A 47,947-nucleotide genomic window follows, 5' to 3' on the forward strand; every position below is an offset into this window, starting at 1 on the left:
GCCACCTACGCCGTCGCACCCGCCATGCCGCGCACGACGCCCGGCACGTACCGACCGAGCGTGAGGCCGCGCAGCGCCATAAAGAACAGCATCGCGGCCCACAACCCGTGATTGCCGTAGAGCGCCAGCAAGGCCCACGACGCCGCCACGAACAGCGTGAACGACACCACCATCGACCTCATCAGTTCGCGCGTGCGGGTCGCGCCGATGAATACCCCATCGAGCAGAAAGCCCCACACGGAAACCACCGGCGAGAGCGCCGCCCACGGCAGATACATCTCGGCGGTGGCCCGCACCGCGGCCTGATTGGTCAGACGTTCGACGATCCACGAGCCCGCGCCCCAATACACCAGCGAGAACCCCAGTGCGCCGAGGCCCGACCACAGCGCCGTCACCTTGATCGCCTGCGTGAATGCATGGCGGTCGCGCGCGCCGATCGCGGCGCCGACCAGCGCCTCCGCGGCGTGCGCAAAGCCGTCGAGCCCGTAAGCCATGAAGGTCTGAAAATTGAGCAGCAGCGCGTTGGCGGCGAGTGTGGTGTCGCCTTGCCGCGCGCCCAGATGGGCAAACCAGCCGAACGACGAGAGCAGGCACAAGGTGCGCACGAAGATGTCGCGATTGAGCACCACCAGCCGCTTGAGTGCAGCCGCGTCGAACAGGGCGGCGCGGTTCAGCGCGGGCAGGCCGCGCGGCCTGCCGTGCCATAACAGCGCGGCGCCGAGCACGAAGCCGAGTGCGTCGGCAGTGGCCGTGGCCGCGCCGATGCCCGCTACGCCCCAATCGAACACATACACGTACAACAGCACGGCCGCGATGTTCACGCCGTTGATAAACACCTGCGAGAGCAACGCGAGCCGCACCTGCTGCGTGCCGAGCAGCCAGCCGAGCACCACGTAATTGCCCAGCGCGAGCGGGGCGGCCCAGATGCGCGCGTGGCAATAGAGCCGGGCATTGCGTTGTACCGCGTCGCTGCCGCCGATCACCCGCAATGCGTAGTCAATCAGCGGCAATTGCAGCGCCAGCACCGTGGCGCCGATCGCGGCTGCCAGCAACAGCGCGCGCACGACGTTGTTGCGCAGCTCGGCGGAGTCGTTCGCGCCGTGCGATTGCGCGACCAGACCCGTGGTGCCCATGCGCAGGAAGCCGAAGCCCCAGAACACGAAGTTGAAAAAGAGCCCGCCGAGCGCCACGCCGCCGAGATACGACGCGCCGTCAAGATGGCCGGCGACAGCGGTGTCGACCGCACCGAGAATCGGCTGCGTCAGATTCGCAAGGACGATGGGAAACGCCAGCGCCAGCACCCGGCGGTGCCAGTGGATGGGAACGGCGGGCGCTGCTGCCGACGGGTCCGCGCCGCGCGCGGCATTGCTCAATTGCGTTCCTGCACGCACACCCAAGGCGAGACGACCACCGCCCAGAGGTCCGGGTCGCGCGCGGCGAAGTCGGCGGCGGTTTCCGCCTGCACGCGCTCGACGAGGCCCGCGGACAGCCATTGCGTCACCTGCGCGGTGTCGTCGCTGGCGATGGCTTCGGCAACGCTGACCAGGTCGAGGTCGCGCACGACGCGCAGCAGCATGCCGCGCGCAAAAAAGCGTTCGAGTTCGGGCCAGCCGATCTTGGCGGTTTCGGCGAGCAGCTTGGCGTACAGCGGGCTATGGGTGGCGTCGTTGGAAGTCATCGTAAGCGGGATTTGACGGGGTCGTTACTATAAACCATCGGTGCGGGCCGCCAGCGGGCCCCGCGTTCCGGTAGGCTAGCGGTCTTTCGAAATCGATTCTAACCTTCATGTCACTGGATTCAACGGCGCCGGCTGCGGGCGCGCAAGCGCATATCGTGACCGACGCGACGCTCACGCGTGCCGAGGTCGAGCAACTCATCGCGGCGAGCGGCGCCGGCAACAAGACGCCGCTTCATTTCACCGGCTGCGATTTCGAAGGTGTGGATCTGTCACGACTCGACCTGCGCGGCGCCGAGTTTCATCGCTGCACGATCGTCGAAACCTCGTTTTTCGGCGCGACGCTCTCGCATACCCGCTGGGTCCGTTGCCGCGGCCGCGAGGCGGATTTCGCGTCAGCCGATCTGGTCGACGCGCAGTTTCAGTCGAGTGACCTGAACAACACCAGTTGGCGGCGCGCCAAGCTCGCTTCCGCGTCGTTTCACAACTGCAAGCTGACCGGCGCCAATTTTGAAGCGTGCGCGGCGCTCGGCTTGAGCTTCGTCGAAACCCTGCTTGTCGGCGCGCACTTGCGCGGCCTGTCGTTTCGCAAAGCCACCCTGCATCAGCTTGATTTCTCCGACGCCGATCTCGCCGGGGTCGATTTCCGCGAAGCGATTTTCGACGGCGGCAGCCTGAAGGACGCGCATCTGAAGGGCGCGCGCTTCGACGGCGCGGACTTGCGCGAAGCCGACCTGAGCGGCATGCGGCTCGTCGACGCAGCGCTCTTCAAGGGCGCGACGATCTCGCATGCCCAGGCGGCCGTGCTCGTCACCGAACTGGGCTTGCGCGTCATGTAGGCACGGAACTCCAGCCGGCCGATTTTAGCCATTCGGCCAGCTTGAACGATTCGATGCCGCTACTTATGATTTGTTTGATCGACTCATTAATGTGAGTCGATTTTCGGCGCCGCAATTTGTCGGTGGATTAAACGATCTCTATATATTCGCCATTCGCGAATATGTGGTGAACAAATCAGCTGATTTATTGAGGCGCTGAATGTCATCCCGATTTTCATTGATTGTCCGGAAGAGTGCGTTGGCGCACTAAAGCTACGCAAGACGTAAAGCGTCCGAAATATGCTGAATGGCTTAGCCAAAATCCGCCAGTGGCCTTTCTTCAGCCTTTTCGCAGGCCGGTTCAGGCGGATTCCAGCGCCGCGTGGTACGCCGGGCAATCCGAGAGTTTTGCGTGGGCTTTGCGGCATGGCACTGCTGGCGTTTCAGTTGAGACGCCGGGCGTATTAAGCCTGTTTATTTCCGACTTGTTTAGTTCACGTAGCGCGGAATCCGTACGCCGTATCACATTGCATGCGCAATTAATATATTGCGCTTGTAAAAGCGGGTTGTTAGATTTCGTTCTGGCGCATGGTGAACCGGTCCTTTGCCGATATGCGCCGAACCCCCGTTAGCCCGGCCTCGTGCCGGGCTTTTTTTTCGTCGGATTCATGTGCGGGTCACTGCGGATTCATATCAACGGCGGATCATGAAACCTTACTTTTCCTTTCCTGAGTATGACCGCGCTACTCATCTTTCTTGGCATCTGGCCGATCGCGCTCGGCGTGCTGGTCGCCTTCGCCGCGCGCATCGACCCGCGCTCAGGACGCTGGCGCCGCCGCTAATCGCCGCCTCCGCGCGCGTGGCGGCTGGCGCGTTGCCGTGCGTTGTCGTGGGTTGTCGTTATTGCTTGCAGCGAACCACCATCGAGCGATTTTTCACGTTCGCGCCAAAAATACCGCCCACCGTTCCGCCCGAGGTCGCGCCGTTGTCGACATCTTTCGAAACGACGTCGTAGCCGTAGTTGCCGCAGACTTCACCCGCGCGTTTGTAGCACTCGGCCCAGCTCGAGCTTGCGTCGCTGCCGCTGCAGTTGATTGCAAAGCCGGTGTCGCCGCTCGGCAGGTAGGTCATGGTGGTGGTGCTGGAGCAGCCGCCGAGGCCGCCGAGCGTCAGCACGCCGAGACCGATCGCCGCAGCCGTCGCGACGGACGCAAATGCGCTCTTCATAGAGGTTCCTTACAAATGACTGAAAAAGACGTGAAGCGAGGCCACGTCGTGTCCTGTTTGGGCGTTTTATAGCACGCCGGGTTCCCCCGGCCGCATTGCACGGCGCGTGCCAGACGCGGCGTGGTGAGCGCCAGAGGCGCATACATGATCGGCACAGTCCGGATCGGGACTGGCGAAACCGTCCGCCAGCCCGCGCTTGCGTCCGCCCTCTAGCGAGGCGGCAGCGCCCGAGACGGGTCGATCGAGCGGCCCTGATAGCGCAACTCGAAATGCAGCATGACACGGTCGGTATCGGTGTCGCCCATCTCGGCAATTTTCTCGCCGCGCGTGACCGATTGGCCTTCCTTCACCAGCAGCACACGGTTGTGCGCATAGGCGGTCAGATACTCGGCGTTGTGTTTCAGAATCAGCAGATTGCCGTAGCCGCGCAAACCATTGCCTGCGTAGACCACCGTGCCGGGCGCCGCGGCGATCACGGGCGTGCCCGCTGCCGCCGAAATGTCGATGCCCTTCGAATTGCTGCCGTCGAAACGGCGGATGACCGTGCCGTCGGCTGGCCATACCAGCGAGATGGTCGAAGCCGGCGCGGCGGACGGTGTACTGTCCGCGGGCGCTGGGCGCGGAGCCGGCGAAGACGCGCTGCCGCTTCCGCTGCTGCGCACGGCGCCACCGGTCGACGCGGCGCCGCCCGGCGGCGCGACGCGCAGGACCTGTCCGACCTCGATGCTGTCCGGATTGGTCAGATTGTTCCAGCGCACGATGCTTTGCACCGATTGCCGGTTACTGCGCGCGATCTTCGACAGCGTATCGCCCTGTTCCACCCGATAGAAGCCCGGTCCCACCGGCGCCGACCCGCACGCGGCGAGCAAAGCCACCAACGACGCGCCGACGAGCTGCTTCATCATTCTTGTTGTGTTACGCATTGGACCTCGCAAACCGCTGCCGCGCGCCGATCCCGATCACGCGGCAGGTGGATACAAAGCGCTCGATTCTAACGGTTTTGCGCTGCAACACGCGAAAAGCCGCCAACGCGGGAGGCTCGTGCGGGCCAACGTGCGGTGAAATGTAGCGACGGTCGTGGCAAAAGCAGGGCTAAAGCCGGAAGCAAACCCCGCTTCAAATCCGTCCGCGAGCCTGTAAGTGAAATTGCCGCGATCAACCCAGCCTGGTGACGGTGATGCGCAGCGCCGCGACCTCCGTCTGACCCGGTTCGAGCCAGCGCAAGCCCATGCCGTTGTGAATCGCGTCCGGCAGACCGAGCCACGGCTCGACGCAGTAGAAGTCCGACTCCGCGGCTTCGGTCCACGTCGTCACGGCGTACCACGGCACCGAGCCCGGCCGTTGCAGGTCGATCGTGACGAGCCGGTCCAGACCCGGCGCGATGAGCCGCACCGGTTGATCCGGCGTGCCAGTGAGGCAATGGAAGCGGTCGTGAATGCGCGCCTCGTCGAGCGTGTAGCGCGCTTCGCCAGGCTCGGCGGCGCTGATCGACCCGTCGTCCTGCTGATAGCGCCGTTCGGTGCGCGGCAGCTCCAGCGAGGTCTGGGCGCGCTGCGTGTGCGGCAGCGTGAAGTAGAAGTGATGGCCGGCGTAGTAGGGCAGACGCGCGTCGCCGGTATTGGTGGTGGTGAAGGTGACGTCGAGCGTGCGCGCATCCGCGAGGCTGTAGGCGGCCTCGAAGCGGAAGCCGAATGGATAGCCGTGACGGGTTGCCTTGCTATCGGTGAGGATCATGCGCAGTCCCGCGCCATGCACGTCGGCGTGGGCTTCGAATGGGAGGTCGCGGGCAAAGCCGTGCATCGGCAGTTCGCGCACCGTGCCTTTGGCGTCACGCCAGAAACCGATCTTGCCGTCGACCCTGTGCCGACCGAGAAACGGGAACAGCAACGGATTGCCGCCGCGAATCCGCGCGGGCTGGCTCCAGTCGGCGTGCTCCGGCCAATGGATGACTTCTTCGCCGTCGATCGTCCACGACATGAGACGGCCGCCGGCTTGCGGCGCGAAACGCAGCACGGAGTCGTCCTGGTCGATCTCGAGAATGTCCTGTTGCGGGGAGAGGGGCATGGTCGATGGGCTGATGGGTAAGGGTTTGAGGGCGGATAGTGATGAGCCGAAAGCCGCGCAAGCACGGCTTGCGGGCGACGGTGAGTATCGGAAATCGCCGCGCGGCGGCTTGCGAAAGGAATAATTTTGCGCTGCTTTCCGCTACGGGGAAACCCTTCTGGGGAAATTGCGGGTGTCGCCGCAAGGGCATCCTTCTGATAATTCGTCTGACTCCCGGGTAACTTCGACGACCCGGCAAGATCGGCTCAGGAGGCTGTATGGATCTCGCAATGGCAATGGGTGTGGCTTTATTCGGCATGTTCGCGGCAAGCACGGTCTACTTCTTCTACAAACTCGAACGCTGATTCGAGCGCTCCGGATCACCTTCTTGTTTCGCCGTCAAAGCGCGGCTCGTGGATGGTTGGTCCGCCGGCTGTCATGACGTACACGCTAGTCAAATAGGGCAGCCTTCCCACGGTGCCCGTCTTTTTCAGCCCCGTAACAACGGTTTCGAGTTGTGACGCGGCGCACAATATTTCCTCGAATGCGGCTCAAACGCTTGGCGCTGACATTGCAGCCAGGCATAATCGGTGCGCCTTTGACGCGCCCGCAGATCCTTATCCGGCGCGCTAGTCCCCGACATTTTCCTTACAAGGATCCGCCGCGTGAACCTGTCGTTTCTGATCTTCCTGAGCGTGCTGCAAGGCGTCACCGAACTGTTTCCGGTGAGCAGCCTCGGCCATACGCTGCTCGTGCCCGCGCTGTTCGGTATGCATATCGACAAACACGCGCCGCAACTGCTGCCGTTCCTCGTCGCGCTGCATCTCGGCACGGCGTTCGCGCTGCTGTGGTATTTCCGCAAACGCTGGTGTGCGCTGGTGCGCGGTTTCTTTGCGTCGTTCGGTGGCCGCCGTAACGACGACGCGCACATGATGTGGGCGCTCATCATCGGCACGATTCCGGCGGGTCTCGTCGGCCTGCTGCTGGAAAAGCGGCTCGAGCGGATTTTCCACGACTTGCGGATCGTGGCGATTGCGCTGATCGTCAACGGTGTGCTGCTGTGGTTCGGCGACCGCCTGCAGCGTACGCGGACGCATCAGGCACCGGAGAAGCTGAGTTTCGGTCAGGCGTTTTTCGTGGGTCTGGCGCAGATCGGCGCGCTGATTCCAGGTTTCTCGCGCAGCGGCCTGACGATGATCGCCGGTAATGCGGCTGGCCTGACGGCGGAGAAGGCCGCTGAGTTTTCGTTCCTGCTCGGCACGCCGATCATCTTCGCGGCCGGTGTTCTCGAACTGCCGAAGCTGTTCCACGCGCCGGGCCAGCTCGCCGACGCGTTGCTTGGCGGCGTGCTGACGGCGATCGCCGCGTATCTTAGCGTGCGTTTCCTGATGCGCTATTTCGAAGGCCGCGGTCGTCTGGCTTCGTTCGGCGTGTATTGCGTGATTGCCGGTATCGTGTTCCTCGGCTGGTTCCTGCTGAATCCGCAACCGGTCTGATTGTGTTCGCCGTGTCCGTTGCGTGCTGGCGGGCAGGGAGCGATCGGTTATAATCCGGGCCCGGCTCAACCTGCCGGGCCCGTTTGCTTGATGGCTTGTTATGGCTTGCCACGGCGCTCGGGCCGGCTCGCGGAACTCTGTCCCGCGCGCTGTCCCGCGCGAGCTCAGATTTCCCGTCTCGGGCACGGTCAGTTAGAATTTCGGTATTCCACGAACTCTGTGGCTTGTCGGGGCACAGGGTCCAATGCCCGAGAGCGGGTTCTCATTGCGGGCGATGCATGCTGTGCGTAGTTGCATCGCCTCACGTCAATACGGCAGTAGCTCAGCTGGATAGAGCATCGGCCTTCTAAGCCGAGGGTGGGGGGTTCGAGTCCCTCCTGCCGTACTTCTCATGTTTGCGAGTGCTCACGCCGCGCGGCGTGCCGCGGCCCGCGCGGGTGCGCGGCGAGCGTGCGTCGCGTATTTCTGCTGCCTCGCCGCGCCGTTCTCAACCGGCCGCTTTCACATCGATCGAGTCGACGCGGTCTGGATAGAACGCGAGATGCTGCGCGATCTCTTTCACTGCCGCATACGGCGACTCGTAAGTCCACACCGCGTTCACCGTCCGCTCGCCGCCAAGCGGAATGCTGTAGTACGCGCAATCGCCCTTGTACGGGCAGTAGGTCGCGTGGTCGGTGCGCGCGAGCAGCGTCATCTCGACGTCGTTGCGCGGAATGTAATACACCGCCGGATACGACGCTTCACGCAGCACCAGCGCATTGTGCGTATCGGCGATCAGTTTGCCGGCTACGGTCACGACCACGCGCGCCTTCGCCGGTTCGACCGTGATCGGATGATCGGGGCCGGGTACCTTGATGGTTCTTCCAGTCATGCTGTCGAACTCCTGAGTGAGTGGGCAAGCCCGCCATGCATTGCGAAGCATGTCGAGCCGTCATCGGCGAGGCGAAGCGATCGCGTCTTGCGTCGAAGCATACGCCGCTCGTGAAAACGCGTCGCACTCCGTGCGGCAGGCATAAAAAAAAGGGCAGCCGAAGCTGCCCCTCAAAGTCTCACCGTCCGGCGGACTGTTGCTTGATGCTCAACGTCGTCCGCGTGGTATCGGACGCGTCTGGCCGTTCGCTCATGGCCGGATGTTCAGCGCGGCCGTGAGATCGCCCATCGGCTTGCTGCCGTTGCTCACGAGCGCCGCGTCGCGCGCCGCGATGCCCGGCAGCGTCGGCAGCGAGAAGCGGTGCGTGATGAAACGCAGGATCGAGGTGGTGTCGTACTGCGTGTGGTCGACATAACCCTTCTTCGCGTACGGCGAGATGATCAGCGCCGGAATACGCGTGCCCGGACCCCAGCGGTCGGCTTTCGGCGGCGCCACGTGATCCCAGAAGCCGCCGTTTTCGTCGTACGTCACGACGACCACCATGTTGTTCCACTGCGGGCTCTTCTGCAGATGCGAAATCACGTCGGCGATGTGCTGGTCGCCCGACGCCACGTCCGTATAGCCCGGGTGTTCGTTCAAATTGCCCTGCGGCTTGTAGAACGACACTTGCGGAAGCGTGCCGCTGTCGATCGCCTTGATGAACTCCGAACCGGCGAGGCCGCCGTCGAGCAGATGCTGCGCGCGGTTCGCGCTACCCGGCGCGAAGTCGGCGAAATAGTTGAACGGCTGGTGATGCGGCTGGAAGTTCGGCGCCGACAGATTCGCGCCGTAGATCACGTTCGACGTGCCGGTTTGCGCCGCCGACACCGCCGCACCCCACGCGCCGCCGTACCATGCCCACGACACCTTCGCGTTGTTCAGCAGATCGCCGATGTGCTGCTGCGTCTGCGCCGGCAGGGTAGTCGCCGCGGACGGATCGGCGAGATTCTTGTCGCCGCCCGACGCCGCCTTGTTGCCGCTCGGCTGATACGGCGGCTGCATCGTGTTGATCGCGTAGAAGTCAGGCGTGAGGTTGCCTGAATTCACGTATTTGGGCGGGCCGCTCAACGCCGAAGCCGGCGAGTTGGCCGCGACCTTCAGCGTGACGCCGTCGCTTTCCACCGACGAGATCGAGCCGGCCGCCGGGCTCTTGTCCGCGTTCGGATAGGTCGGCGTGCACGCGCACACGAGCCACTGGTGGTTCAGGAACGAGCCGCCGAACGCGCCCATGAAGAAGTTGTCGGCCAGCGTGTACTGTTGCGCGATCTTCCACAGCGGCAGCTTGTCGGCATTGAGCGAGTAGTGGCCCATCACGAGACCGCCCGAATCCGCCCATGCAGCGAACTTGTCGTTCTTGCCGCCGTCGATCTGCATCTGGTTCTCGTAGAAGCGGTGATACAGGTCGCGCGTCGTGGCCGTGATCGGCGTGTTGAAACCGTTCGGATCGTCGATCGCGAACGGACTGTTCGGCAGATTCGCCGTCATGGCTTGAGTAACCACCGGCGTCACGCCGGTTTGCGTGAGGCCGTTCCACACCTGCGGCAGCGTCGCGAGCGTCGTGCCGTTGCGGTCCACCTGCGTGGCGCTGGCGGCGCTCACGTTCTGCAAGCCGTTCGCGCCCGGGAAGTTGCCGTACAGATTGTCGAAGCTGCGGTTTTCCGCGTAAATCACCACGACCGTCTTGATCGAGGTGATGTCCGGTTGCGTGACTTCACTGCCGCCGCATGCATACAGGCTCAACGCTGCTGCGATCGCGATAGGCGTCGCGCAGATCAGTTTCTTGTTCATTTGATGTGGTTTCTCTCTCGCGTTGGGGACGGGCCACATGCACTCCTTACACGGATGGCCGCCGGCGAAAGTTTGGCAAGGCAATTTGACAGAAAGATGTAATTGATTACGAATCTCCTCTGCTTTGGGAAATTCCGTCGGCTACATGTCATTTAATCGACATGCGGATGAAATACGCTCGCGGACTTCACTATCGCGAACTCACATTTTTCATATGCGGCCAGGTCTGTCGGGGATTCGAAAAATAATGGCTGGAGGCGCGGTGCGTCGTACTGCCGGACTCGCGCCGAGGCGCGTGCGGCTCGCCGCGGCGCTCGCGCTGACGGCCATGACCATGACCCTTGCCGCGTGTGACGCGGGTGCGCCGGGGACCGCGGCGATCGCGAGTGAAGCGGCGAGCGCTGCCGCGGGCGCGTCGTCGCATTCGTTGGGGCCGGTCGCGGCGTCGGCTGTGCGGGTCGCCGCTCGTGAGGCGGGCCAGTCGCGCGCGCAGGTCTACGAGTCGGTGCGGCAGATGACAGCCCTCGGCAAGCAGCTGTTTTTCGATGCGTCGCTCTCCGGCTCCGGCAAGCTCGCTTGCGCGTCGTGCCACAGTCCGGACCACGGGTTCTCGCCGGCCAATGCGTTGTCGGTGCAACTGGGCGGCAGCGATATGCACCGCACCGGCATGCGCGCCGCGCCGACGCTGAAGTATCTGCAATCGGTGCCGGCGTTCGCCGAGCACTATCACGAGTCCGACGACGAGGGCGACGAAAGCGTGGACGCGGGGCCGACGGGCGGCCTGACCTGGGATGGCCGCGTGGACCGTGGCGCTGACCAGGCGCGCATTCCGTTGCTGTCGTCGTTCGAAATGGGCAGCACGCCGGCCAGGGTCACAGCGGCGGTCAAGGCCGCGCCGTATGCCGGTGCTTTCCGCGCGGCCTTCGGCGAACACGTTTTCGATAGCGACGACGCCACCTTCAAAGCCGTGCTGCAAGCGCTCGAAACCTTCGAGCAGACGCCCGAAACTTTCTATCCGTACACCAGCAAGTACGACGCATATCTCGCGGGCAAGGCAACGTTGACGCAAGCCGAACTCCGCGGGCTTCAGCTCTTCAACGACGAAAATAAGGGCAATTGTGCGAGCTGCCACATCAGCCAGCGCAGCAAAGACGGCGCGCCACCGCAGTTCAGCGACTTCGGCTTGATCGCGATCGGCGTGCCGCGCAATCGCGCCCTGCCCGTGAATCGCGATCCGCATTTCTACGACCTCGGCGCGTGCGGTCCGGAGCGCACCGATCTGAAGGGCCGCGCCGAATTTTGCGGCATTTTCCGCACACCGACGCTGCGCAATGTGGCGCTGAAGAAGAGCTTCTTCCACAACGGCATTTATCATTCGCTCGATCAGGTGGTGCGCTTCTATGCGCAGCGCGACACGAACCCCGAGAAGTTCTATCCGGTGTCGAAAGGCAAGGTGCAGAAGTTCGACGATCTGCCGCAGCAATACTGGGCCAATCTGAATACCGAGGCGCCGTTCGACCGCAAACCGGGCGACAAGCCGGCGCTCGACGAGGCTGAAATCAAGGACGTGGTCGCGTTTTTGAATACGCTGACGGACGGGTATAGCGCGGGTGGCGGGACGGTCAGTTCAGTGGCCGCGAAGTGAAGCAAGACGTGGATGCAGGTGGTGCAAGGGCTGCGATTGCTCGCGTAGTCAGCCGCTCAGTGCAGTCTCAATCGCCTGCGCTCGCCAGCATGTAATAGCAGCCGACGAGCAGCCAGGCGAACGACATGAGCAGGCAAGCGATGCCCGCGCGCGTCAGCAGATTGGGCCAACGGGCGCGAGGCAGCGCGTCCATCCGCACGATGCGCCGCGCAAGTCCCGGATCGCGGCGAATAGCAACCGGCACGAGCGCGAGGCACAGCAGCGCCAGCGCGGCAGCGAAGATTTCCAGGGTGGACAGGATGTGCATGGCGAGGTGGCCGGAGCGGGTTTTGGATTGCCGCGAAAGCGCGACAAGCCATCTTAAGAATGGGTCGTACTATTCGGAATGGGACGCGTCCTAAAATTGCGTGAGACCCCCGCAGGCGCTAACGCGTGACTCGGGGAGCGGCGCGCGCCGCAGGCTCACGTCTCGGGCGTTTGTGCTGACTCACAGCTCAGCCGTTTCGCACGGTCACTTCAGAGGCGCCATGCTATGCTTTTGAGGTCCAGATCGCGAGACGCCGTGAGCGTGCGCGAGACCGTCCGAACACTTTCGAGGAGAACCCTTCATGTCGATGCGAACCCGTGTGCTGTGTCACCTGACCGCCGCTAGTGTGTTGCTCGGTGGCGCGATCGGCGCGCACGCAGCGAACCTCGGCTTTCTGAACGACACGCCGCTCACCTATATGAAGCAACGCGACATCGACTCGGTCAAAAAGGCGGTCTTCTCCGCCCTCAACGACAAGCAGGACGGCGAAACCACGAACTGGGTCAATGAAGGCACGGGCAACAGCGTAAAGATCGACGCAGCGATAACGGTCGCCAGTACGGCCAAAGACGGCGAACGCACCTGCCGTGATGTCGGCGTCGTCCTCAATGCGAAGGGACAGTCCATGAGCCTGCGCCCGCAGTTCTGCAAGCAGGGCAGCGGCACCTGGCAACTGCAGAAAAAGCATTGAGCATGCAGGCCGTCATGGCGGCGCGTGTCCGCTTGCTGCCGGCGCGGCTGGAAGCCTCGCATGTGCGTGTGCGCTCGTGTGTGTGCTCGCGTGAAGCGGGGGCGCGATGAGCGCGCGGGTGATCTCGTGCGGCATCGTGTTGCTTGATCCGGATGGCCGCGTGCTGCTCGCGCATGCCACCGAGACATCGCACTGGGATATTCCGAAAGGGCACGGCGAAGAAGGCGAGGCGCCGCATGTCACGGCGCTGCGCGAGATGGTCGAGGAGACCGGAATCGCCATCGAGCCCGCGCGTCTGAAAGACCTCGGTCTGTTCGTCTACCGGCGCGACAAGGATCTGCATCTGTTCGGCGCGCGCGCTACCGTCGACGAACTCGATCTGAGCGTATGCACCTGCACGTCGCTTTTTCCGCGCCGCTATGACGGCACGCTGATTCCGGAAATGGATGCCTACCGCTGGACCTCGCCGGACGAGGTCGACAAGTATGCGAGCCGCAGTCTCACGCGGCTCTTTCAGACCACGCTGTCACTCGCGGAATTGCACCGGTCGCTCTAGTGGCGAGGTTGGCGAGGCGGGCGAGTGCGCAGGCCGCCTGACGTTCAGTCGAGCGCGCGGTCGTTGGGATGCGCGAAGAGGGCGCGGTTCTGCTCCGACAGCGGAAAATTCAGATTGATACCGTGCGGCGGAATAGGTTGCGTGAACCACTGCTTGTACAGACGCTCCGCTTCGCCGGAAGTCTGGCCGCGCGCGATCACCCCGTTCACGAGGCTGCGGAACGGTTCATCGCCCTTGCGGAACATGCACGCGTAAACTTCATAGCCAAGCGGCGTGCCGGTCACCACGAAGTCGTCCGGACGCGGGTCGGTCGCTTTGAAACCGTACACGATCGGCTCGTCCATCACGAAGGCCACGGCCCGATCGTCCTTGAGCGCGCCGAACGCCTCGGGATGATCCCGGGCACTGGTGATGCGCATGTTCAGATGCTTGTCGGTATTCAGGCGACGCAGCAGGCGCTCATCCGAGGTGCCCGCGGTCGTTACGACCGCCTTGCCGGCCAGATCCTGAAAATCCGTAATGCCGCTGTTTTTGCGCGCGATCATGCGCACCGCGTACTGGAAGAAACTGTTGGAGAACGCAGCCAGGTTTTCGCGTTCCACCGTGTGCGTGGTCGACCCGCACTCCAGATCGATCTGGTTGTTGAGCAACATCGGCGTACGGTTCGACGAGGTCACGGTGATCTCGCGCACCTTCAGTTGCGGCATGCCGAGCGTTTTCTTGATCTCGTCCACGATCTGCAGCGCGATGGTCTGCGAGTAGCCGACCGTGCCTTTGCCGTCGAAATAGGAAAAGGGGATCGACGCTTCACGCACGCCGAGCACGACCACGCTATCATCGTGAATTTTCTTCAGCGTGCCGGTGAGTTCGTCCGCGTACGCGGAGCAGGTCAGCGACGCCGCGCCGAAGGCGGCCAGTGCCATGAGCGCGCGACGCGCACCACGAACGCAGTCGCGCGTGGCCTGCGCCGCGCCGCGCGTTGCACGCCACGCCGTGTCCTGCATGGGGTGCCGCGCTGTGTCCTTGATACTCGCCCTGTGGCGGGCTGAAACTTTCATCAGACCTCCGGGACTGGCGCTTGCGAACATCGCGTCGTCACTGTCGATGGAATAGGGATGCAACAAAACGGCGTGCATCCTTCTCACGAGACGCACGCCGTATTCAACGTTTACTGCGCAACAAAGCTCACGTTCAGCTTACGCCGGCTTGCCCCAACTATCACGCAGGCTGACGATGCGATTGAATACGGGCTTACCCGGTTGCGAATCGACGCGGTCGGCAACGAAGTAGCCGTGGCGTTCGAACTGATAGCGCTGTTCCGGCAGCGCCTCGCGCGCGCCCGGCTCCAGGTAGGCGTTGACCACGCGCTTCGAATCCGGATTCAGCGCCTCGAGGAAATCGCGGCCGCCGGCGTCCGGTTGCGGCTCCTTGAACAGGCGGTCGTAGATGCGCACTTCGGCCGGGCACGCACCTGCGGCGCTGACCCAGTGGATGTTGCCCTTGACCTTGTAGTTGTTCGCGCCTTCGGTGCCCGATTTGCTGTCCGGGAAGTAGTTGCAGTGGATCGCGACGATGTTGCCGTTTTCGTCCTTGTCCGCACCGATGCATTCGATCACGTAGCCGTAGCGCAGGCGTACCTTGTTACCCGGGAACAGACGGAAGTAGCCCTTGGGCGGCGTTTCGTTGTAGTCGTCGCGCTCGATCCACAACTCGCGTGAAATCGGAAATTCGCGCACGCCCATTTCCGGATGATGCGGGTGGACCGGCGCATTGCACGGTTCGGTCACGCCTTCCGGGAAGTTGTCGATGATCAGCTTGACCGGGTCGAGCACGGCGGCCGTGCGCGGCGCCTTCGCATCGAGATCGTCGCGCAGCGCGCCTTCGAACACGCTCATGTCGATCCACGAATCGACCTTGGTGATGCCGATACGCTCGCAGAACAACTGGATCGCTTCCGGCGTGAAGCCGCGCCGGCGCACGCCGACGATGGTCGGCATACGCGGATCGTCCCAGCCGTCCACGTGACCTTCGGTCACGAGTTGCAGCAGCTTGCGCTTGCTGGTGATCGCGTAGGTCAGGTTCAGGCGCGAAAATTCGATCTGCTGCGGCAGCGGGCGCGTGAAAATGCCGGCTTCGGCAAGCTCGTTCAGAATCCAGTCGTACAGCGGACGGTGGTCTTCGAACTCGAGCGTGCACAGCGAATGCGTGATGTTTTCCAGCGCGTCCGAGATGCAGTGCGTGTAGTCGTACATGGGGTACACGCACCACTTGTCGCCGGTCCGGTAGTGATGTGCGAAACGGATCCGGTAAATGACCGGATCGCGCATGTTGAAGTTGGGCGACGACATGTCGATCTTCGCGCGCAGCACATGCTCGCCTTCCTTGAACTCACCGGCCTTCATGCGGCGGAACAGGTCGAGATTCTCCTGCACCGAACGTTCGCGAAAGCGCGAGGGCGTGCCGACTTCCGTGGCCGAGCCGCGGTTCGCGCGCATTTCTTCGGCCGACTGACTGTCCACATACGCCTTACCGCGTTCGATCAGCAGCTCGGCGAATTCGTACAGCTTGTCGTAGTAATCGCTCGCGTAGTAGAGCTGCTCCTTGCCGTCTTTTTCCCACTCGAAGCCGAGCCAGCGCACGGCGTCGATGATCGAGTCGACGTATTCGACGCTTTCCTTTTCCGGATTCGTGTCGTCGAAGCGCAAATGGCACACGCCGCCGTAGCTGCGCGCCACGCCGAAGTTCAGGCAGATGCTCTTGGCGTGACCGATATGCAGATAGCCGTTCGGCTCGGGCGGAAAGCGCGTTTCGACGCGCTGGCCCCACTTGCCGGTGCGGTTGTCTTCGTCAATGATGTTGCGGATGAAATTGGATGCCGCTGGCGCGTCGTTGCGTTCGGTATTCATGCGAGAAGGTGAAAGTCTGTCGGGGGCGCGCAATGCGTCCTCTTATCCGACAATTCTACCTGACGAGCCCCGTTGCGGCAGGCGAGTGCGGCATGCAGCCAACGTTTGAGCGGTTTTCGAGGCGGATTCGGGGCGCCGCTGGCGCTGTAACAGGAGGTAAATCGGTTTGTTGATGGGTTCGCCGCCGACTTAGGATGCGAGCCGCGCGGCCTCGTCCGCTCGCGTGCGGCATGCCTGCATTGGGCTTTCTGGCGCCGCACCCGGTCGCGAGCCTTCCATGCTCGGGCCGCACAGTCCCTTGTCGCCTTGCACGAAATCCTGCCGTTCGTGCACCATGGCGCCCTCAGTTGCCGGAGTTTCTCGGATGTCTGTCCCCACGCACGGCGCGCCTCGCGCGCCTTTCACCGCTCTTAATTTCGCCCGGCTCGTGACGGTGTCGGCCATGCTCGCCGCGTTTGCGGGCAGCGCGCTCGCGCCCGTGCCCGCTTTGGCGAAAACGCCGCCGCCCAAAGCCGTATTCGACGCGTCGGCCGTGGCCGTGCCGGACCGTTACAGCGCGGACACGGCGCAGCAGATTTTCGCCGCAGGCGGCAACGCGGTGGATGCCGCTGTCGCGATCGCGTTCACGCTGGCCGTGACCTGTCCGGACGCGGGCAATCTGGGCGGCGGCGGATTCATGACCGTGTTCATGGACGGCAAGCCGTACTTCCTCGACTACCGCGAGCGCGCGCCGCAACAGGCGACCCGCGACATGTACCTCGACGACAAGGGCAACCTGTTGCCGGGCATGAGCACTGTCGGCCATCGCGCGGTGGCCGTGCCGGGGACGGTCGAGGGCATGTGGGAGGCGCAGCAGCGTTTCGGCAAGCTGAAGTGGAAGCAGGTGCTGGCGCCGGCGATCCGCTATGCCACCGACGGTTTTCAGGTCGAGCCATGGTTGCAGCAGCGCCGCGACGCCGCGGCGAAGAACTTCGCCGGCAAGACCAATTTCGACGCGTACTTTTCCAGTCTCAAGGCAGGCGTGACGTACCGCCAGCCTGAACTCGCGCAGACGCTGTCGCGCATTGCGAGCGACGGCGGGCGCGAATTCTACGAAGGCCGCACCGCGGATCTGATTGCCCAGCAGATGTACGGCCACGGTCTCGTCACGAAGCAGGACCTGATTCAATACAAAGCCGTTTGGCGCCAGCCGCTCACCGCCGACTGGAACGGCTACCAGGTCGTTACCGCGCCGCCGCCGAGTTCGGGCGGCGTCGGGCTGATCCAGATGCTGAAGATGAAAGCCGATCTGAAGCAGGCGTTCGACGGCCTCGAACTCAATTCCGTGCCGTATATCCATCTGATCGCGCAGATCGAAGACCGCGTGTTCGCTGGTCGCCAGCAATACCTGGGCGGTCCGGATGCGTACAAGGTGCCGGTCGGCAAACTGATCGACGACGCCTACCTTGCGCAGCGCGCGGACGAAGTCAAACCCGACGAAGTGCCGGGCGCGGCGCCGGTCAAGCCGGGCCTCGGCGACGCGGCGCCGGAGAAGGCGCAGACCACGCATTTCTCGGTGGTCGACAAGTGGGGCAATGCCGTGTCGAACACGTACACGTTGAACGGTGACTTCGGTTCGGGCGTGGTGGTGGACGGCGGCGGCTTTCTGCTGAACGACGCCATGGATGACTTCGTCACCAGGCCGGCGAGCGCGAGCAGCGCGGAGGTCAATACGGTGGCGCCCGGACGCCGCCCGCTGTCGTCGATGACGCCGACCATTCTGCTGAAGGACAACAAGGTGTCGCTCGTGATCGGCACGCCAGGCGGCTCGCGCATCCTGACCTCGATATTCCAGGTAATGACCGACCTGTACGATTTCAATATGCCGCCCGCCGACGCGCTCGCCGCGATGCGTTTCCACCACCAGTTGCTGCCGCAAAAGACGATCTATTTCGAGCCGTATCATCCGGTCACGGGTGAACTGGCGGAGCAGTTGCAAGGCATGGGCTACACGCTCGAGGGGCAGTCGTTCAATGGCGACGTGCAGATGATTCGTATCGACGGCACCGCGCCTGAGCCGGCAGCGGACCCGCGCGGCGTGGGTGTGGCGCGCGTGATGCGTTGAAAAGGTGGCCGTGCCTACGACAATAAATTGCAAGTCACGACTAACTGCAGGTAACGACCAACGGGGAACGCGATGAGCGGACAAAAACAACTGAGCACACTCGTGCTGCCCGGCTACCAAGGCTCCGGCGCCGGCCACTGGCAGACGCGTTGGGAAGCGCTGAATCCGTCATTCGTACGGGTGCGAATGACGGACTGGGACCACCCGGAACGCGACGCTTGGTGCCGCACGCTCGATGCCGCCGTAGCCACCGCTGACGCGCCGGTGGTGTTCGCCGCGCATAGCCTCGGTTGCCTGACGGTCGCCTTTTGGGCCTCGCGGTACGCGGGCGCCGCGCAGCTTGCGAAGGTGGCGGGCGCATTGCTGGTCGCTCCGCCCGATCCCGCCGAAGCGCATTTCCCGCAGGACGCGAGCGGTTTCGCACCCGTGCCGCTCACGCGCCTGCCGTTTCCGTCTATTGTCGTGGCGAGCCGCGACGATCCTTACGGCGGCGTGCCGTTTTCACAGACTTGCGCGAACGCTTGGGGTAGCCGTTGGATCGACATCGGTGCGCGCGGCCATATCAACGCGGACAGCGGCCTTGGTGATTGGGACGAAGGGCGCGAGTGGCTGGAGTCGTTCGGTGCGTCGACCGTCGGTGAGTAACGCCCGCGCTGAACGCGATCGACGTGCCACCGCGATCGACGCCATCAGCGCGATCAACGCGATCAACGCGATCAACGCGATCAACGCGATCAACGCGCGACCACCGCGACCCCGGCGGATTCAAATCACCGACTGCCCCCGCAACGCCGCGATCCTCGCTTCGTCATAGCCGAGCACGTCACGCAAAATGCTCTCCGTGTGTTCCCCGAGCATAGGCGGATGCGCAAGCGCTTCGGGCGGCGTGCCGGTCATATTGATCGGATTGCGCACCAGCTTGACCGTGCCGCCCGACGGATGCGGCAGATCCACCTGCATCCCGCGCGCCACCACCTGTTCGTTCTCGAAGACTTCACCGAGATCGTTGATCGGCCCACACGGCACGCCTGCGGCTTCGAGCGCGCTGATCCATTGCTGCTTGCCCTGGAGCCGGACCATCTCCGCGAGAATCGGCACGAGGATGTCGCGATTGCGCACCCGCGCCGGGTTGGTCGCGAATCGCTCGTCGTCGGCCAGTTCCGGACGGCCGCCCACTTCGACGAATTTGCGGAACTGCCCGTCGTTGCCGACCGCGACGATGATCCAGCTGTCGCTCGTCTGGAACGTCTGGTACGGCACGATGTTGGGATGCGCATTGCCCCAGCGCACCGGCGGCTGGCCGCTTGCCAGGTAGTTCGAATTCATATTGGCGAGCATCGCCACCTGCACGTCGAGCAGCGCCATGTCGATGTACTGGCCTTCGCCCGTCCGGTCGCGGTGGGTGAGGGCGGTGAGCACGGCAATGGTCGAGTACATGCCGGTCATGAGGTCGGCGATCGCGACGCCGGCCTTCTGCGGGCCGCCGCCCGGCTGGCCGTCGCGTTCGCCGGTAATGCTCATGAAGCCGCCAATGCCTTGCACGATAAAGTCGTAGCCGGCGCGCTGCGCATACGGCCCGGTCTGCCCGAAGCCTGTCACCGAGCAATAGATGAGGTCGGGCTTCACTTCCTTGAGCGATGCGTAGTCCAGACCGTATTTCTTCAACTGGCCGACCTTGTAGTTCTCAAGCACCACGTCGCTCTGCGCGGCCAGCTCGCGGATGATCCGCTGGCCTTCGGGCGAAGCGATGTCGACGGTGACCGAGCGCTTGTTGCGGTTCGCCGCGAGGTAATACGCGGCTTCGCGGGTGTCTTCGCCGTCAGGTGTCTTGAGGTACGGCGGCCCCCAATGGCGGGTGTCGTCGCCGACTTCGGGGCGTTCGATCTTGATCACGTCGGCGCCGAAATCGGCAAGAGTCTGCGCGCACCAGGGTCCGGCGAGCACGCGTGTGAGATCCAGCACGCGGATATGACTGAGAGCGCCCATATTCGTAGATGTCTCCTGTGTCGGCCAGCGCGCAGCGCGCCCTGGTTTCATGCACGTAGTTGCGAATCGCGAGGCGGCGCGCAAGGCGCCGCGAATGGAGGCAATCTTAAGCGATTCCGGCACGCGGGCGGAGTCGGCCGAACGTCATAAGACTAACGGCGCGCCCCATAATGTCCCACGCTGCCCGCTCAAACCTGGCCGAACGGCCGACCCTGCAGGGCGCGCTGCCGCGCACGGGCGCCGATCCCGTATAATCAGTCGTTTAAGAAACAAACAGTTGGCGCATCCCACGATGCCGCCGGTAACAGCCAGGGAACTGGCAAACCCGTCCCCCGCACGCTATGAAAGCCGCCGAAATCCGCGAGAAATTCCTCAAGTTCTTCGAATCGAAGGGCCATACGATCGTTCGCTCGTCGAGCCTTGTGCCCGGCAACGATCCGACACTGCTCTTCACCAATTCGGGAATGGTGCAGTTCAAAGATGTGTTCCTCGGCGCGGAGTCGCGTCCATATTCCCGCGCCACGACCGCGCAGCGCAGCGTGCGCGCCGGCGGCAAGCACAACGATCTGGAAAACGTCGGCTACACCGCGCGTCACCACACGTTCTTCGAAATGCTGGGCAACTTCTCGTTCGGCGACTACTTCAAGCGCGACGCGATCCACTACGCGTGGGAGCTGCTGACAGGCGTATACCAGCTGCCGAAAGACAAGCTGTGGGTCACCGTCTATCACGAAGACGACGAAGCGCACGACATCTGGGCGAAAGAAGTGGGCGTGCCGGTCGAGCGCATCATCCGTATCGGCGACAACAAGGGTGCGCGCTACGCGTCGGACAACTTCTGGCAGATGGCCGACACCGGCCCGTGCGGCCCGTGCTCGGAAATTTTCTACGATCACGGCCCGGACGTGTGGGGCGGCCCCCCGGGGTCTCCTGAAGAAGACGGCGACCGCTACATCGAGATCTGGAATCTCGTGTTCATGCAGTTCAATCGCGACGCGCAAGGCAACATGACCCCGCTGCCCAAGCAGTGCGTCGACACCGGCATGGGCCTGGAGCGTATCGCCGCCGTTCTGCAGCACGTGCACAGCAACTATGAGATCGACCTGTTCCAGGCGCTCATCAAGGCTGCGGGCCGCGAAACCGGCGTGAGCGACCTGACCAACAACTCGCTGAAGGTGATTGCCGATCACATTCGCGCGTGCTCGTTCCTGATCGTCGACGGCGTGATTCCGGGCAACGAAGGCCGCGGCTACGTGCTGCGCCGGATCGTGCGCCGCGCGATCCGTCACGGCTACAAGCTGGGCAAGAAGGGCTCGTTCTTCCACCGCATGGTGGCGGACCTCGTCGCGCAAATGGGCAGTGCGTATCCGGAACTGAAGGAAGCCGAGCAACGCGTGACCGACGTGCTGCGTCAGGAAGAAGAGCGCTTCTTTGAAACCATCGAACACGGCATGTCGATTCTCGAGAGCGCGTTGGCCGACCTCGAAGCCAAGGGCGGCAAGACGCTCGACGGCGAACTCGCATTCAAGCTGCACGACACCTATGGCTTCCCGCTGGATCTGACGGCAGACGTGTGCCGCGAGCGCGAAGTCACGGTCGACGAAGCCGCGTTCGACGAAGCCATGGCGCGTCAGCGCGAACAGGCTCGCGCGGCCGGCAAGTTCAAGATGGCGCAAGGCCTCGAATACTCGGGCGCGAAGACCACGTTCCACGGCTACGAAGAAATCGTCTTCGACGACGCGAAGGTAATCGCGTTGTATGTGGATGGCGCATCCGTGCAGGAAGTGAGCCACGGCCAGCAGGCGGTGGTCGTGCTGGATCACACGCCGTTCTACGCGGAATCGGGCGGCCAGGTCGGCGACCAGGGCGTGCTGGCCAACGCGAGCGTGCGCTTCGCGGTGAGCGATACGCTGAAGGTGCAAGCCGACGTGGTCGGTCATCACGGCACGCTGGAGCAGGGCACGCTGAAGGTGGGCGACGTCGTCAAGGCGGAAATCGACGCGGTGCGCCGCGCCCGCACGGCCCGCAACCACTCGGCCACGCACTTGATGCACAAGGCGTTGCGCGAAGTGCTCGGTTCGCACGTGCAGCAGAAGGGATCACTCGTCGACGCGGACAAGACCCGTTTCGACTTCGCGCACAACGCGCCGATGACAGACGAGCAGATCCGCCGCGTCGAGGAAATCGTCAATGCCGAAGTGCTGGCGAACGCGCCGGGCATCGTGCAGGTCATGCCGTTTGACGAAGCCGTGAAGGGCGGTGCGATGGCGCTGTTCGGCGAAAAGTACGGCGACGAAGTGCGTGTGCTCGACCTGGGTTTTTCGCGTGAATTGTGCGGCGGTACGCACGTGCATCGCACCGGCGACATCGGCCTCTTCAAGATCGTGATGGAAGGCGGCGTGGCGGCGGGCATCCGTCGCGTGGAAGCGATTACGGGCGACAACGCCGTGCGCTTCGTGCAGGATCTCGACGCGCGCATCAATGCGGCCGCTGCCGTGCTGAAGGCGCAACCGTCGGAATTGACGCAACGTATCGTCCAGGTGCAGGACCAGGTGAAGTCGCTGGAAAAGGAACTGAGCGCGCTGAAGTCGAAAATGGCGTCGAGCCAGGGCGACGAACTGGCCGGTCAGGCGATCGAAGTCGGCGGCGTGCACGTGCTGGCGGCTACGCTCGAAGGCGCGGACGTGAAGACGCTGCGCGAAACCGTCGACAAGCTGAAGGACAAGCTGAAGAGCGCGGCGATCGTGCTGGCATCGGTCGAAGGCGGCAAGGTGAGCCTGATCGCCGGTGTCACGGCGGACGCCAGCAAGAAGGTCAAGGCAGGCGAACTGGTGAACTTCGTCGCGCAGCAAGTCGGCGGCAAGGGTGGTGGCCGTCCGGACATGGCCCAGGCGGGCGGCACCGAGCCGGCGAATCTGCCGGCGGCACTGGCCGGCGTCAAGGGCTGGGTCGAAGGCCAGCTCTGATTCGAGCATGATTGGGCCACACCGCGCGCCGCAGTTCGGGCGTGCCGTGTGGCCTGAGTTTTTTAGGTCTGTCACGCCAGTTTGTTCATTGGCGTGGCGCCCCGCCTCGCGAGGATTCCCTCGTAGTTCACCTTCGCACAATTGATCTCATGCCGCGCCGCGCAGGCATAATCGCAACCGCAACCGCAACCGCAACCTCAGCCACAGCCACAGCCACAGCCACAGCGGCAAGATCAGGAAGCACCTTCCGCCGCAGTTGCTGGCTCAGGCAAATTCGCAGCACTTTCCCGAGTCACCATTGCCTGCTTGAGCGCGTTCAGTGCGGACGAAAAATGCCCGCGCCGCCACACGAGCAATGTCTCGATCTCGCCGATATCCGGTAGCTCATGCACCGCGATATTGCTGGCGTCAGCCTGCAAATCCAGCACCGATCGTGGCGCGACCGCCACTCCCGCGCCGGCGGCCACGCAAGCCACGATCGCGTGGTAGGAGCCCAACTCCAGCACGCGCGCGGGCCTCACGCCGTGTTCCAGATACCACTTCTCGATATAGGCCCGGTAAGCGCAACCGCGCTCGAACGCGATCAGCGTTGACAGCGCAATGTCCCGTACGTCGTGGATCGGCCGATGCCCGCGGGGCGTCAGCATCACCAGCTCCTCCCTGAACACAGGCACCGACTCGAATAATTCGCCGAGCGCGGCGGGGTCCAACGGCGTTGCCACCAACGCCGCATCCACTTCGAATTCGCGCACCCGCTCGATCAGCTTGCCGGTCGTGCCGGTTTCCAGTTCCAGTGCAACTGCGGGCCACCGCTGGTGGTAATGCGCGAGCAACGCGGGAAGACGCGTTGCCGCGACGCTTTCCATCGTGCCCAAACGCAGGCGCCCGCTCGGACGATCCTCGCGCACCGCGTGACGCGCCTCGTCGGCGAGCGCGAGCAGCCGTTCAGCATATGGCAGCAGCGTCTCGCCGGCCGGCGTCAGCACGAGACGGCGGCCGTCGCGGATGAACAGGTCGGTGCCCAGTTGCTCTTCAAGCTGCTTGATGCGCGTGGTGACGTTCGATTGCACGCGGTTGAGCTTGGCAGCGGCGCGCGTCACGCCGTTTTCCCGCACGACGGCGCGAAAAATGGTCAGGGCGGCCAGATCCATGATTCTCTCCTGGCGATTGGTGATATCCGAATTATTCATTTTTCGTGATCGAAAGGTCAAGCTATCATGAATTCAACCATTCCGATCCTGCTAACGGCATCTATCACCGCCCGCTCATGAACGAATTCGCCTCCATTGCGCGCGGCAGCCTAGCCGGGCAACACGCCGCCCGCCGCACCGCGCTTGCCTGCATGGTCACACTGGCCGTTGCGCTCGGCATCGGCCGATTTGCGTTCACGCCGCTCCTGCCGCTGATGCTGCACGGCGGCGCATTTGGCCAGCCGCAGATCGACATTCAGCATGGTGGGTGGCTTGCGTCGTTCAATTACGCGGGTTATTTCGTCGGCGCGGTCAGTTGCGCCGCGCTGCGGATCGAGCCGGCGCGCATGGTGCGCGCGGGGCTTGCGGCGACGGTGCTGCTGACGCTGGCGATGGGCGTGACGAGCCAGTTCTGGGTATGGGCGGCGGTACGCTTCCTCGCCGGCGCGGTCAGTGCGATGACGTTCGTTTTCGCATCGCAGTGGGGCTTGCGGCGGCTCGCCGAACTCGGTGCGCCGGAGTGGGGCGGTGTGATCTATACGGGGCCGGGTGTGGGTATCGTCGGAACGGGTCTGCTGGTCACGGTGGCGGATGGGTACGGGCCCTCGACGGGGTGGCTCGGTTTTGGGCTTGTCGCCGCAGTTCTGGCGATTGTGGTTTGGCCGGTTTTCACCGGTCGCGGGAATGAGCGGGGTGCTCGCCAGGTGGACAGCGATGCCGCGCCCGCCGAGACTCCCGCCACTCCGGCCCCCGCCCCAAGAAGCCACGCCCTCCCCACCACCACCCGTCCCGCCGACGCCCTCTGGCTCATCCTCCTCTACGGCATCCCCGGCTTCGGCTACATCATCACCGCGACTTTCCTGCCGGTGATCGCGCGTCACGCGTTGCCCGGCTCGTCCTGGCCGGACCTGTTCTGGCCGATGTTCGGCGCGGCGCTAATCGTCGGCGCACTGCTGGCCGCGCGTTTGCCGGTGCATTGGGACAATCGCAAGCTGCTGGCCGGCTGTTACGTGCTGCAGGCGTGCGGCATTGCGCTCGGTATCGTCTGGCCGACAGCAGGCGGCTTCTCATTCGGCAGCATCCTGATCGGCTTGCCGTTTACCGCGATCACCCTGTTCGCGATGCGCGAGGCGAGGCGTCTGCGTGGCGACGACGCTGCCGCGCTGATGGGTTATGCGACGGCGGCCTATGGTGTCGGTCAGATCGTCGGCCCGCTGGTCGCGGCGCCGATTGCCGCACAGAGCGGGTCGTTTTCGCCGGCGCTGTGGCTGGCGGCGACCGCGTTGCTGGTGGGCGCGGCCGGGCTGATCGTCGTCGCGCGCATGACTCGTGGCCGTGGCCGCATGCCCGATTGCGGCTGCAACTGAGCGCGTATCGACGCGACCGCCCCCGCCGGCCCGCAACCGGAAAACAAATAACCGAAGGGCGCACTAAAATGACCGCTTTCCCGTCATCTCAGCGCGCCTGTCGCCGGGCGCGCCGCCAGCCATGCAACATTTCGCGTCCGACAACTATGCCGGCATCTGCCCCGAAGCGCTCGAAGCGCTGATCGCCGCCAACAACAGCGGCCACGAGCCGGCCTACGGCGACGACTCCTGGACCAACCAGGTATGCGACCGTCTGCGTGAGCTGTTCCAGACCGACTGCGAAGTGTTCTTCGTATTCAACGGCACGGCCGCCAATTCGCTGGCGCTCGCGTCGCTATGCCAGTCGTACCATTCGGTGATCTGCCACGAACTCGCGCATATCGAAACCGACGAATGCGGCGGACCGGAGTTCTTCTCGGGCGGCTCGAAACTGCTGACGGCGCCGGGCGTCGGCGGCAAACTCACGCCGGACGCGATCGAAGCGGTGGTCACACGCCGTGCCGACATCCACTACCCGAAACCGAAAGTCGTTACGCTGACTCAATCGACGGAAGTCGGCACGGTCTACAGCGTCGAGGAAGTGCGGGCGATCGCGGCGATCGCCAAGCGGCGTCATCTGAAAGTGCATATGGACGGCGCGCGTTTCGCCAACGCGGTCGCCGCGCTGGACGTGCATCCGTCGGAGATCACGTGGCGCGCGGGCGTGGACGTGCTGTGTTTCGGCGGCACCAAGAACGGCTTGCCGGTCGGTGAAGCGGTGGTGTTCTTCGATCGCGCGCTCGCCGACGATTTCGCCTACCGCCTGAAACAGGCGGGCCAACTGGCTTCTAAGATGCGCTTTATTTCCGCGCCGTGGCTGGGTCTGCTCGATAACGACGTCTGGTTGCGCAACGCGCGTCACGCGAATGCGATGGCGCAACTGCTGCAAACGCGGTTGCAGGAAATTCCGGGCGTGAGCATCATGTTCCCCAGAGAATCGAACGCGGTCTTTGCGCAGTTGCCCACGCAAGCCGCCAAGGCCATGCGCGCGCGCGGCTGGAAGTTCTACGAATTCATCGGTGCGGGCGGTTGCCGGCTGATGTGCGCGTGGGATACGCAGCCGGAAACGGTCGAACGGTTCGCCGCCGAGGTGCGGGAGTTGTGCGCGGCGTGACCCGAACGCCATTCCCCAGAAGTCAGACACAATCACACAAAACAAACGGGACGTCTCTCTCACGCCATGACCGAATACCGATTCTGCCCACGCTGTTCCACGCCGCTGATCGAGCGCGCCGATGAAGCGCATGAAGGCGGGCGCATCCGCCAGACCTGCCCCGATACCGAGTGCGGCTACGTCCATTGGAACAACCCGCTGCCCGTGGTGGCGGCGATCGTCGAATACGAAGGCAAGATTCTGCTGGCGCGCAATGCCGCGTGGCAGGAAGGCGTATTCGCGCTGATTACGGGCTTCCTCGAAAACGGCGAGACGCCGGAAGAGGGGATTGCCCGGGAAGTCCTCGAGGAAACTTCGTTGCACGCGGAGACGGTCGAGCTGATCGGCGTGTATGAATTCATCCGCAAGAACGAGCTGATCATCGCGTACCACGTGAAGGCATACGGCACGGTTGCGCTCTCGCCGGAATTGCTCGAATACCGGCTGGTCGAGCCGGCCAGGTTGCGGCCGTGGCGCGCGGGCACCGGCCAGGCGCTCGGCGAATGGATGCGGCGGCGCGGCTTGCCGTTCGAGTTTGTCGAAAGGCCCGGGCAGTAACGGACCAGGCAGCAGGTAAACGAGCTCGCGCTCAGGGAGGAGCACGGCATGGCCTATATTTTCTATCTGACCCACATCCATCTCGGCTATGACGCGCTGTCGCAGTTGCCGTCGGAATGCGGACGCGTCGGCATCAAGCGGCCGCTGATCATCACCGACAAGGGCGTGGTCGCAGCGGGTCTCGCGCAGCGCGCGCTCGACGCGCTGAAACTCGGCGACGTCCCGGTCTTCGACGACACGCCGTCGAACCCGACCGAGGCGATGGTGCTCGCGGCTGCTCAGATGTACCGTGACGAAGGCTGCGACGGCCTGATCGCGGTCGGCGGAGGATCGTCCATCGATCTGGCCAAGGGCGTAGCGATCGCCGCCACGCATCCAGGCGCGCTGACGCAATACGCGACCATTGAAGGCGGCAGCCCGAAGATCACGGCCGCGGTCGCGCCGCTGATCGCGGTACCCACCACGGCGGGCACGGGCAGCGAAGTCGCGCGCGGGGCAATCGTGATCCTGAACGATGGCCGCAAGCTCGGCTTTCATTCGTGGCATCTGTTGCCCAAGTCGGCGTTGTGCGATCCGGCGCTCACGCTCGGCCTGCCGCCGGGGTTGACGGCGGCCACCGGCATGGACGCGGTTGCGCACTGCATCGAAACTTTTCTCGCGCCGGCCTTCAATCCTCCCGCGGACGGCATCGCGCTGGACGGCTTGGAGCGCGCGTGGGCCAACATCGAACGCGCGACGGCGGACGGCAGCGATCGCGACGCGCGCCTGAACATGATGAGCGCTTCGATGCAAGGCGCCATGGCTTTCCAGAAAGGGCTGGGCTGCGTGCACTCGTTGTCGCATCCGCTGGGCGGCCTGACGGTGAACGGGCGCACGTCGCTGCATCACGGCACGCTGAACGCGGTTGTGCTGCCCGCAGTGCTGCGTTTCAACGAGACGGCGGACAGCGTAGTGGCCGAGCGCCGCTATGCAAGAATGCGCCGCGTGATGAATTTGCCGGAGAATGCCGATCTCGCCCAGGCGCTGTTCGACATGACCGCGCGGCTCGGTTTACCGACCGGCCTCAGGCAGATGGGCGTCGACGAAAGCATGTTCGACAAGGTGATTCAGGGTGCGCTCGCCGACCACTGTCACCGCACGAATCCACGCGAAGCGACCGCCGACGACTACCGCCGCATGCTGAGCGAATCGCTCTGAAAAAACAATCGCCGCGCACCGCGCACGACAACGCTAAAGATACTCACGCCAGCATGAACAAACCCGTACCCGTCGCGCGCACCGCCTACCGGCATTTCCTGCCGATCACCACGCGCTGGATGGACAACGACGTCTATGGCCATGTCAACAACGTCGTCTACTACAGCTACTTCGACACGGTGGTGAACGAGTATCTGATCCGCACCGGCGTGCTCGATTTCGAGCATGGCGCGACGATCGGGCTGGTGGTCGAGACGCACTGCAATTACTTCGCGCCGCTGGTGTTTCCCGAGCGGATCGAAGCGGGCCTGCGGGTGGTGCGGCTCGGTACGTCGAGCGTGCGCTACGAAGTGGGGCTTTTCAAGGAGGGCGAAGATCAACCCGCCGCGCAAGGACACTTCGTGCATGTGTATGTGGATCGCGTCACACGGCGTCCGGTGAGCTTGCCCGCCGAATTGCGCGCGGCGCTCGAACCGCTGTGCGTCGCCGGCCAGGCGGAATAGGCGCGTGCAGTCGTTCGTCGTCAATCTGCTCAACGGTGTCAGTTACGGCCTGTTGCTGTTCATGCTGTCGGCAGGCTTGACGCTGATTTTCAGCATGCTCGGCGTGCTGAATTTCGCGCACGCGGGCTTCTACATGCTGGGCGCGTACGTCGGCTTTTCGGTGGCGGCGCGCGCGGGATTCTGGAGCGCGCTGGTGATCGCACCGCTGGTCGTCGGGCTGATCGGCGCGGGCCTGGAGCGCTGGCTGTTGCGGCGCGTGCGCGTGCACGGCCATCTCGCGGAATTACTGCTGACGTTCGGCGCCGCGTATCTCCTCGGCGAACTGGTCAAGCTCGGCTGGGGCTTGAGCCCGCTTTCCGCGACGGTGCCGGCCGTGCTCGACGGTCCGCTCTTCACCGTCTACGGCGCGGCGTTCGCGCGCTATCGGGCGTTCATGATGGTGGTATCGCTCGCCATGCTGGGCGTGCTCTACGCGGTGTTGCGCGTGTCGAAGGCGGGGCTGATCGTGCGCGCCGCGCTCACGCACGCGAGCGCCGTCGAAGCGCTCGGCCACAACGTGCCGCGCGTGTTCACCGGCGTGTTCGCGGCCGGCACGGCGCTCGCCGCGTTGGCCGGCGTGATCGGCGCGCCGCTCTTCGTGATCGAACCGGGCATGGCGGAGTCGCTTGGCTCGATCGTGTTCGTGGTGGTCGTGATCGGTGGACTGGGCTCGCTGAGCGGGGCGCTGGCGGCGTCGCTGCTGGTTGGCTGCGTGCAGACGCTGGCCGTGGCGAGCAATGTGTCGCTGGGCGACGTACTGTCGCTATTCGACGCATCGCTGCCGGCGCAATGGGACGCGCTGACGCTCGCGCAACTCGCGCCGCTGATTCCGTATCTGCTGCTGGTCGCGATGCTGGCGCTGCGCCCGCGCGGCCTCTTCGGGCGGCGCGACGACCATGCGTGACCCAGTCGCATCGTCCGCGCTGTCCGCGACCGCGCCGCGTGCGGTCTGGCGCGTGCTCGCGCCGTGGCTTGCGCTTATCCTGTTCCTCGCCGTGCCGCCTTTTGTCTGGCCGCAAAGCTGGCTGCTCGCCTATCTCGCGCAGACCGCGACGATGATCGTGTTCGCGCTTTCCTACAATTTGCTGCTCGGCGAGACGGGACTGCTGTCTTTCGGGCATGCCGCTTATTCCGGCCTTGGCGCACTCCTCGCCGCGCAGGTGTTCAACCGGATCGGCGTGCCGCTCGTGCTGTTGCCGTTGGTCGGCGGCATCGGCGGCGCGCTGTGCGGTGTGTTGTTCGGTTTCGTCTCGACGCGGCGTGCCGGCACCGCCTTCGCAATGATCACGCTCGGTCTCGGCGAACTCGTGGCCGCCGCCGCATGGACGCTGCCCAACTGGTTCGGCGGCGAAGCGGGCGTGGCGATCGATCGCGCGAGCGGAGCGTCGTGGGGAAGCTGGAGCTTCGGTCCGGCGCGCGAGGCGTATGCACTGATCGTCGTGTGGTGTCTGCTCGCGAGCGCGGCGATGTTCGCGCTCTCGCGCACGCCCTTCATGCGCGTTGCCAATGCGGTGCGCGACAACCCGGTGCGGGCGGCGGCGATCGGCTGTTATCCGCGCCGCATCCGTTACGGCGTGGTGGTGGTGTCGGCGTTTTTCGCGGGTATCTCGGGAACCTTGGCGCTGATCAACGTGGAACTGGTGTCGACGGAAAGCGTCGGCATGATGCGCTCGGGCGCAGTGTTGATCGCCACGGTGATCGGCGGCACGGCGGTGTTTTTCGGTCCGGTCGCGGGCGCGGTCGTTCTGACGTTTTTCAGTGTCGCGGTGGCAAGCGTCACGCGCGCATGGCTGTTCTATCTGGGACTCTTCTTCATCGTGGTGGTGGTGATTTCGCCAGACGGGCTCGCGGGTTTCGTGCAGCGGCATGCCGCGCGTGTAGCCACGCACGGCTGGCGACGATGCCGCGCAGCTTACCTGTGGGGCACGGCGGCCGCACTGCTGTGGGCGGCGGCCGTCGTGCTCGCGGTGCAATGGGCGTACGCCGTGCAATTCGGATTGGACGACGGCGGGGTCTTTAGCGGCACCGGCGGCGCCGGCGGCACGGGCGCGCTGGTCTGGCTGGGCGCGTCGCCGCTCACGCTCGGCGCCGCGCTCATCATGCTGGCCGCGCTCGGCGGAGTCGCGGCGCATTACGCGATTCGCGCGCAGGCGCGCCTCGCAGCCACGCTTTCGAGCGCCACGCACACCGACGGAGACGCGCGATGATCCCGGCGCTCGCGCTCTACGGGATCGAAAAACGTTTCGGCGCTACGCAGATTCTGCGCGGCGTCGATCTCGCGGTTCAGCCCGGCGAACGCCACGCGTTGATTGGTCCGAATGGCGCGGGTAAGTCGACACTCTTCAATCTGATCGCCGGCGGCGCGCGGCCGAACGCCGGGCGCATCGATCTGTTCGGCGCCGAGATTACGCGCCTTGCGCCGGCCGCGATCACGCGCCGCGGACTTGCGCGCAGCTTCCAGAACACCAGCGTGTTCACGCGGCTCAGCGTGTTCGACAACCTGCGCTGCGCGGCGCTGCTGGCGGAGCGCGACCGCACGCGCTGGTGGCAGCGTTTCAGCGGATCGCGCACGGTCGACGCGCGCGCGGCACAGGTGCTCGACGCGGTTGGCCTGAGTGCGCGCCGCCACGCTCAGGCGGGTACGCTCAGCTATGCCGAGCAACGCGCGCTCGATCTCGGCATCGCGCTCGCGGGCGGCGCGCATACCTTGCTGCTCGACGAACCGACTGCGGGCATGAATCGCGCGGAGGCGGCGCATGCCATCGAACTGATTCGCGAGACCACGGCGGGCCGCACGCTGCTGATGGTCGAGCACGACATGGACGCAGTGTTCGCGATCGCCGATCGCATTTCCGTCCTCGTGCAAGGGCGCATTATCGCGAGCGGCACGCCGGCGGCGATCCGCGCCGATGCGGCGGTGCGTGCCGCGTATCTCGGCGAAGGGTTCGGGACATGAGCGCCTTGCTCGACATTCGCGGACTCAGTGCGTGGTACGGCGCGAGCCAGGCGTTGCACGGCGTGACGCTGCGCATCGAGGCGGGCGAAGTGCTGGCGCTGGTCGGCCGCAACGGCTCGGGCCGGTCGACACTCGCGCGCGCGATCATGGGCCTCGTGCGCAGCGAAGGCGAACTGCGTTTTGCGGGCCGCTCGCTCGGCGGTCTGCGCACCTTCGAAATCGCGCGTCTCGGGCTGGGTTATGTGCCCGAACATCGCGACGTCTTTCCGACGCTAAGCGTGCACGAGAATCTTCAACTCGGCGTTGCGCCACGCGAGCGCGGCCGTGTGCCACGCTTCACTTTCGACGACGCCTATGCGCTTTTTCCCGTGCTGCGCGAGCGCAAGCGCACGCGCGCGGGGGCGCTGTCGGGCGGCGAGCAGCAGATGCTGACGCTCGCGCGGGCACTGCTCGGCGATCCCGATCTGCTCGTGATCGACGAACCGGGCGAGGGTCTCGCGCGTCTCGTGATGGAGCAGGTCGCCGGATGTTTGCGGGCGCTGCGCGATCGCGGTGTGGCGATGCTGCTGATCGAACAGCGGCTCGTGATCGCACAGGACATCGCCAGCCGCGTCGCGGTGATGGGGCATGGCGAAGTGGTGTTCGACGATGCGCTCGCGTCGTTCGTGCAGAGGACTGACGTGATGCGGGAATGGCTCGGCGTCGGTTGATCGGGGCGCTGACTCGCCGGGTTTTATTGCAGCGCCGCATGGTGAAGGATGATCGCTTTGCGGTCCTGCTGAATGCCTCGCGCGTCGGTTGGCGAGCGCATTGCGTGCGCGGCACCGGAATCGCGCCGGACATGCCGTTTGAATCTCATTTGCCAGTGCGCCGCTCAGGCCGCGCGCATGCGGCTTTCCGATGACGCGTCACGGCGATTCAAACGCTTGATCGTTTGGTGAGCGTCCTCCAGAAATCTTGTCGGCAGCGCGCTGACAAATAAAGACAATCGGGTAAAAGACGCGCGACGGCGGCTTGCTGTTTAAAGCCTGCGTATGCGCGACTCACCATGCCGTGCCCGGCGCGCGAAAGACGCGTCGCGGCTCCAGGAGGAGACATCATGAGATACAGACGCGCGTTGGATGAGGTGTCGGCGAATCATGCGCCGATGCCGGCTTCGCACGAGGCAAGCCCCAAGCGCGCCTGGCGCTCGCCGATCAGCGCAGGCGCCGCGCTGTTGACGGCGGCGTTGCTGATGTCCGCCTGCGCCGATGCCAGTTCGACGATGGGCGACGCGGCGTCCGCACCGGCAAATCCCGCGAACAAGGCAGTTGATGTGGCGAGCAACAACGTCAGCACGAGTGACAGCCGTGGAAACGGCAACGGCAATTCCAACGCCAACGCCAATTCCAACGCCGCCGCCACGGATCCCGCGCTCGCCACTCAACCTGGCGCCTCTACACGTCGTCCCACACTCGAACTGGCCAAAGCCAAACAGCTAGCCGCGGAACAAAGCGTCGCGGCGCGCGTGCCATCGGCGAGCGGCCTGACCGAAAAGCGCAGCCGCCCGCTGACGCTGCGCGATTCCGGCATCGACGGTTCGCTGATGTTCGCGCGCGACGTGGACTTCCGCGTGACGGGCGACATCGGCTTCATGATTCACGACATGGCGGCGACGCTAAGCCCGGCGCGCGCCGGCCAGCCGATCGTATTCGACGATCCGACCAGCGTCACGATCAACGTCCACCGCGGCCATGTCACGCTGGACAGCGCCAAGCTCACCGCGATCTTCAATCGCTATCTGTTCCAGTATCAGGGCTCGCCGCTGCGCAATATGCGCGTCGTTCCGCAAGAAGGCGGCAACTTGCGCATTACCGGCGAGATGCATCGCGAGACATGGGTGCCGATCGTGCTGAGCGGATCGCTGTCGATGCGCAACACCGCGGAACTCGTGTTTCACGCCGATCATGTCGAAGTGGCTGGCGTGGGCGCCGACAAGCTGATGCAGGCCGCCCACGTGAAGATGGCCGACCTGCTGAAAGTGGACACGCCGATCGCGCGTCTAGACGGCGACGACGTCGTGATGCAGGTGGCCAAACTGACGCCGCCGCCCGCGCTGCATATGACGATCACGCAGATCGAGACGAGCGCGGCGGGCGTGCGCTTCACGCTCGACGACCGGAGCGTGCCCAACATCGTCTGGCCCGCGACGATGCCCGCGCGCGGCATGCTGGTGCAGGGCGGCGACGTCAAATTCATGCGCTCGATGCCGATGAACATCGACATGGCGCTCACGCCGATCGACAACAAAGCACCGTTCGTGCTGGATCTGTATCACTATCGCGAGCAGATGGCGGCCGGTTTTTTCACCTTCGACGAAGCGGGCGCGCTGGACGTGCATCTGCCGTCGTATACGACGCTAGCCAGCGCGGACAAAGACAAGGACTCGCCGACGCAAACCGGCAGCGCGAGCGCGCGTTATAACGACAGCTTCATTCGCGCCCAGCAGGCAGCGCTCGCGCAGGCGCGGCTCGTGTGGCAACGCGTGCCGCAGACCGTGCAAACCGCCGCGGTGGCGCGCGCGATTCCGGTCGGCACACGCGCGGCGTTTTCCGGGCAGCGCATGGCGACGCCGGGTTCGGCGTTCAGCGATGAGCGCCATTCGCCGGGCCCCGCGCCGCTGATTCACGTCGAGAACGTCGACTTCTACGTGGCGGGGCGCATCGGTTTTCATGTGCGTTCGCTGGACGCGCAGATGGTGCCGAAAAAGCCGGGACAACCGGTCGATCTGGACGATCCCGATCAGTACGATATCCGCATTATCGGCGGCGAGGTCGTGGAGCCGTGGCCCGCCATGGCGGCGCTCTTCAACGACTATCTGCTCGACTACGAGCCGCGTTCGCTCAACGACCTGCAGCTGAAACCCGTGGACGGCAAACTCGAAGTGACAGGTGGCATCAAGTTGTGGAATCACTTTCCTGGAGTCTGGCTGCCGACCACGATGAGCGGCACGATCGTCGCCAAAGACGAGCGGCACCTGGTGTACGAACCGACTTCGGTGAAGGTGCTGGGCGTGCCGCAGGCCGGCTTGCTGCGCGCGCTGGATATTCCGCTCGCCTCACTCACGCCGTTCACGCGCAAGGGTGTGGCGCTCAAGGGTAACGAGCTGGTGTTCGATCAGTACACGGTGTTTCCGCCGCCGGTCCTGCAAGGGCGTCTCGCCAGCGCGACGGTTACGGATGAAGGCCTCGTGCTGAAGTTCAAGCGCGATAGCAACGTCGCGGCGGCAAGGCCGCCTGCGGGCGCGGGCAAGAGCTTCGTCTGGATCGAGTCCGGCGACGTGAAGATGTTCAATTCGCTGGTGACGAATACGCGCACGTTCATCGAGGACAGTTCGAACCCCGGCGTCATGAAGTTCGATCTGTACGCTTATCGCAAGGACGTGTCGAAGGGAACCGTGAGGATGGGCGAGGATGGCGGCCTGGATGTCGATCTGGCCGTCAGGAAGTAGCGTGGCTCAACTGGAGCCCGTTTGAAATTGGTTGAAGCCTGCGCGATGCCGTCTTGATGCGCCGCGCAGGCCGCAAGTTCAAGCGTCCTTATTGATGATCCACTCGTGCGCCGGGTCATTGCGGAAATGCCAGGTCCGTTTGCCGCCTGCCATGACGTTCAGATAATACGAGTCATAGCCATACGGCACGACCACGGGGTGATAGCCGCGCGGCACCATGACGACGTCGTGATCCTCCACCGCCATCGACTCGTCGATATCGCGCATGTCGGTGTACACGCGCTGGAACGCAAACCCTTGCGGCGGATCGAGCCGGTGATAGTAAGTCTCTTCGAGCGAACTCTCGTGCGGCACGTTGTCGGTATCGTGCTTATGCGGCGGGTAGCTCGAAGCATGTCCGCCAGGCGTTCTGACTTCCACCACCAACAGTGATTCGGCGGGCTCGGTCTGCGGAAGAATATCGCAGACATATCGCGTATTCAGGCCCTTGCCGCGTGTCGAGCGCTTCATCGAAGCGGGCTCGATCAACCTCGCGGGATACTTGCCTTCGGCAGGCGCGCTCGCCACGCCGATCTCGGCATCGCGGCAAGCGCGAACCGTCGCCCGCACGTTCGGCGGCAGATACACCGCATAAGGCGCGGCGTCCTCGAACACGCTGTCACGCGAGCCGAGGGAACGCCAGGTCGTCTCCGCGGTTTCGATGTCCACTGTGCCGGTGAGCACGACAATGCACACTTCGCGCGTTGACTCGTGCACGTGCACCACTTCGTTCGTGCCGAGGCGGTAAGCGGCAAAACCTACATATCGCCAGCAGGCCGACTCCGGTGTCACTCGCGCGATCGTTTGGCCTTCGCGCTGCGCCTTCACCAACAGACTCATGCTGCCTCCTGCCCGGTCTTGTTCGCGGCGTCGAGCGGTGCATCCACCAATGCGCGCAACGTCTTGTAGCCCTTCTGCGCATACTCGAACGAAGGCGCCACGACAGGGTCCTGTTCGGCTTCGACCACCAGCCAGCCGCGGTAACCGTGCCGCTTCAATCGCTCGATGATCGCCGGGAAATTCACCGCGCCGTCGCCAGGCACCGTGAAGGCGCCGGCGATCACCGCGTCCAGAAAACTCCAGTTGCGATTGCGCGCGAGTTTCATCACGGCGGGGCGCACGTCCTTGCAATGCACGTGGCAGACCCGTGCGATATGTTTGTCGAGCACGGCGAGGGGATCGCCTCCGGCAAACGTGATGTGTCCCGCGTCGAACAGCAGGCCGACGGCGTCACTGGTGCGCGCCATCAACTGATCGACATCGGCAGGCGTCTCGACATAAGCGCCCATGTGATGATGGTACGCGAGCCGCACGCCGCGGCTTAGTGTATAGCGCGCGAATTCGTCGACACGCTCCGCATAAGCGGCCCATTGCGCGTCGCTGAAAAAACGCGGCCGTTGATAAAGCGGCTGCGGCGCGCCCTGAATCGAATCGGCGACCTCGCCGTACACCATCGCGGTCGCGCCGTTTTGCGCGAGCAACTCCAGATGCGGGCCGACGGCGGCGATTTCCTCCGCTACGCTTTGCCGAGCGAGACGTCCGGAATACCAGCCCGAGACCAGCGCGAGATCGTATTGCGCGAGCAGCGTCTTCAGCGCCTGCGGCTCGCGCGGAAACTTGTTGCCCAGTTCGAAGCCTTGATAGCCGATCTGGCGGCCTTCCGTCAGCGCCACCTCGAGCGGCGTCTCGCCGCCGAGCGAAGGCAGATCGTCGTTCATCCACGAGAGCGGATTGATGCCGATACGTACGTCGAAAGCAGTCATGCGGGCGTCCTCATTCGTTGTCGGTGGGGCCGGCGTTTGGCGCGGAGCTGGACGGTTCGGCGCGTGCCGCGAGTTGGGTTTCGTATTTCGCACGGGCGTCGCGTACCGCGGGGCGCGCCGAGACTTCCGGCACGGCCACTTCCCACCACCAGCCGCCGTCGTCCGTGGTGCGGGCAGCGTCGGTATCGATGCTGATGACATAGGTGCGATCGGCCACGCGCGCGCGTTGCAACGCAGCTTCGAGTTCGGCGACGTTCGCCGCGTGTTCGGCCTGCGCGCCCAGGGCGCGCGCATGGGCGGCGAAATCGATCTTGGGTGGGCCGAGCGGGCCCTGCTTGCAGTCTTCGAGCAGGTTGTTGAACGGCGCGCCGCCGCACGCCTGCTGCAAGCGGTTGATGCAACCATAGCCGCGATTGTCGAGCACCACGACGATCAGCTTCGCGCCGATCATCACGGAGGTCGCGATCTCGCTGTTCATCATCAGATAGCTGCCGTCGCCGACCATCACGATCACTTCACGCGCGGGCCGTGCGAGCTTGACGCCGAGTCCGCCGGCGATCTCGTAGCCCATGCACGAATAGCCGTACTCGACGTGATACGAGCCCGGTTTGCCGGCGCGCCACAGTTTATGCAATTCGGCGGGCAGGGTGCCGGCCGCGCAGACGACGATATCGTTCGCCGGCGAGCTTGCGCTCGAACGCTGTATCGCGCCGATTACATCGCCCTCATAAGGCAGCACGCTGTCGCGTTGCGGCGCATGGGTGAGCGTGCTCACCGTATCGCGCCAGCCCGCCGCGAGTTTGTGTGCGCGCGCGGTCCAGGTGCGATCGGCGTGCCAGCCTTGCAGGGGTTCGGCGAGTGCATCGAGCGCAAGCCGCGCGTCGGCTTCGACCACCAGCGCGCGATGCTTGAGGCCGTCGAAAGCATTGACGTTGATGGCAATCACATCGGCTTGCGTGAACAAGGTGTTCGAGCCGGTCGTGAAGTCCTGCAAGCGCGTGCCGATCGCCAGCACGCAATCGGCGTCGTGCGCGAGCGCGTTCGCGGCGGGCGAGCCCGTCACGCCCAGCGCGCCCGCGTTCAACGGATCGTTCCAGGCAAGCGACCCTTTGCCGGCCTGCGTTTCCGCGACCGGAACGCCGTGCGCGGTGGCGAAACGATGCAGTGCATCGGAGGCGCGGCCGTAGAGCACACCGCCGCCCGCGACGATCAACGGCCGCTTGGCCTGCCGCAGACGCGCGAAGGCGGCCTCGATTTCGTCGATGCGCGGCGCGGGCGAATGAAACGTGACGATGTGCGGCTTGAAGAAGTCGACGGGGAAATCCCATGCCTGCGCCTGCACGTCTTGCGGCAACGCGAGCGTGACCGGTCCGCACAAGGCGGCGTCCGTCAGTACGCGCACGGCGCGCGGCAGCGCATTGAGCAATTGCGCCGGATGCACGATGCGGTCGAAGTAGCGCGACACCGGCTTGAGCGCGTCGTTGGCGGAGACGCCGCCGTCGTGGAAGTCTTCGAGCTGCTGCAATACAGGATCGGGTGCGCGCGAGACGAAGATGTCGCCGGGCAACAGCAGCACCGGCAAACGGTTCACGTGGGCCAGCGCCGCCGCGGTCACGAGGTTGGTGGCGCCCGGTCCGATCGACGTCGTGACGGCCATCATGCGGCGGCGGAAATGCGCCTTCGCATAGGCGATCGCGCTGTGCGCCATCGCCTGTTCGTTATGGGCGCGCAGAGTCGGTAATTCGTCGCGGTGCTGATACAGCGCTTCGCCGATCCCCGCCACGTTGCCGTGGCCAAAGATGGCGAACACGCCGCCGAACAGCGGATCGGTACCGTGGCCGTCCTCGGTCGCGACGCGTTGCGCGGCGAGATAGCGGACCAGCGCCTGCGCGGCCGTCAGGCGCACCGTGCCGCCCGAGCCCGTGCGAGCAAGGCTGGCGTCGTTGGCGGACGCCGCGTCGTGATGCATTACGCGCTGATTCATGCGGCCTGCTCCTGATGGACGTGGTGGGTCGCGCCCGGTTGCGTGGCGCTCGCGCCACGTGCTGCGCGCCACGAAGCGATCAACGTTTCGAAGGTGCGGCGCACGCGCGCGATCAATTCGTCGTCGCTGATTTCTCCGGCCAGCCATGCATGGCTCGGTTCGTGGAAGATCGTGCGCCCGACCGTGAAGCCGCGGCATGTCGCCGATTGCGCCGCCGCGCGAAAACCCTCGTTCAACTGTTCGACGGCCGCCGACAAACCGAGCAGGACCACGCCGCGGCAATACGGATCACGCTCGGCGATCAGCGCGTCGACGTTGCGCCATTGCGCGGCGTCCATCGGTTCGAGCTTCCACCACTCGGGATAGATGCCGATGTTATACAGGCGCTTCAATGCGCGATACACGGTGTCCGGCGCTTGCGGCAAATGCGCGTGCTTCGGCGGGATCACTTCGAGCAGCAGTTCATGGCCGCTTGCCTGCGTCGCGTCGTAGAGCGCGCGCAATTGGGCTTCCTGTTCGAGGCGCTGCTCGATGGGTTCGTCGGGATGAAACTGCACGAGGCATTTGACGATATGTTCCTGCGGCCAAGGGATCAGCGTGGTGCCGATCGAACGGCCATGATCGAACACGAGCGGCACCGAGCCCGGCAGTTCCACCGGCCGGCCGATCCACCAGCCGCGGCCGGTGGCCGCGTTCAGCGCGTCCTGGCCGTAGCGGTCGTCGATCAGCACGCCGATGCGGTTTTGCAAACCCAGCGCGCGCTCGGTTTGCGCGACGGCTTCCACGAACAGGCCTTTCAGTTGCGCAATGCGCGCGTCGTCGGCGCCGGTTTGCTGCGCGAGTTCGAAGAACTGGTTGCGGTGGTCGAAGGCGAAGCCGAGCACTTCGTCCCATTGCTTGCGGGCCGGCGAGACGCGATGCAGTCGTGCGAGGCGCGCGTCGCGATCCGGGCGGCGCATGCGCTGCGGATCGGCTTTGGCTTCGCGCAGGAAGTAGTCGAGTTCGGCGGGCGTCGGCATGGCCGGTGCGCAGCCGTGACGTGACACGACCAGCGCGCCGCTCGCGTTCGCGGCGCGTGCGCACGCTTCGAGCGGTTGATCGCGCAACCAGCCGGAGAGAAAGCCCGAAGCGAACGCGTCGCCGGCGCCGAGCACGTTCAGCACTTCGACTTCCACGCCGCCTTGAATCGGCACGTCGTCGAGCGAGGCCGGCACCGCGCCGTCGATAATCTGACAGCCCAGCGGTCCGCGCTTGAGCACCAGCGTGGCCGGCGTGACGGCGCGCACCATCGCGAGTGCGTCGACCAGTTCGGTCTTGCCGCCGGCAATACGGAATTCTTCCTCGGTGCCGATCACCAGATCGAACAGCGGCAGAATGCGCTGCAAATGCGCGGTGACGCCTTCGCTCGCGACGAAACGCGTTTCACCGTCGGCTTTGCCGGTGAGACCCCACAAGACCGGACGGTAGTCGATATCGAGCACGGTGCGCACCTGGTTGCGGCGTGCGTAATCCAGCGCGCGGCGGCTCGTGCGGTTCACCTGCTCGGCGGAAAAGTGCGTGCCGGTAATCAGCAGCGCTTTCGACGACGCGATGAAAGCCTCGTCGAAATCCGCTTCATCCACTGCCATATCCGCGCAGTTCTCGCGGTAGAAAATCAGCGGGAACGTGTCGCGGTCTTTCAGGCCGAGCAGCACGAGGGCGGTCAGGCGCTCCTGGTCGATACGCACGTGGCTGACGTCGCAGCCCTCTTTGGTAAGCGTCTCCGTGAGAAAGCGGCCCATATGATCGTTGCCGACGCGTGCCAGCATCGCTGACGCGAGACCGAGGCGCGCGCAACCGAACGCGATATTCGCCGACGATCCGCCGAGATACTTCGCGAAGCTCGACACGTCTTCGAGCCGCGCGCCGACCTGCTGCGCGTACAGATCGACGGCGAGGCGCCCGAGGCAGACGATGTCGCGGCTGCGGCCCGGCGCGAAGCGGCTGGCCGCCGTCGCCGGGGCGGACGTGTTTGCGCTGGATGTGCTGGAATGATCCATGAAGTTTCCTGAATAGCTGAGCGCGGTGGCCGGCGCAGCGGCGCCGGTTCCTCGCGCGAATGAATCAGATCGTCGCGCCTTCGAGTTCGCCGATCATCTTCTGCATCTCGGCGCCGCCGGCCATCATGTCGAGCACTTCGTCCTTGCTGATGGTTTCCTTGGTGAACGTGCCGAGCGATTTGCCGCGATTGAGCACCGTGAACGAATCGCCGATCGGATACGCGTGATGCACGTTGTGCGTGATGAAGATCACGGAGATGCCTTTCGCGCGCGCCTTGTGGATCAGCTTCAGCACATTGAAGCTCTGCTTCACGCCGAGCGCGGCAGTCGGTTCGTCGAGAATCAGCACGCGTGCGCCGAAGTGAATCGCCCGCGCGATGGCCAGACACTGTTTCTCTCCGCCGGACATGGTGCCGATCGGCTGATGCGGGTCGCGCACGTTGATGCCCATTTCCGCGAGCTTGTCGCGCGCGGTGGTGGCGCTCGTTTCCAGGTCCATTACGCTCAGGAAGCCGAACAGTTTCTTTTGCGGCTCGCGTCCCATGAAGAAGTTGCGTGCGACGGAGAGTAGCGGCACCAGCGCCAGATCCTGATAGACGGTGGCGATGCCCAGGTCGAGCGCGTCTTTCGGCGACTCGAACAACACCGGTTTGCCATCCACCAGATACTGGCCGGAAGAGGGCTGATGCACGCCGGCGAGCGTCTTGATCAGTGTCGACTTGCCCGCGCCGTTGTCGCCGAGCAGGCAATGCACTTCGCCGCGTCGCAGACGCAAGGTCACGCCGCTCAGCGCGATCACCTTGCCAAAGTATTTGTTGACGTTTTCGAGCGCGAGGATCACGTCGTCCTCGCGAGCGCTCGCGCTGCCCACGGCATTCGCTACGGTATTCGTATCGGACATGGTCGTCTCCTCGTTACGCCTGCGAGACGCGGCGGCGCACATAGTGATTGAACAGCACGGCGATCAGCAGCATCACGCCGAGGAACACGCGGAACCAGTCGGAACTGACGTTCGTGTAGGTAATGCCGATCTGCACCACGCCAAAGATCAACGCGCCGAAACACGCGCCGACCACCGATCCGTAGCCGCCCGTCAGCAACGTGCCGCCGATCACCGCGGCGATGATCGCTTCGAACTCCTTCTGCAAGCCCCGGTCGGCGGCAGCCGAGCCGATATCGCACACCTGCAGCACCGCGAACAGGCACGAGCAGAACGCGGTCAACACGAACAGCGAAATCTTCACGCGACGCACCGGCACGCCGACGTTCTTGGCGGCGTTGGCGTCGCCGCCTACCGCGAGAATCCAGTTGCCGGCGCGTGTTTTCGCCAGCACGAACGCGCAGACCGCGGCGAGTCCGAGCCACCACAGAATCACCTTCGGAATGCCCGGCACGAGCGCGTGGCCGTTATCGAGCAGCGTGCCGATGCCGTGATGCGCGAGCATCGTGAAGAGACCGTTCAGCGCGACGCCGTGAAACAGCGTGTTCGCAAGCCAATCCTGTTGCGCGAGATCGCCGACGCCGGAGACGATGGTGCGGTCCGCGAACATGATCGACAGCGCGAGCGTGAGGCCGCGCAAGATAAACAGGAACGCGAGCGTGACGATGAACGAGGGCAGGCGCGTACGCATGACCAGATAGCCGTTCAGCGCGCCGAGCAGCATGGAACCGGCAAACGCGAACAGAATGGCGAGGGAAATCGGCCAGTGAAAATAGACAGACGGAATCGCGACCATCATGCCGGCGAAACCGATCATCGAACCGATCGACAGATCGAACTCGCCGGCGATCATCAACAGACACGCGCCCACGGCGAGAATGCCCAGATACGCGGACACCTGCGACCAGTTCATCACGCCGTCGAGATTGAACATGCCGGAGTTGCCGGCCGTCAGCGCGAAAACGAGAAACACCAGTACCGCGCCGGAAATCGCGGCGAATTCGGGGCGGTTCAGCACATGGCCGAACCTGGATTCCTTGCGCAGCCGTTCATCCGAATCGGGCAGCGGCGGGGCTGCCTCAGTAGTCGTCTTGACGTGCGGTGGGAAGTGTTTGCCGGCTACACCCATGATGTCTCCTTGGAACCCGGTTGTGCCTGCCTCGCGCGGGGATGAATTGCGAGAACGACAGCCGGTGAAATGCGCGGTGGCGGCGGGCGGCCCGTCCGGTATCGAAACGGTGCCCGCCGTGCGCGTGACTAACTAGAGAAAAGAATCAGCGGTACTGCCCTGCGTACTTGATGACCTTGTCGAGGTTTTCCTTGGTGATGAAGCCCGGGCCCGAACGGATATTCTTCGGGCCGTAGGACGGCGCGAGACCGTAGGTGGCAAGCCGTTCCTTGAACTTCGGATTCGCCTCGAGAATCTTGCGGATCTTCGCGGGATCGGTGGTGTGCTCTTTCTTCACGATCGCCAGCACGGCCACGGGGATATAACCTTGCAGGTACGGCTGCTGGTCGATCGCGAACTGGATCGTGCCGTTCTGGATCGCTTTGGCGATGTCGTCGGAGAAGTCGAACGTGCAGAAGTAGATCTTGCCCGCCAGACCCATTTGCGTGACCGCTTTCAGTGTGGCCGAAGCCGGGGTCGGTCCGAGCGTCAGGATTGCACCGGTGTTCGGGTGATTACGCAGATACGCGCTGACCTTCGATTGAATTTCGGTCGGGTCCTGGCCGGAGTCGATGGTGGACGACTTGTAATCGACGCCGATCGCCTCGGCAAAACCGCGGCAACGGTCGAACGACACGGTGTTGGTGGCGAGGTGATTCACGCACAGGAACGACTTCACGCCTGCTGCCTTGGCTTTCTCACCGGCGGCTTTGCCGGCCACGTATTCGGGCTGGCCCACGTGCATGATCGCGCCGAGTTGCGCGCTCTGTTCCTCCGTGCCGGAATTGATCGTGACGAGCGGAATCTTCTTCGCGGTGACTTTGTTGATCGAGCTCTTCAGCACGTCGAAGTCGGCGATGGTGACGATCACGCCGTCGTAGTTGCGCGCGGCGGCCTGCTCGACCAGACGCGCCATATCGGCAATGTCGCCGTTCGGCGGATTGCGATAGTCGGTCTCGACGTTGAAGTCCTCGTCGGCCTGTTTGATGGCGTTCTTGATGGTGTTCCACCACGAATCCGAATCCGGCGCGTGGCTGATCAGCACGAAGTGTGCGTCAGCCGCGCGGGCGGCCGAGGCCGCGCCGAATCCCGTCGCCAACGTCAATGCCGTCACCAGAATCCTGAGCGTAGCCTTGCCCTTGCAAAGTCTCATTGTCTCCACCTTTCTCGGTATGTCGTTTTTGAAGGGAGCGTCTGGCGGGCGGCTTTTCATCCGCATACGGCCCGGGTGTGTCCACCAAAGCACCATCGCTCACGACCAAGATTAGGCCATCTTCCGAGGCGTTGCAATGAAAATTTCATTACAAATAAAAATGGAAAATACGTTCCATTTGCTTCGGCGGCTGCCTATAATCGGCAGCGTCAGGAGGCCGTGTGGCGGGCGTGACGAGCCGCTGCCGCACTGCAATAAAGCACCCGAGAGAGAGCCATGGCGGAAGAGAGCACCGAGGAATTGCCAAGTGTCGAAGAATTGATGCAGCGCATCGCGGAAAACTACGATGCATTGCCGCGTCAGTTGAAGAATGTCGCGACCTATATCGAGCAGCACCGTTCGAGCGTGATGGTGGATCGCACCAGCGACATCGCCGCGAGTTGCGGCGTGCATCCGTCGGCCGTGGTGCGTTTTGCGCAGCGCTTCGGCTTTTCCGGATTCTCTGATCTGCAGGCGGTATTTCGGCAGGCTTACACCGGACAGGGCAGTTCGTCGCCGAGTTATCAGCAGCGGATTCGCAAGCTGATCGACGAAAAGCCGGGCGCGCTGTCCGGCGGTTCAGTGGCGCGTGAATTCATCGCGGCCTCGCGCGGCGGTCTCGAAGAACTCGAAGCAGGGCTCGACGACAAGCAGTTCGACGCCGCGGTGAAGATGCTGCAGCAGGCCGACAACATTTACGTGATCGGCGTGCGGCGTTCGTTTCCGGTGGCGAGCTATATCGTTTATGCGTTGCAGCACACGCCCAAGCGCGTGCATCTGGTGTCCGGTTTCGGCGGCATGTACCGCGAACAGATTCGCAGCGTGAAAAAGGGCGACGTGGTGATTGCGATCAGCTTCGCGCCCTATGGAAAGGAAACGCAGTATTGCTTGCGTGTTGCGCATCATCACCAGGCCAAGACGCTCGTTATTACGGATAGCCAACTATCTCCGCTCGCACGTTACGCCACCACGCAATTGTATGTAAAAGAGGGCAGCGCGTTCGCGTTCCGCTCGCTGACCAGCACGATCTGCTTGTGCCAGGCGTTGTTCATCGCGCTTGCGTACAAGCTCGAATTGAATGTTGAAGAATCCAAAGACACCGGAGGATACGATGACTGATGGGGCAAAGACGATCGACGTGGCCATATTCGGCGCGGGGCGCATCGGCAAGATTCATGCGGCGAATCTCGCGCGGCAGCCGGGCGTGCGGCTCAAGTACGTGGTCGACGTGAATCGCGAGGCGGCCGCCGCGCTCGCCGCCGAGCACGGCGCGCAGGTCGCGGATATCGACGGCGCGATGGGTGATGCGTCCGTTGGCGCGACCGTGATCTGTTCGAGCACGGACACGCATGCGGATCTGATCATGCAATCCGCGGCGCAGAAGAAGCATGTGTTCTGCGAGAAGCCGGTCGATCTGACGCTGGCGCGCGCGCAGGCTTGCGCGGACGCGGTCGAGCGCGCGGGCGTGGTATGCATGATCGGTTTTCAGCGCCGCTTCGACCCGACCTTCTCGGCGCTGAAGGCACGTCTGGACGCCGGCGAAATCGGCACGCCGGAAATGCTGGTGGTGACGAGCCGCGATCCGGGTGCGCCGCCGGTCGAGTACATCCGGCATTCGGGCGGCATCTTCAAGGACATGCTGATTCACGACTTCGACATTTTTCGCTGGATTCTCGACGACGAGGCCGACACGCTGCATGCCACCGGCAGTTGTCTGAGCGACCCGGCGATCGCCGATGCGGGCGATATCGATTCGACCGCTGTGACGATCCGCACGAAGCGCGGCCGCCTGTGCCAGATCAACACCGCGCGCCGCGCCGCGTACGGCTATGACCAGCGCTTCGAGGTGCTGGGCAGCGCCGGCATGCTGCAGGCGGGCAACGTGCGGCCCACGGAAGTGACGGCGTACTCGAAAACCGAGGTGTCGAGCGATGTGCCCGAGGCGTTTTTCCTTGAACGTTATCGTTCCGCTTACGCGCATGAAATCGCGCATTTCTTCGATGCCGTGACGCACGGCAAGCCGGTGCGCACCACGGTGGCGGACGGCCTGAAAGCGCTTGAACTCGCCGAGGCCGCGAGCCGTTCGTGGCGCGAGGGCCGCGTGGTCAAACTGGGCGAGGCGTTGTGATGACGGCGGCCGCGGCACGGCTTCGGGTAGGCGTGGTCGGACTCGGGCGTCTCGGCAAGCGGCATGCGGAAAATCTGGCGTATCGCGTGCCGGGCGCGGCGGTCGTGGCGGCTTGTAGTCCTGTGGAAGAGGAGCGCGCGTGGGCGCGTGAAGCGTTGCCCGCGCCGCGGCTGTACGACGATTACGCGGAGTTGCTCGCCGATCGGGAGGTGGATGCGGTCTGGTTGGTCACGCCGTCTTCGTTGCACGCGCAGCAGATCGTCGATGCGTTGCGTGCGGGCAAACATGTGTTTTGCGAGAAGCCTTTGTCGCTGGATCTGGCGGAGTGCGAGCGGGTGCTGGCCGAGTCGGCGCGCTATCCGCATTTGCAGGCGACGATCGGCTTCATGCGGCGCTTCGATCCGAGCTATAAGGACGCGTTCGAGAAGATCGAAGCGGGCAAGATCGGCCGGCCGTTTCTGGTGCGCTCGCAGACTGCCGATAAGAACGATAGCGACGGTTTTTTTGTGCGCTTTGCGGCGACGTCTGGCGGCATCTTTCTCGATTGCACCGTGCACGATATCGATGTGGCGCGGTGGTTATTGGGTCGGCCACGGGCCAAACGTGTGTTTGCGGCAGGTGTTGCCGCGATGCACGAAGGGCTGCGTGAGTTCGGCGATGTCGATAACGGTGTGGCGATCTGCGAGTTCGAAGACGGCAAGCTGGCCATGTTTTATGCGTCACGGACGCAGGCGCACGGAAATGATACGCATAGCGAAGTGATTGGTACTGATGGGGCGCTGGCTATTGGCCATAATCCGCGTGCGAATCGCGTCGAGATTTATGACGCCACCGGGATCCGGAACGAATGTACGGCGAATTTTTTTGATCGGTTCGAGGATGCGTTTTTGTTGGAGGCGCGGGCGTTTGTCGCTGCCGTGCGGGGTGGGGCTGGTTCTGCGGCTGCGCAGGCCGGGGCTTCGCTTGCCGATGCTTTGGAGGCTACGCGGATTGGGGTGGCGTTGAGGGAGTCGTTGTTGAGCGGGGAGGCGGTTGGGTTGTAGGGTTTTTGGGGTTTTGGCCTTTCCTTGATTTGTTGGTGGTG

Annotated in this window: 40 protein-coding genes and 1 tRNA gene; 22 read left to right on the top strand and 19 right to left on the bottom strand. The window is 64.2% G+C overall.

From position 1 onward, the window contains the following. Positions 1 to 5: 5 nt before the first annotated feature. Together P0D70_RS26330 and P0D70_RS26335 are read right to left on the bottom strand one after the other, a co-directional pair. Positions 6 to 1,373 (bottom strand): MATE family efflux transporter, encoded by a 1,368-nt coding sequence (locus P0D70_RS26330; protein ID WP_408186616.1) that lies wholly within the window; start codon positions 1,371 to 1,373, stop codon positions 6 to 8. Further along, entirely contained in the window at positions 1,370 to 1,678 is a 309-nt protein-coding gene (locus tag P0D70_RS26335; protein ID WP_408186617.1) for a DUF2288 domain-containing protein, read from the bottom strand. Before P0D70_RS26335 ends, P0D70_RS26330 begins: the two co-directional genes overlap by 4 nt. 107 nt (positions 1,679 to 1,785) lie before the next feature. On the opposite strand from P0D70_RS26335, the gene P0D70_RS26340 reads away from it, so the two are divergent. Then, positions 1,786 to 2,514, top strand: a complete 729-nt coding sequence (locus P0D70_RS26340) for a pentapeptide repeat-containing protein (RefSeq protein WP_091792621.1) — start codon at positions 1,786 to 1,788, stop codon at positions 2,512 to 2,514. A gap of 879 nt (positions 2,515 to 3,393) precedes the next feature. On the opposite strand, the gene P0D70_RS26345 is transcribed toward P0D70_RS26340, so the two are convergent. From P0D70_RS26345 to P0D70_RS26355, 3 genes are all read right to left on the bottom strand, one after another. Further along, entirely contained in the window at positions 3,394 to 3,720 is a 327-nt protein-coding gene (locus P0D70_RS26345; RefSeq protein WP_091792622.1) for a hypothetical protein, read from the bottom strand. A 209-nt stretch (positions 3,721 to 3,929) separates the two neighbouring features. Further along, entirely contained in the window at positions 3,930 to 4,643 is a 714-nt protein-coding gene (locus tag P0D70_RS26350) for a peptidoglycan DD-metalloendopeptidase family protein (protein WP_408186618.1), read from the bottom strand. Between the two features lie 232 nt (positions 4,644 to 4,875). Then, a complete protein-coding gene (locus P0D70_RS26355; protein ID WP_408186619.1) occupies positions 4,876 to 5,784 on the bottom strand; it encodes an aldose epimerase family protein in 909 nt (302 codons plus the stop codon). A gap of 644 nt (positions 5,785 to 6,428) precedes the next feature. On the opposite strand from P0D70_RS26355, the gene P0D70_RS26360 reads away from it, so the two are divergent. Together P0D70_RS26360 and P0D70_RS26365 are read left to right on the top strand one after the other, a co-directional pair. Beyond that, complete coding sequence (locus P0D70_RS26360; RefSeq protein WP_091792625.1) at positions 6,429 to 7,259, top strand: undecaprenyl-diphosphate phosphatase; 831 nt, start codon at positions 6,429 to 6,431, stop codon at positions 7,257 to 7,259. 311 nt (positions 7,260 to 7,570) lie between these two features. After that, positions 7,571 to 7,644, top strand: a tRNA-Arg gene (locus P0D70_RS26365). A gap of 102 nt (positions 7,645 to 7,746) precedes the next feature. Here P0D70_RS26365 and P0D70_RS26370 read toward each other — a convergent pair. Both P0D70_RS26370 and P0D70_RS26375 read right to left on the bottom strand, forming a co-directional pair. Then, positions 7,747 to 8,130 (bottom strand): DUF427 domain-containing protein, encoded by a 384-nt coding sequence (locus tag P0D70_RS26370; protein ID WP_408186620.1) that lies wholly within the window; start codon positions 8,128 to 8,130, stop codon positions 7,747 to 7,749. A gap of 249 nt (positions 8,131 to 8,379) precedes the next feature. Then, positions 8,380 to 9,957 (bottom strand): acid phosphatase, encoded by a 1,578-nt coding sequence (locus tag P0D70_RS26375; protein WP_408186621.1) that lies wholly within the window; start codon positions 9,955 to 9,957, stop codon positions 8,380 to 8,382. Between the two features lie 247 nt (positions 9,958 to 10,204). Here P0D70_RS26375 and P0D70_RS26380 point away from each other — a divergent pair, with 247 nt between their 5' ends. Further along, positions 10,205 to 11,602, top strand: a complete 1,398-nt coding sequence (locus P0D70_RS26380) for a cytochrome-c peroxidase (RefSeq protein ID WP_408186622.1) — start codon at positions 10,205 to 10,207, stop codon at positions 11,600 to 11,602. A 67-nt stretch (positions 11,603 to 11,669) separates the two neighbouring features. Here the strand turns inward: P0D70_RS26380 and P0D70_RS26385 are convergent, their stop codons facing one another. Then, the gene (locus P0D70_RS26385) at positions 11,670 to 11,909 is read right to left on the bottom strand and encodes a hypothetical protein (RefSeq protein WP_091792629.1); all 240 of its coding nucleotides are present in this window, start codon (positions 11,907 to 11,909) and stop codon (positions 11,670 to 11,672) included. Between the two features lie 301 nt (positions 11,910 to 12,210). Between P0D70_RS26385 and P0D70_RS26390 the strand changes: the two genes are divergently transcribed. After that, positions 12,211 to 12,600, top strand: coding sequence for an RT0821/Lpp0805 family surface protein (locus P0D70_RS26390; protein ID WP_091792630.1), 390 nt, complete (start codon positions 12,211 to 12,213; stop codon positions 12,598 to 12,600). A gap of 106 nt (positions 12,601 to 12,706) precedes the next feature. Next, positions 12,707 to 13,156, top strand: a complete 450-nt coding sequence (locus tag P0D70_RS26395) for an NUDIX hydrolase (RefSeq protein WP_091792631.1) — start codon at positions 12,707 to 12,709, stop codon at positions 13,154 to 13,156. Between the two features lie 44 nt (positions 13,157 to 13,200). Here P0D70_RS26395 and P0D70_RS26400 read toward each other — a convergent pair whose 3' ends face one another. Both P0D70_RS26400 and P0D70_RS26405 read right to left on the bottom strand, forming a co-directional pair. Then, entirely contained in the window at positions 13,201 to 14,214 is a 1,014-nt protein-coding gene (locus tag P0D70_RS26400) for a transporter substrate-binding domain-containing protein (RefSeq protein WP_408186623.1), read from the bottom strand. A 138-nt stretch (positions 14,215 to 14,352) separates the two neighbouring features. Further along, positions 14,353 to 16,062, bottom strand: a complete 1,710-nt coding sequence (locus P0D70_RS26405) for a glutamine--tRNA ligase/YqeY domain fusion protein (protein WP_408186624.1) — start codon at positions 16,060 to 16,062, stop codon at positions 14,353 to 14,355. Positions 16,063 to 16,426: 364 nt separating this feature from the next. Here P0D70_RS26405 and ggt point away from each other — a divergent pair, with 364 nt between their 5' ends. Together ggt and P0D70_RS26415 are read left to right on the top strand one after the other, a co-directional pair. Continuing rightward, positions 16,427 to 18,166, top strand: coding sequence for a gamma-glutamyltransferase (ggt, locus tag P0D70_RS26410; protein WP_408186625.1), 1,740 nt, complete (start codon positions 16,427 to 16,429; stop codon positions 18,164 to 18,166). 72 nt (positions 18,167 to 18,238) lie between these two features. Next, entirely contained in the window at positions 18,239 to 18,811 is a 573-nt protein-coding gene (locus tag P0D70_RS26415) for an RBBP9/YdeN family alpha/beta hydrolase (protein ID WP_408186626.1), read from the top strand. Between the two features lie 120 nt (positions 18,812 to 18,931). On the opposite strand, the gene P0D70_RS26420 is transcribed toward P0D70_RS26415, so the two are convergent. Then, positions 18,932 to 20,152, bottom strand: coding sequence for a CaiB/BaiF CoA transferase family protein (locus tag P0D70_RS26420; protein ID WP_408186627.1), 1,221 nt, complete (start codon positions 20,150 to 20,152; stop codon positions 18,932 to 18,934). Positions 20,153 to 20,493: 341 nt separating this feature from the next. Between P0D70_RS26420 and alaS the strand changes: the two genes are divergently transcribed. Further along, entirely contained in the window at positions 20,494 to 23,118 is a 2,625-nt protein-coding gene (gene alaS, locus P0D70_RS26425) for an alanine--tRNA ligase (protein ID WP_408186628.1), read from the top strand. Between the two features lie 233 nt (positions 23,119 to 23,351). On the opposite strand, the gene P0D70_RS26430 is transcribed toward alaS, so the two are convergent. Further along, positions 23,352 to 24,269 (bottom strand): LysR family transcriptional regulator, encoded by a 918-nt coding sequence (locus P0D70_RS26430; protein WP_408186629.1) that lies wholly within the window; start codon positions 24,267 to 24,269, stop codon positions 23,352 to 23,354. A gap of 116 nt (positions 24,270 to 24,385) precedes the next feature. On the opposite strand from P0D70_RS26430, the gene P0D70_RS26435 reads away from it, so the two are divergent. The 10 genes from P0D70_RS26435 (at position 24,386) to P0D70_RS26480 (ending at position 35,610) form a co-directional block, all read left to right on the top strand. Further along, positions 24,386 to 25,675 (top strand): YbfB/YjiJ family MFS transporter, encoded by a 1,290-nt coding sequence (locus tag P0D70_RS26435; RefSeq protein WP_408186630.1) that lies wholly within the window; start codon positions 24,386 to 24,388, stop codon positions 25,673 to 25,675. Between the two features lie 121 nt (positions 25,676 to 25,796). Continuing rightward, positions 25,797 to 26,828: a threonine aldolase family protein gene (locus P0D70_RS26440; RefSeq protein WP_091792638.1), complete on the top strand. Its 1,032-nt coding sequence runs from the start codon at positions 25,797 to 25,799 to the stop codon at positions 26,826 to 26,828. A 66-nt stretch (positions 26,829 to 26,894) separates the two neighbouring features. Then, positions 26,895 to 27,425, top strand: coding sequence for an NUDIX domain-containing protein (locus P0D70_RS26445; protein WP_091792639.1), 531 nt, complete (start codon positions 26,895 to 26,897; stop codon positions 27,423 to 27,425). A gap of 48 nt (positions 27,426 to 27,473) precedes the next feature. Then, entirely contained in the window at positions 27,474 to 28,622 is a 1,149-nt protein-coding gene (gene gbd, locus P0D70_RS26450) for a 4-hydroxybutyrate dehydrogenase (protein WP_408186631.1), read from the top strand. A 53-nt stretch (positions 28,623 to 28,675) separates the two neighbouring features. Continuing rightward, positions 28,676 to 29,125 carry an acyl-CoA thioesterase gene (locus P0D70_RS26455; protein ID WP_408186632.1) on the top strand — a complete coding sequence of 150 codons (450 nt, stop codon included), beginning with the start codon at positions 28,676 to 28,678 and terminating at the stop codon, positions 29,123 to 29,125. A 4-nt stretch (positions 29,126 to 29,129) separates the two neighbouring features. Further along, positions 29,130 to 30,068 carry a branched-chain amino acid ABC transporter permease gene (locus P0D70_RS26460; protein ID WP_408186633.1) on the top strand — a complete coding sequence of 313 codons (939 nt, stop codon included), beginning with the start codon at positions 29,130 to 29,132 and terminating at the stop codon, positions 30,066 to 30,068. After that, positions 30,061 to 31,371 carry a branched-chain amino acid ABC transporter permease gene (locus P0D70_RS26465; protein ID WP_408186634.1) on the top strand — a complete coding sequence of 437 codons (1,311 nt, stop codon included), beginning with the start codon at positions 30,061 to 30,063 and terminating at the stop codon, positions 31,369 to 31,371. The genes P0D70_RS26460 and P0D70_RS26465 overlap by 8 nt, the downstream gene beginning before the upstream one ends. Continuing rightward, the gene (locus P0D70_RS26470; protein WP_091792643.1) at positions 31,368 to 32,120 is read left to right on the top strand and encodes an ABC transporter ATP-binding protein; all 753 of its coding nucleotides are present in this window, start codon (positions 31,368 to 31,370) and stop codon (positions 32,118 to 32,120) included. Before P0D70_RS26465 ends, P0D70_RS26470 begins: the two co-directional genes overlap by 4 nt. After that, complete coding sequence (locus P0D70_RS26475; RefSeq protein ID WP_408186635.1) at positions 32,117 to 32,830, top strand: ABC transporter ATP-binding protein; 714 nt, start codon at positions 32,117 to 32,119, stop codon at positions 32,828 to 32,830. The genes P0D70_RS26470 and P0D70_RS26475 overlap by 4 nt, the downstream gene beginning before the upstream one ends. Positions 32,831 to 33,219: 389 nt before the next feature. Next, positions 33,220 to 35,610, top strand: a complete 2,391-nt coding sequence (locus tag P0D70_RS26480; protein WP_408186636.1) for a hypothetical protein — start codon at positions 33,220 to 33,222, stop codon at positions 35,608 to 35,610. 78 nt (positions 35,611 to 35,688) lie between these two features. On the opposite strand, the gene iolB is transcribed toward P0D70_RS26480, so the two are convergent. From iolB to P0D70_RS26515, 7 genes are all read right to left on the bottom strand, one after another. Continuing rightward, positions 35,689 to 36,489, bottom strand: coding sequence for a 5-deoxy-glucuronate isomerase (gene iolB / locus P0D70_RS26485; protein ID WP_408186637.1), 801 nt, complete (start codon positions 36,487 to 36,489; stop codon positions 35,689 to 35,691). Then, positions 36,486 to 37,412 (bottom strand): myo-inosose-2 dehydratase, encoded by a 927-nt coding sequence (gene iolE / locus P0D70_RS26490; protein ID WP_408186638.1) that lies wholly within the window; start codon positions 37,410 to 37,412, stop codon positions 36,486 to 36,488. Before iolE ends, iolB begins: the two co-directional genes overlap by 4 nt. A 10-nt stretch (positions 37,413 to 37,422) precedes the next feature. After that, positions 37,423 to 39,396 carry a 3D-(3,5/4)-trihydroxycyclohexane-1,2-dione acylhydrolase (decyclizing) gene (gene iolD, locus P0D70_RS26495; protein ID WP_408186639.1) on the bottom strand — a complete coding sequence of 658 codons (1,974 nt, stop codon included), beginning with the start codon at positions 39,394 to 39,396 and terminating at the stop codon, positions 37,423 to 37,425. After that, positions 39,393 to 41,435 (bottom strand): bifunctional 5-dehydro-2-deoxygluconokinase/5-dehydro-2-deoxyphosphogluconate aldolase, encoded by a 2,043-nt coding sequence (locus tag P0D70_RS26500; RefSeq protein ID WP_408186640.1) that lies wholly within the window; start codon positions 41,433 to 41,435, stop codon positions 39,393 to 39,395. The genes iolD and P0D70_RS26500 overlap by 4 nt, the downstream gene beginning before the upstream one ends. Before the next feature lie 64 nt (positions 41,436 to 41,499). After that, positions 41,500 to 42,336 (bottom strand): ATP-binding cassette domain-containing protein, encoded by an 837-nt coding sequence (locus P0D70_RS26505; RefSeq protein WP_408186641.1) that lies wholly within the window; start codon positions 42,334 to 42,336, stop codon positions 41,500 to 41,502. Between the two features lie 13 nt (positions 42,337 to 42,349). Then, positions 42,350 to 43,504 carry an ABC transporter permease gene (locus tag P0D70_RS26510; protein ID WP_408186642.1) on the bottom strand — a complete coding sequence of 385 codons (1,155 nt, stop codon included), beginning with the start codon at positions 43,502 to 43,504 and terminating at the stop codon, positions 42,350 to 42,352. Between the two features lie 145 nt (positions 43,505 to 43,649). After that, on the bottom strand, positions 43,650 to 44,696 hold the full coding sequence (locus P0D70_RS26515; RefSeq protein WP_091792652.1) for a sugar ABC transporter substrate-binding protein: 1,047 nt from the start codon (positions 44,694 to 44,696) through the stop codon (positions 43,650 to 43,652). A gap of 276 nt (positions 44,697 to 44,972) precedes the next feature. On the opposite strand from P0D70_RS26515, the gene P0D70_RS26520 reads away from it, so the two are divergent. From P0D70_RS26520 to P0D70_RS26530, 3 genes are read left to right on the top strand one after another with little or no spacing between them, the layout of a single operon-like run. Continuing rightward, a complete protein-coding gene (locus tag P0D70_RS26520) occupies positions 44,973 to 45,854 on the top strand; it encodes a MurR/RpiR family transcriptional regulator (protein WP_007181073.1) in 882 nt (293 codons plus the stop codon). Continuing rightward, positions 45,847 to 46,863 carry an inositol 2-dehydrogenase gene (gene iolG / locus P0D70_RS26525; protein ID WP_408186643.1) on the top strand — a complete coding sequence of 339 codons (1,017 nt, stop codon included), beginning with the start codon at positions 45,847 to 45,849 and terminating at the stop codon, positions 46,861 to 46,863. Before P0D70_RS26520 ends, iolG begins: the two co-directional genes overlap by 8 nt. Next, complete coding sequence (locus tag P0D70_RS26530) at positions 46,863 to 47,906, top strand: Gfo/Idh/MocA family oxidoreductase (protein ID WP_408186644.1); 1,044 nt, start codon at positions 46,863 to 46,865, stop codon at positions 47,904 to 47,906. The genes iolG and P0D70_RS26530 overlap by 1 nt, the downstream gene beginning before the upstream one ends. Positions 47,907 to 47,947 lie beyond the last annotated feature (41 nt).

The organism is Paraburkholderia sp. RL17-381-BIF-C (assembly GCF_046026435.1).
Lineage (GTDB): Bacteria > Pseudomonadota > Gammaproteobacteria > Burkholderiales > Burkholderiaceae > Paraburkholderia.

Excerpts from the sequence above, each read along its gene's own strand:
- P0D70_RS26335 (WP_408186617.1), bottom strand. The coding sequence starts at position 1,678 with ATGACTTCCAACGACGCCACCCATAGCCCGCTGTACGCCAAGCTGCTC.
- P0D70_RS26340 (WP_091792621.1), top strand. The coding sequence starts at position 1,786 with ATGTCACTGGATTCAACGGCGCCGGCTGCGGGCGCGCAAGCGCATATC.
- P0D70_RS26345 (WP_091792622.1), bottom strand. The coding sequence starts at position 3,720 with ATGAAGAGCGCATTTGCGTCCGTCGCGACGGCTGCGGCGATCGGTCTC.
- P0D70_RS26350 (WP_408186618.1), bottom strand. The coding sequence starts at position 4,643 with ATGCGTAACACAACAAGAATGATGAAGCAGCTCGTCGGCGCGTCGTTG.
- P0D70_RS26355 (WP_408186619.1), bottom strand. The coding sequence starts at position 5,784 with ATGCCCCTCTCCCCGCAACAGGACATTCTCGAGATCGACCAGGACGAC.
- P0D70_RS26370 (WP_408186620.1), bottom strand. The coding sequence starts at position 8,130 with ATGACTGGAAGAACCATCAAGGTACCCGGCCCCGATCATCCGATCACG.
- P0D70_RS26375 (WP_408186621.1), bottom strand. The coding sequence starts at position 9,957 with ATGAACAAGAAACTGATCTGCGCGACGCCTATCGCGATCGCAGCAGCG.
- P0D70_RS26380 (WP_408186622.1), top strand. The coding sequence starts at position 10,205 with ATGGCTGGAGGCGCGGTGCGTCGTACTGCCGGACTCGCGCCGAGGCGC.
- P0D70_RS26385 (WP_091792629.1), bottom strand. The coding sequence starts at position 11,909 with ATGCACATCCTGTCCACCCTGGAAATCTTCGCTGCCGCGCTGGCGCTG.
- P0D70_RS26390 (WP_091792630.1), top strand. The coding sequence starts at position 12,211 with ATGTCGATGCGAACCCGTGTGCTGTGTCACCTGACCGCCGCTAGTGTG.
- P0D70_RS26395 (WP_091792631.1), top strand. The coding sequence starts at position 12,707 with ATGAGCGCGCGGGTGATCTCGTGCGGCATCGTGTTGCTTGATCCGGAT.
- P0D70_RS26400 (WP_408186623.1), bottom strand. The coding sequence starts at position 14,214 with ATGAAAGTTTCAGCCCGCCACAGGGCGAGTATCAAGGACACAGCGCGG.
- P0D70_RS26405 (WP_408186624.1), bottom strand. The coding sequence starts at position 16,062 with ATGAATACCGAACGCAACGACGCGCCAGCGGCATCCAATTTCATCCGC.
- ggt (WP_408186625.1), top strand. The coding sequence starts at position 16,427 with ATGTCTGTCCCCACGCACGGCGCGCCTCGCGCGCCTTTCACCGCTCTT.
- P0D70_RS26415 (WP_408186626.1), top strand. The coding sequence starts at position 18,239 with ATGAGCGGACAAAAACAACTGAGCACACTCGTGCTGCCCGGCTACCAA.
- P0D70_RS26420 (WP_408186627.1), bottom strand. The coding sequence starts at position 20,152 with ATGGGCGCTCTCAGTCATATCCGCGTGCTGGATCTCACACGCGTGCTC.
- alaS (WP_408186628.1), top strand. The coding sequence starts at position 20,494 with ATGAAAGCCGCCGAAATCCGCGAGAAATTCCTCAAGTTCTTCGAATCG.
- P0D70_RS26430 (WP_408186629.1), bottom strand. The coding sequence starts at position 24,269 with ATGGATCTGGCCGCCCTGACCATTTTTCGCGCCGTCGTGCGGGAAAAC.
- P0D70_RS26435 (WP_408186630.1), top strand. The coding sequence starts at position 24,386 with ATGAACGAATTCGCCTCCATTGCGCGCGGCAGCCTAGCCGGGCAACAC.
- P0D70_RS26440 (WP_091792638.1), top strand. The coding sequence starts at position 25,797 with ATGCAACATTTCGCGTCCGACAACTATGCCGGCATCTGCCCCGAAGCG.
- P0D70_RS26445 (WP_091792639.1), top strand. The coding sequence starts at position 26,895 with ATGACCGAATACCGATTCTGCCCACGCTGTTCCACGCCGCTGATCGAG.
- gbd (WP_408186631.1), top strand. The coding sequence starts at position 27,474 with ATGGCCTATATTTTCTATCTGACCCACATCCATCTCGGCTATGACGCG.
- P0D70_RS26455 (WP_408186632.1), top strand. The coding sequence starts at position 28,676 with ATGAACAAACCCGTACCCGTCGCGCGCACCGCCTACCGGCATTTCCTG.
- P0D70_RS26465 (WP_408186634.1), top strand. The coding sequence starts at position 30,061 with ATGCGTGACCCAGTCGCATCGTCCGCGCTGTCCGCGACCGCGCCGCGT.
- P0D70_RS26470 (WP_091792643.1), top strand. The coding sequence starts at position 31,368 with ATGATCCCGGCGCTCGCGCTCTACGGGATCGAAAAACGTTTCGGCGCT.
- P0D70_RS26475 (WP_408186635.1), top strand. The coding sequence starts at position 32,117 with ATGAGCGCCTTGCTCGACATTCGCGGACTCAGTGCGTGGTACGGCGCG.
- P0D70_RS26480 (WP_408186636.1), top strand. The coding sequence starts at position 33,220 with ATGAGATACAGACGCGCGTTGGATGAGGTGTCGGCGAATCATGCGCCG.
- iolB (WP_408186637.1), bottom strand. The coding sequence starts at position 36,489 with ATGAGTCTGTTGGTGAAGGCGCAGCGCGAAGGCCAAACGATCGCGCGA.
- iolE (WP_408186638.1), bottom strand. The coding sequence starts at position 37,412 with ATGACTGCTTTCGACGTACGTATCGGCATCAATCCGCTCTCGTGGATG.
- iolD (WP_408186639.1), bottom strand. The coding sequence starts at position 39,396 with ATGAATCAGCGCGTAATGCATCACGACGCGGCGTCCGCCAACGACGCC.
- P0D70_RS26500 (WP_408186640.1), bottom strand. The coding sequence starts at position 41,435 with ATGGATCATTCCAGCACATCCAGCGCAAACACGTCCGCCCCGGCGACG.
- P0D70_RS26505 (WP_408186641.1), bottom strand. The coding sequence starts at position 42,336 with ATGTCCGATACGAATACCGTAGCGAATGCCGTGGGCAGCGCGAGCGCT.
- P0D70_RS26510 (WP_408186642.1), bottom strand. The coding sequence starts at position 43,504 with ATGGGTGTAGCCGGCAAACACTTCCCACCGCACGTCAAGACGACTACT.
- P0D70_RS26515 (WP_091792652.1), bottom strand. The coding sequence starts at position 44,696 with ATGAGACTTTGCAAGGGCAAGGCTACGCTCAGGATTCTGGTGACGGCA.
- P0D70_RS26520 (WP_007181073.1), top strand. The coding sequence starts at position 44,973 with ATGGCGGAAGAGAGCACCGAGGAATTGCCAAGTGTCGAAGAATTGATG.
- iolG (WP_408186643.1), top strand. The coding sequence starts at position 45,847 with ATGACTGATGGGGCAAAGACGATCGACGTGGCCATATTCGGCGCGGGG.
- P0D70_RS26530 (WP_408186644.1), top strand. The coding sequence starts at position 46,863 with ATGACGGCGGCCGCGGCACGGCTTCGGGTAGGCGTGGTCGGACTCGGG.